This window comes from Mesorhizobium sp. M0678 (assembly GCF_040320505.1).
Taxonomy (GTDB): domain Bacteria; phylum Pseudomonadota; class Alphaproteobacteria; order Rhizobiales; family Rhizobiaceae; genus Mesorhizobium.
Genome location: NZ_JAMYPT010000012.1, coordinates 1 through 57,671, shown reverse-complemented (window position 1 = coordinate 57,671; position 57,671 = coordinate 1). Strand labels below are relative to the sequence as shown.

45 protein-coding genes and 2 pseudogenes (1 of these 47 running past the window's edge) are annotated in these 57,671 nt (G+C 62.3%); 15 read left to right on the top strand and 32 right to left on the bottom strand.

All coding sequences use genetic code 11. From position 1 onward, the window contains the following. On the bottom strand, positions 1 to 2,600 hold the 5' portion of the coding sequence (locus NKI29_RS21240; protein ID WP_352797165.1) for an adenylate/guanylate cyclase domain-containing protein. 700 nt of this gene lie to the left of the window's left edge; only the first 2,600 of its 3,300 coding nucleotides appear in the window; the start codon lies at positions 2,598 to 2,600; its stop codon lies off the left edge, out of view. Between the two features lie 216 nt (positions 2,601 to 2,816). On the opposite strand from NKI29_RS21240, the pseudogene NKI29_RS21235 reads away from it, so the two are divergent. Then, positions 2,817 to 3,042: pseudogene (locus tag NKI29_RS21235) on the top strand (adenylate/guanylate cyclase domain-containing protein); the annotation flags it as partial. 97 nt (positions 3,043 to 3,139) lie between these two features. On the opposite strand, the gene NKI29_RS21230 reads toward NKI29_RS21235, so the two are convergent. The 3 genes from NKI29_RS21230 to NKI29_RS21220 all read right to left on the bottom strand — a co-directional run bounded on the left by NKI29_RS21230 (position 3,140) and on the right by NKI29_RS21220 (position 6,156). After that, positions 3,140 to 4,531: a hypothetical protein gene (locus NKI29_RS21230; RefSeq protein WP_352570077.1), complete on the bottom strand. Its 1,392-nt coding sequence runs from the start codon at positions 4,529 to 4,531 to the stop codon at positions 3,140 to 3,142. A gap of 203 nt (positions 4,532 to 4,734) precedes the next feature. Further along, on the bottom strand, positions 4,735 to 5,259 hold the full coding sequence (locus NKI29_RS21225; protein ID WP_352450247.1) for a GNAT family N-acetyltransferase: 525 nt from the start codon (positions 5,257 to 5,259) through the stop codon (positions 4,735 to 4,737). Positions 5,260 to 5,331: 72 nt separating this feature from the next. Beyond that, the gene (locus tag NKI29_RS21220) at positions 5,332 to 6,156 is read right to left on the bottom strand and encodes a hypothetical protein (RefSeq protein WP_352570078.1); all 825 of its coding nucleotides are present in this window, start codon (positions 6,154 to 6,156) and stop codon (positions 5,332 to 5,334) included. 204 nt (positions 6,157 to 6,360) lie between these two features. On the opposite strand from NKI29_RS21220, the gene NKI29_RS21215 reads away from it, so the two are divergent. Further along, positions 6,361 to 7,776 (top strand): adenylate/guanylate cyclase domain-containing protein, encoded by a 1,416-nt coding sequence (locus NKI29_RS21215; RefSeq protein WP_352570079.1) that lies wholly within the window; start codon positions 6,361 to 6,363, stop codon positions 7,774 to 7,776. 37 nt (positions 7,777 to 7,813) lie between these two features. On the opposite strand, the gene NKI29_RS21210 is transcribed toward NKI29_RS21215, so the two are convergent. From NKI29_RS21210 to NKI29_RS21175, 8 genes are all read right to left on the bottom strand, one after another. Next, positions 7,814 to 8,293, bottom strand: coding sequence for a class I SAM-dependent methyltransferase (locus NKI29_RS21210; protein ID WP_352457162.1), 480 nt, complete (start codon positions 8,291 to 8,293; stop codon positions 7,814 to 7,816). Positions 8,294 to 8,500: 207 nt separating this feature from the next. Then, entirely contained in the window at positions 8,501 to 9,682 is a 1,182-nt protein-coding gene (locus NKI29_RS21205; RefSeq protein WP_031211575.1) for an ABC transporter permease, read from the bottom strand. After that, the gene (locus NKI29_RS21200) at positions 9,679 to 10,677 is read right to left on the bottom strand and encodes an ABC transporter permease (protein ID WP_352570080.1); all 999 of its coding nucleotides are present in this window, start codon (positions 10,675 to 10,677) and stop codon (positions 9,679 to 9,681) included. Before NKI29_RS21200 ends, NKI29_RS21205 begins: the two co-directional genes overlap by 4 nt. A gap of 2 nt (positions 10,678 to 10,679) precedes the next feature. Beyond that, on the bottom strand, positions 10,680 to 12,578 hold the full coding sequence (locus NKI29_RS21195) for an ABC transporter substrate-binding protein (protein ID WP_352570081.1): 1,899 nt from the start codon (positions 12,576 to 12,578) through the stop codon (positions 10,680 to 10,682). After that, positions 12,575 to 14,470 (bottom strand): ABC transporter ATP-binding protein, encoded by a 1,896-nt coding sequence (locus tag NKI29_RS21190; protein WP_352570082.1) that lies wholly within the window; start codon positions 14,468 to 14,470, stop codon positions 12,575 to 12,577. Before NKI29_RS21190 ends, NKI29_RS21195 begins: the two co-directional genes overlap by 4 nt. Before the next feature lie 148 nt (positions 14,471 to 14,618). Next, the gene (locus NKI29_RS21185; protein ID WP_352797162.1) at positions 14,619 to 15,959 is read right to left on the bottom strand and encodes an adenylate/guanylate cyclase domain-containing protein; all 1,341 of its coding nucleotides are present in this window, start codon (positions 15,957 to 15,959) and stop codon (positions 14,619 to 14,621) included. Positions 15,960 to 16,004: 45 nt separating this feature from the next. After that, positions 16,005 to 17,348 (bottom strand): nucleotide sugar dehydrogenase, encoded by a 1,344-nt coding sequence (locus NKI29_RS21180; RefSeq protein WP_352570084.1) that lies wholly within the window; start codon positions 17,346 to 17,348, stop codon positions 16,005 to 16,007. 105 nt (positions 17,349 to 17,453) lie between these two features. Further along, positions 17,454 to 18,632 (bottom strand): DUF3095 domain-containing protein, encoded by a 1,179-nt coding sequence (locus NKI29_RS21175; protein ID WP_352457190.1) that lies wholly within the window; start codon positions 18,630 to 18,632, stop codon positions 17,454 to 17,456. Positions 18,633 to 18,706: 74 nt separating this feature from the next. Between NKI29_RS21175 and NKI29_RS21170 the strand changes: the two genes are divergently transcribed. Further along, a complete protein-coding gene (locus NKI29_RS21170) occupies positions 18,707 to 19,795 on the top strand; it encodes a glycosyltransferase family 4 protein (protein ID WP_352570085.1) in 1,089 nt (362 codons plus the stop codon). Then, the gene (locus tag NKI29_RS21165; RefSeq protein ID WP_352570086.1) at positions 19,792 to 20,616 is read left to right on the top strand and encodes a polysaccharide deacetylase family protein; all 825 of its coding nucleotides are present in this window, start codon (positions 19,792 to 19,794) and stop codon (positions 20,614 to 20,616) included. Before NKI29_RS21170 ends, NKI29_RS21165 begins: the two co-directional genes overlap by 4 nt. 1 nt (position 20,617) lies before the next feature. On the opposite strand, the gene NKI29_RS21160 is transcribed toward NKI29_RS21165, so the two are convergent. From NKI29_RS21160 to NKI29_RS21145, 4 genes are all read right to left on the bottom strand, one after another. Beyond that, a complete protein-coding gene (locus NKI29_RS21160) occupies positions 20,618 to 21,472 on the bottom strand; it encodes an MBL fold metallo-hydrolase (RefSeq protein ID WP_352570087.1) in 855 nt (284 codons plus the stop codon). A gap of 122 nt (positions 21,473 to 21,594) precedes the next feature. Continuing rightward, a complete protein-coding gene (locus NKI29_RS21155) occupies positions 21,595 to 22,044 on the bottom strand; it encodes a cyclic nucleotide-binding domain-containing protein (protein ID WP_023675957.1) in 450 nt (149 codons plus the stop codon). 157 nt (positions 22,045 to 22,201) lie between these two features. Continuing rightward, positions 22,202 to 24,916, bottom strand: coding sequence for an ABC transporter transmembrane domain-containing protein (locus NKI29_RS21150; RefSeq protein WP_352570088.1), 2,715 nt, complete (start codon positions 24,914 to 24,916; stop codon positions 22,202 to 22,204). 17 nt (positions 24,917 to 24,933) lie between these two features. Continuing rightward, a complete protein-coding gene (locus tag NKI29_RS21145; RefSeq protein WP_352570089.1) occupies positions 24,934 to 25,254 on the bottom strand; it encodes a hypothetical protein in 321 nt (106 codons plus the stop codon). A 130-nt stretch (positions 25,255 to 25,384) separates the two neighbouring features. Between NKI29_RS21145 and NKI29_RS21140 the strand changes: the two genes are divergently transcribed. Next, entirely contained in the window at positions 25,385 to 26,053 is a 669-nt protein-coding gene (locus NKI29_RS21140) for a class I SAM-dependent methyltransferase (RefSeq protein ID WP_352470917.1), read from the top strand. A 213-nt stretch (positions 26,054 to 26,266) separates the two neighbouring features. Here NKI29_RS21140 and NKI29_RS21135 read toward each other — a convergent pair whose 3' ends face one another. From NKI29_RS21135 to NKI29_RS21120, 4 genes and pseudogenes are all read right to left on the bottom strand, one after another. Continuing rightward, positions 26,267 to 27,445 (bottom strand): glycosyltransferase family protein, encoded by a 1,179-nt coding sequence (locus tag NKI29_RS21135; RefSeq protein ID WP_352570090.1) that lies wholly within the window; start codon positions 27,443 to 27,445, stop codon positions 26,267 to 26,269. Then, on the bottom strand, positions 27,442 to 28,686 hold the full coding sequence (locus tag NKI29_RS21130) for a glycosyltransferase (RefSeq protein ID WP_352797159.1): 1,245 nt from the start codon (positions 28,684 to 28,686) through the stop codon (positions 27,442 to 27,444). The genes NKI29_RS21135 and NKI29_RS21130 overlap by 4 nt, the downstream gene beginning before the upstream one ends. A gap of 1 nt (position 28,687) precedes the next feature. Next, complete coding sequence (locus tag NKI29_RS21125) at positions 28,688 to 29,902, bottom strand: glycosyltransferase family protein (RefSeq protein WP_352450264.1); 1,215 nt, start codon at positions 29,900 to 29,902, stop codon at positions 28,688 to 28,690. Positions 29,903 to 30,391: 489 nt separating this feature from the next. Further along, a pseudogene (locus tag NKI29_RS21120) lies at positions 30,392 to 30,699 on the bottom strand (ferritin-like domain-containing protein); the annotation flags it as partial. A 401-nt stretch (positions 30,700 to 31,100) separates the two neighbouring features. Here NKI29_RS21120 and NKI29_RS21115 point away from each other — a divergent pair. Further along, positions 31,101 to 31,439 (top strand): hypothetical protein, encoded by a 339-nt coding sequence (locus NKI29_RS21115; RefSeq protein ID WP_023675950.1) that lies wholly within the window; start codon positions 31,101 to 31,103, stop codon positions 31,437 to 31,439. Between the two features lie 188 nt (positions 31,440 to 31,627). After that, on the top strand, positions 31,628 to 32,866 hold the full coding sequence (locus NKI29_RS21110; RefSeq protein ID WP_352570092.1) for a M24 family metallopeptidase: 1,239 nt from the start codon (positions 31,628 to 31,630) through the stop codon (positions 32,864 to 32,866). 9 nt (positions 32,867 to 32,875) lie between these two features. Here the strand turns inward: NKI29_RS21110 and NKI29_RS21105 are convergent, their stop codons facing one another. Then, the gene (locus tag NKI29_RS21105) at positions 32,876 to 33,748 is read right to left on the bottom strand and encodes a helix-turn-helix domain-containing protein (RefSeq protein WP_352570094.1); all 873 of its coding nucleotides are present in this window, start codon (positions 33,746 to 33,748) and stop codon (positions 32,876 to 32,878) included. A 106-nt stretch (positions 33,749 to 33,854) separates the two neighbouring features. On the opposite strand from NKI29_RS21105, the gene NKI29_RS21100 reads away from it, so the two are divergent. The 6 genes from NKI29_RS21100 (at position 33,855) to NKI29_RS21075 (ending at position 42,157) form a co-directional block, all read left to right on the top strand. Beyond that, positions 33,855 to 35,126 (top strand): extracellular solute-binding protein, encoded by a 1,272-nt coding sequence (locus tag NKI29_RS21100; protein WP_023675947.1) that lies wholly within the window; start codon positions 33,855 to 33,857, stop codon positions 35,124 to 35,126. A gap of 205 nt (positions 35,127 to 35,331) precedes the next feature. Beyond that, positions 35,332 to 36,192 carry a carbohydrate ABC transporter permease gene (locus tag NKI29_RS21095; protein ID WP_254817930.1) on the top strand — a complete coding sequence of 287 codons (861 nt, stop codon included), beginning with the start codon at positions 35,332 to 35,334 and terminating at the stop codon, positions 36,190 to 36,192. Continuing rightward, complete coding sequence (locus NKI29_RS21090) at positions 36,189 to 37,040, top strand: carbohydrate ABC transporter permease (protein WP_023675945.1); 852 nt, start codon at positions 36,189 to 36,191, stop codon at positions 37,038 to 37,040. Before NKI29_RS21095 ends, NKI29_RS21090 begins: the two co-directional genes overlap by 4 nt. 8 nt (positions 37,041 to 37,048) lie before the next feature. After that, on the top strand, positions 37,049 to 38,146 hold the full coding sequence (locus NKI29_RS21085) for an ABC transporter ATP-binding protein (RefSeq protein WP_352797157.1): 1,098 nt from the start codon (positions 37,049 to 37,051) through the stop codon (positions 38,144 to 38,146). Positions 38,147 to 38,202: 56 nt separating this feature from the next. Continuing rightward, a complete protein-coding gene (locus tag NKI29_RS21080; protein WP_352724405.1) occupies positions 38,203 to 40,236 on the top strand; it encodes an aldo/keto reductase in 2,034 nt (677 codons plus the stop codon). A gap of 139 nt (positions 40,237 to 40,375) precedes the next feature. Continuing rightward, a complete protein-coding gene (locus NKI29_RS21075) occupies positions 40,376 to 42,157 on the top strand; it encodes an NAD(P)-binding domain-containing protein (RefSeq protein ID WP_352724406.1) in 1,782 nt (593 codons plus the stop codon). A 154-nt stretch (positions 42,158 to 42,311) separates the two neighbouring features. Here the strand turns inward: NKI29_RS21075 and NKI29_RS21070 are convergent, their stop codons facing one another. The 3 genes from NKI29_RS21070 to NKI29_RS21060 all read right to left on the bottom strand — a co-directional run bounded on the left by NKI29_RS21070 (position 42,312) and on the right by NKI29_RS21060 (position 44,716). Continuing rightward, complete coding sequence (locus NKI29_RS21070; RefSeq protein WP_352797154.1) at positions 42,312 to 43,541, bottom strand: amidohydrolase/deacetylase family metallohydrolase; 1,230 nt, start codon at positions 43,539 to 43,541, stop codon at positions 42,312 to 42,314. Between the two features lie 22 nt (positions 43,542 to 43,563). Beyond that, the gene (locus NKI29_RS21065) at positions 43,564 to 43,929 is read right to left on the bottom strand and encodes a RidA family protein (RefSeq protein WP_023675940.1); all 366 of its coding nucleotides are present in this window, start codon (positions 43,927 to 43,929) and stop codon (positions 43,564 to 43,566) included. Positions 43,930 to 44,287: 358 nt separating this feature from the next. After that, positions 44,288 to 44,716 carry an Lrp/AsnC family transcriptional regulator gene (locus NKI29_RS21060; RefSeq protein WP_023675939.1) on the bottom strand — a complete coding sequence of 143 codons (429 nt, stop codon included), beginning with the start codon at positions 44,714 to 44,716 and terminating at the stop codon, positions 44,288 to 44,290. A 123-nt stretch (positions 44,717 to 44,839) separates the two neighbouring features. Between NKI29_RS21060 and NKI29_RS21055 the strand changes: the two genes are divergently transcribed. Continuing rightward, complete coding sequence (locus NKI29_RS21055) at positions 44,840 to 45,943, top strand: saccharopine dehydrogenase family protein (RefSeq protein ID WP_023675938.1); 1,104 nt, start codon at positions 44,840 to 44,842, stop codon at positions 45,941 to 45,943. Positions 45,944 to 46,111: 168 nt separating this feature from the next. Here NKI29_RS21055 and lpdA read toward each other — a convergent pair whose 3' ends face one another. The 4 genes from lpdA to NKI29_RS21035 form a co-directional block, all read right to left on the bottom strand. Next, a complete protein-coding gene (gene lpdA, locus NKI29_RS21050) occupies positions 46,112 to 47,506 on the bottom strand; it encodes a dihydrolipoyl dehydrogenase (protein WP_023675937.1) in 1,395 nt (464 codons plus the stop codon). 246 nt (positions 47,507 to 47,752) lie between these two features. Further along, the gene (locus NKI29_RS21045) at positions 47,753 to 49,165 is read right to left on the bottom strand and encodes a dihydrolipoamide acetyltransferase family protein (RefSeq protein WP_023675936.1); all 1,413 of its coding nucleotides are present in this window, start codon (positions 49,163 to 49,165) and stop codon (positions 47,753 to 47,755) included. A gap of 10 nt (positions 49,166 to 49,175) precedes the next feature. Next, positions 49,176 to 50,189 carry an alpha-ketoacid dehydrogenase subunit beta gene (locus NKI29_RS21040; protein ID WP_023675935.1) on the bottom strand — a complete coding sequence of 338 codons (1,014 nt, stop codon included), beginning with the start codon at positions 50,187 to 50,189 and terminating at the stop codon, positions 49,176 to 49,178. Between the two features lie 2 nt (positions 50,190 to 50,191). Further along, a complete protein-coding gene (locus tag NKI29_RS21035) occupies positions 50,192 to 51,424 on the bottom strand; it encodes a 3-methyl-2-oxobutanoate dehydrogenase (2-methylpropanoyl-transferring) subunit alpha (protein ID WP_023675934.1) in 1,233 nt (410 codons plus the stop codon). Positions 51,425 to 51,854: 430 nt separating this feature from the next. Here NKI29_RS21035 and holA point away from each other — a divergent pair, with 430 nt between their 5' ends. Beyond that, positions 51,855 to 52,901, top strand: a complete 1,047-nt coding sequence (gene holA, locus NKI29_RS21030) for a DNA polymerase III subunit delta (protein WP_023675932.1) — start codon at positions 51,855 to 51,857, stop codon at positions 52,899 to 52,901. 228 nt (positions 52,902 to 53,129) lie between these two features. On the opposite strand, the gene NKI29_RS21025 is transcribed toward holA, so the two are convergent. Genes NKI29_RS21025 through mnmG form a run of 4 tightly spaced genes read right to left on the bottom strand, consistent with a single transcriptional unit; the run spans position 53,130 to position 57,423 of the window. Then, positions 53,130 to 54,011 carry a ParB/RepB/Spo0J family partition protein gene (locus NKI29_RS21025; RefSeq protein WP_352570097.1) on the bottom strand — a complete coding sequence of 294 codons (882 nt, stop codon included), beginning with the start codon at positions 54,009 to 54,011 and terminating at the stop codon, positions 53,130 to 53,132. A 50-nt stretch (positions 54,012 to 54,061) separates the two neighbouring features. Continuing rightward, positions 54,062 to 54,862, bottom strand: a complete 801-nt coding sequence (locus NKI29_RS21020; RefSeq protein WP_084642633.1) for a ParA family protein — start codon at positions 54,860 to 54,862, stop codon at positions 54,062 to 54,064. 33 nt (positions 54,863 to 54,895) lie between these two features. Then, positions 54,896 to 55,537: a 16S rRNA (guanine(527)-N(7))-methyltransferase RsmG gene (gene rsmG, locus NKI29_RS21015; protein ID WP_352570098.1), complete on the bottom strand. Its 642-nt coding sequence runs from the start codon at positions 55,535 to 55,537 to the stop codon at positions 54,896 to 54,898. Beyond that, positions 55,534 to 57,423 (bottom strand): tRNA uridine-5-carboxymethylaminomethyl(34) synthesis enzyme MnmG, encoded by a 1,890-nt coding sequence (mnmG, locus tag NKI29_RS21010; RefSeq protein WP_352797151.1) that lies wholly within the window; start codon positions 57,421 to 57,423, stop codon positions 55,534 to 55,536. Before mnmG ends, rsmG begins: the two co-directional genes overlap by 4 nt. Positions 57,424 to 57,671 lie beyond the last annotated feature (248 nt).

Here is a 57,671-nt window from a genome sequence, read left to right as displayed (position 1 = left end):
GCCGCGTCTGCCCATTTTGCCGCGAGAGCGTGATCTCCGCTACGGAACGCCTGTCGGCCACGTTCTTGCCACAGATGCGCCTGCTCGATCGGGGCATCCGCTCCATCGAGGAGCGCTGCCGCCTCAGCATAGCGGGGTTCTGCCTTGTCCCGCTTGCCGACATCCCAGAGCAGCCGACCGATCTTACGCAAAACTCGCGCCGAGGCGACGCGATTGGCCGACTCGCGGTATGCCTGCAACACCGTCTCGTAGTGGTGGTGCGCGATCTCGCGGCGGCCTGCCGGGCCGCTCAAATCGGCAATGCGCTCTGCAATTGCCAGTTTGAGCGGTGTTTGCCCGATCGCGCCCAACGCAGTCAGTGCTCGCTCGTAGAAACGAAGGGCGTCGTCGTTGGCATATATCATGCGAGCGCGATCGCCTGCCGCCTGCAGGTAATGCGCGCCCTTCTCCCGCTCGGCGCTCTGTGCAAAATGATGACCGAGCACCGTCAAATCCTCGAGCCGTTCCGGCTCGTCGCCGCACAGTTGCTCCAAGGCAGCACCGATCCGCCCGTGGATTTCGGTCCGGCGTTGCAGGAGCAGATTCTGGTAGATCACGTCCTGCAGCAATGTTTGCGTAAAGCGGTAGCTTTGAGACGAGACCGAGCCTGATCCGGCAACTTCCTCGATGATTTCCGCATCGCAAAGCAGTTCGCAGCCGGCTTCGAGCCGGCTGGGGTCGGCTGTCACGGTTTTCAGAAGTGTGGCATCGAAGCGCGGGCCGATTACCGCGGCCTCCTGGGCCAACCGGCGCACCTCTTGGGGCAGCCGGTCGACTCGGGCAAGCAACATTGCCTGGATAGTGGCGGGGATGCCGGTTGCGACTTCGCCTGCCACAGTCCGCCATCGCTGGCCCTCTCGCACCAGTACACCGCGATCGATAAGGCCGCGAACGATTTCCTCTACAAAAAGGGGGTTGCCGCCCGCGCGCTCGAGGATCTGGTCGAGAAGCCCTCCCGCGGAGCTTACCCAGCTCTCGCCGAAAAGCGCTGCCAGCAGGCTGCGTCCGTCATCATTGTTGAGTGGCGGAAGCCTGAGCGCTGTGTGACTGACCCGACTTGAGTCGAGCTGGTCGTTGTCCGGCGCCGGACGATGCGTGACCAGCAACATCAACCGCGTGCGTTCCAACCTGTCCATCACGAAACGTAGTGCCTCGAGCGACACGGCGTCCGCCCAGTGCAGGTCTTCGACGACAATCAATAGCGGCGACAACGCAAGCCGCCGTTCGATGATTGTGCGGACTGCGTAGAGAATTTGCCGCCGCAGCTGCTCGGGCTCGACATGCTGCAAGGTGGCATCGGGGTCGCCAAGGCCAAGCACATGGTAGAGCAAAGGCATCAGCCGCTTCGCCTCCTCGCCCTGCAGGCCGAGATCGGCAAGCAAGCCTGCGAGCTTCCCCCGCATTTCGTCCCCATTGTCGTTTTGCATCATCCCGGCAGCGCTGCGCACCACTGCGCCCAAGGCGCCAAAAGATTGTTCACCCAGCGGTGAGCACGTGGCCTGCCGCACGGCGACGTTGCGAAAACGCTCCTCGTCGCCGACGCGGGCGACGAACTCCTTCACCAGCCGCGATTTCCCGATGCCGGCTTCTCCGACGAGGCGGACAAGTTGGGCCGAGCCGCCGCACGCCTGGTCAAGGCTCGCCATCATTCTATTGAGCTCCGCACCACGACCTATTAGCGGCGCACTGAGGCCGAGCGCCTCGAGCCCGCGCGCTGCACGCGGCACCGCTAGCGGTGCGTCCAGTCGATGAACGAGCACGCTGCCGGCCTTGCCGCGAAACACGACATCACCCAGCGACTCGTAAGAGAAGGCATGCCGGGTCAGCCTGTGAGTGAGCTCGCCTACCAGCACCTCACCCGGTGCGGCCAGCGATTGCAGGCGTTGCGCCGTATTCACTGTGTCGCCGGTCACGGAATAGGATCTGGCGGTGCCGATGCCCAATCCGCCAGTAACGACCGGACCAGTGTTTATGCCGATGTGGAGTAACAGAGGCGAGCCGGAGTGGGGGGTGCTTTCGCCGAGCCGCGCCGTCCGGGCGATCATGTCGAGAGCGGCGCGAAGCGCACGTTCCGGATCGTCCTCATGCGCGACCGGCGCACCGAACAAAGCGAGCAGTGCATCGCCGATGAATTTGTCGACGAAACCACCAAAGTTTCGCACGGCCGCCGTCAATTCCTTGAACAGTTTGTTCTGCAGCGCTTGCATGACCTCGGGGTCGAGCTGCTCGCTGAGTGTCGTAAAGCCGCAAAGGTCGGCGAACAGGACCGTTACCGTCCGGCGATCGGCGTCAGAGACGGGATGCAGCCCTTCTTCGTTTTCGATGTTCGGAAGCAGCGACGGAGTTCGAGAAGACGGCACAATGGTCCGGCTTGGTGCCGGAGCAGGCCGTTCGACGGCTTTTGCGGGCGCACCAACGCTTGCCCCACATTTCGGACAGAACTCGAAATCAGGTGCGCAGGTGTAGCCGCAACTGGCGCATGGCACGGGCTGGCGCCTGCCACACCTCGGACAGAAGACGTAACCGCCCTCAATCTCGAAACCGCAGCCCGAGCAGTCCATCGAACAAGACCTCACTAGTGGCCGTGACGGCGTGATCTCGCCCACACTTCACGGCCAGGCTATTCACAAGGATGCACCGATAGTCGTCGACGGGCAAGCGGCAGCGAGCGATCCGTGTGGGTCCGGTGGCAGAGCGCTGCCCATTCGGGCGGCTGCGTGGCCGTCGTCTGCGAAAGTTCCCTCTTACCCTCCGTCTTCCTGCTATCATGAAGATGAGAGGCCGTTGACCTCTTGATGCAACGGGCTGACTCGCAACGCTGTCACCGACGTCTCGCGCGCTTCCGGCCCGCAGCTACGGCCATCTGGGCCGTTTCGCCGAAGCCCGCGCGGCATGGCAGGAGGTGCTTCGCGTCAATCCCGACTATTCGTTGGAATACCGTCGCAAAGTCTTGCCCTACAAGAACCGGTCGATTTCGAACACGTGGTGGATGGGCTCCGCAAGGGGCGGTGCGGTGCAATGACAGGTGAGGCCTATGCGGCCGGATCAGACGCTAGAGGCTCCCCGATAGATCGCCGTCGCTTGCGGTTGCGCACTAGTCTCAGGTCGGCTTGATCTCTGCCTGGCCGATCTTGCGCCATCTGGCGTTTTCGCCAACCAGTTTCAGGTCGTCGGTCGTCTCGGCAAATGTCCGCAATCGGTATTGCCGGAGCAGGTTTGGGAAGAGCGCCACTTCCGGCAGGCCGGCAAGCTGCTCGCGGACTGAGATCTTTTCATCGATGACCCGCATGCCCCAGGCATTTTCCCGAACCTGCAGCTCCGCGGCCAGATCGCGCTCTTCCGGCGCGTTTTCGTCCAGCACGGCCAGAAGGATCGAGTGGAAAAGCGCTACGTAGCCAATCTGTCTCAGGCCGCCCACGACCCGCACGCGCGGCAATATGGCAAGGACAAGGAACGTCAGGAACAAGTTCGGCAGCAGCACGCCTTCCAGCAGCGCCCGCCTGAGATGTGGCCGCTCGAACGGGATGGAAAGACCTTGCGGCCTGTCAGGCTCGATCAGGTGCCCGTTCTCGAGAACGAGCTTGCGCACGCGCTCCTCGCGGATGCCCCAGAAATAGTCCGTGGCATTGGGCAGGAATCTGCCAAATGGGCTCGATGCGGCCTCTTGCCAGGCATGTTCGAGACGCTGGCGTCTTGCGGGTTCAATGAGCAGCCTGGAAAGAAGGCTGCCGTCATATTCCAGATGCCGCGCCATGGCAGCCGCGGCGGCCCGATCATCGATGAAAACCGGTAGGGCCATGCCGGCACGATCCCAATTGGCGACCAGATCCTGGTTCAGGGCAGTCAGCGCATCGGCGGCGGTTTCAAACACCTTGTCCTGGCTGGCAAGCAGTGTGCCCAGCCAGCGGCTGCCATCCGTTTCGTCGCCCACCGCTTCGAGCGCGCGCTTGTTGAGGGAGACGGGACCGGCCACGCAGGCGCTTTTGCGGCACAGTTTGTGGCGCCCCATGCCAAAGAGGTTGATCTTGTCGTCGCCGACGTCGAGCCATCCCGGCCCCTCCCGGCCAACTGTCTCCATGGTCATCGTCGTTCCCATGAAGCCGACGAAGGCCGACAGCCCGTTTTCGACCGCGCCGAGCCAGGCAAGCAGGAGGGCATCGAAGGTGATCCGGTCCATCAGAAGCAGGCAGTGCAGGCCGGACTGAATCACCGGTCTGTGCTCGAACTCGTCGAGGGCTTTGCCGATCTCGTCAGGCTGCATGGTCATACCGAGGCGCTGATGCAGGACTTCGCGCAGGATCGAGCGGGCAGCGATCGCCGGGCCCGATGCAGGCCTTGCCACCGGCCGCCAAAGATGGCGGGCGTAGTCGGAAACCGGTGCATTCCAGTTCTGCTCGATGTCGCGCACGACCTCCGGGCAGAGCAGCGACAGCACAGCCAGAATTTCCACCGGAGGCGTAGGGGTAGAGGTAGGATCAAAGACGGCGGTCATTGGTCCCGTCTAGCCGCTTGCGGTGCAAACGCCAAGCGAGACCAGACTTGCTGGATGCGGCCGGCCCACACATAGATCGTCAACTCGATTAAGATGGCGTGAGACGAAATGGCCGTATCCTACGCAGCTCTCCATGAGCAATCACCTGTTCGCTCGGCACGAATTGTCAGACTGGCTAAACAGCTAACGCCAAACAGCGGATCTTAGAACCGCAGCCGGGCCATGCTCAGGAGGTCGTGGTACTGCCCGTCGGTAAAGCCGGCCTTCACATGCCGGCCTTCGACCTCAAAGCCGTGGCTTTTGTAGAGACGGAGAGCCGCTTCGTTGTCGGCATAGACGGTCAATTCGACCCGCTTCAGGGCGCGCCAGTTGTCGGCCACGTCAAGCAGCGCGCCAAGTATGGCAGAGCCGATACCTTTGCCGACAAAGGCATCGTCAAGGCCAATATTGATCTCGCCGATATGCGAACGGCGCGGTGAACCCTGCACGACCAGGCTGCCATGGCCGACGACCTTGCCGTCCAGCTCGGCAACGATCCAGGTGGTTTCCTGGCCGGACTTGGCAATGCGCCGCGCCACCTGCTCCACCATCTCGAAAGGCATCCTGAGCGTGCCCCAGCGGAAGCCCGGCATGTTGAAGATAGCGCAAAGCGCCTCCGCATCGCTTGGCCGGACGGACCGCAGCAGCGGCTCGATTTTCTCGGAGGGTGGCGAGGTCGTGCTGGTCATGGCGTTCCCGGCGAAGGCAATCGGCCCGGTACGATGCACCGGACGCCACCTGAAAATCCAGCCGTCTCTGACCTATGATGCCGATTGCGAGCTAAAATACCGGGAGGCGGCGTAGAGTTTGAAGACGCCGCTGATGCCTATCCAGCCGAAAAGGGCGAGCCAGCACAATGTCCCGGTCGCCGTCCAGTCGATCCGGTGCACCGCAGCGTCGGTGATGACGACGCCGAGGATGGTAAGCAGGCCAACCAGAAACTGCGCCAACCCGAGCACCAGCAGTTCCTCGCGCGGCGCGCTTCTCCAGACGAGATATATACCGCCCGCACCGGCGAGGAAGATGGCGCTGTAGACCTGAGCGTGGAAGGCATCGATCGGCCATGGCCAGATGCCACTGAATGTCAGGGGAAACAGCAACAGGCCGACGCCATAGAGCCCAAGGATCGCGGATTCCGCCGGCATGTAGCCGCGCCATGCGGGATTTAAGGTCACGCCTTTTGCAGAAGGACGGGCCCTGGCCCGCCACAGGGACAGCCCGGATACCGCGACCGATGCAAGATAGACCAAAAACCACAGCCAGGGCGCTTTGCGCTCGAAGTTGAAATAGCCGAGATTGATGAACGAAGCCACCGACACGATGACGGTGAAGATGAAGGCCATGACGAGCACGAGCCTGCCGGGCGACCAGCGATTCCAGACCAGCAGTGCCGCCATCACGACCATTTCGGCGGTGTAGAAGCCACCGAGGAAGCGCGCATTGAACGGCGTGACGGCCCAAGGCCAGCCCGGTTTCACCATCGCAGGCATGAAAAGCAGGCCGGCGCCTACGATCAGGACGACGATGACCCCCGCAGAAAAAAGGCGCAGGGCCGCGGGAAATGGCGGATTGTCTGATGTCGGCATGGGAGAAAATCCCAAAGATGAATGCTCCATGGACCATCATAGTGCTGCTTGCGGCCGGTTAAAATCCGCCGAATGGAAATTGAACGGTCACCAGGCTTATCCATTCGAATGGCCGTACGGTCCGTTTCGAAGTAAGATGGAATACTCGGACCAAAGATCGGTCCGGTCAAAATGCCTCGAGGTGCATTTTCCGGAGCCTGCACGATGAACGAAGCTCAGGATCTATTCTCACTTCTGCGACAATCGGCCGATGTCGATCCGCAGGCGATCGACGCGATCAAGCGAACCATCGCGGAGGGCGAGGACCACGAACTTTGCCGCATCAATGCGCCAGCCTTCGCCAGCAAGCATGGCCTCGACGAGGAGCGCGCAATAAGCGCCTTTCTCCATGCGGCGCGGGTGGGCATCTTCGACATTTCCTGGAATGTTCTGTGCCCCGGCTGTGGCGGCGTGCTCGACACCAACGCCACGCTGAAAACCCTGCAAAAGGACGAATACACCTGCGCGCTGTGCTCAGAGGGCTATTCACCGACCCTCGACGAGATGGTCGAGGTGACATTCACCGTCAGTCCCCGCGTGCGCAGGATTGCCGCCCACAATCCACACGAACTGCCGGTGGCGGAATATTTCCGCCAGATCTACTGGGCGTCCGGCGTCGATCTGCCGGAAGAGGATTTCGCGAAAAAGCTAGAAGCGTTCTCCCTGGAGGATATCGAGCTTGCGCCCGGTGAAAAGGCGGTTCTGACCATACAGCTTCCGTCTGAATTCATCATCGTCTTCGAGCCGGTCACCCATTCAGCGCAGTTCATCGACGGGAAGGGCGAACCAACAAAGGAGCGCCGGAGCCTCTCTTTGGCCTTCGACCGCGACCATGTCCAGAACCAGACGCTGGAGATGCAACCCGGCCCGTTGCGCATTTCGCTGGAAAACCGGACCGACACCCGCGTGCTGCCGACGGTCTTCATCGCCGGCCAGGCATTGCATGATTTCCTGGGAAAACGCCGGCCCTTCCTGACCGCCAAGCGCCTGCTCACCAACCAGACGTTCCGCGATCTCTATCGCACGGATACACTCGACATCAACCAGCGCCTGAAGATCACCAGCCTGACGTTCCTGTTCACCGACCTGCGCGGATCGACCGAGCTTTACGAGCGGGTGGGCGACCTTTCAGCCTTCGATCTCGTGCGCGAGCATTTCCAGGTTCTGCACGAGATCGTCACGGCGGAGGCAGGCGCGGTGGTGAAGACGATCGGTGATGCGGTGATGGCGACCTTCGCGACGCCTGATCGTGCGATTGCTGCAGCCCTCAGGATGCGCGATGCCATGCGTACGCTCAACGACAAGAGCGGGCGCGAGGATCTGCTGCTCAAGATCGGAGTCCATGCCGGCCCCTGCATCGCCGTGTCTATGAATGAGCGACAGGACTATTTCGGCCAGACGGTCAACATTGCTTCGCGGGTCCAGAACCTTGCCAACGCACAGGCGATCTTCGCCACTCGGGCGGTGGTCGACGACAATCTCACCGCCGATCTCTTGCACAGGAACGCGCTGACGCCCGCGCCCCACGAGGTCTCGCTGCGCGGCATTGACCGGGAGATAGCAGTATATACGATCCCCTGAAGGCTTGGCCCCTGAAGATTTGGCTCGTCCCGGCCCCTCACACGCGCCTACAGATAAAATAACGATCGGCGGGAACCGAAGGTGGCGGCGGGAGGCGTTGCAACTGCGGGTGATCGAGCGGCGTGCCGCTGACCGCGATGCCGCCGACGCGAAGCAGGCGCGCGGTCAGATCGGGAAGCCAGGTAGAGGTCACTGCATCGCGATCTTCATAGCCGGTGCCGATGTCGGCATGAACAAGAGCGGCGTCGATGCCAATGAACCTGCTCGCCGTCTCGCGTATTTCGCCGAGCACGAGGTTTTCAGCTTCGGGAATTGAGCTGGCGTGTGCGGCAAGTGCGCGGTCGAACGCTACGATCCGGCGTCCGGGCAGGCGCTCGCGCAGATGGTGGAACGTCCGGCCATTGCCGAGGCCGAGCTCGAGCACGGGCCCCTCCATCTTTGCCACCTCGGCGCAGACATGATCAAGTATGTCGCGCTGTGCGGTCATCCTCCGGATGAAACTGTCAAGGCGACTCATGTGCGATTGTATGTCCAGAACCAGTTCACGAAATCAACTGCCCCCGACCAGAGCGTTTCGCGGCTGAAACCCGAGGCCGACGTGTTAAACCCCGATCGAGTCTTGCCGCGTGTAGAGGCGGACGATGAACACTGCAACAAGCGAACAGTTGCCGACAAGGATCATACGGGTGGAGTCGGCGGCACTGCGCGCGGCGGAATAGCGCTGTCACTTGTAGGGGTCCGCGGCGTCCCGCAACCCGTCGCCGAGGAAGTTGAACGCCAAGATGACGAGAACGACGGGGAGCATCGGCAAAAGCAGCCATGGATAGAACGCGATCACGCTGACGCTGCGCGCCTCGGTGAGCAGGATGCCCCAGCTGGTTATCGGTGCCCTCAGCCCGAGCCCGAGGAAGCTCAGCGCCGTCTCGCCCAGGATCATGCCAGGTATGGAGATCGTCGCCGTCGCGATCAGATGCGACATGAAGCCGGGAATGAGATGCCGCCCGATGATGCGGCTGCTTCTGGCGCCCATCAATTGCGCGGCCAGAACGTAATCCTCCTCGCGCAAGGCCAGAAGCTTTGAACGCACGGCCCGCGCCAGTCCGGTCCAGTCGAGCAGCCCGAGGATGACGGTGATGCCGAAATAGATCAGGATCGGACTCCAGGTTATCGGCATAATCGCCGCCAGAGCCAGCCATAGCGGAATGCTGGGGATCGATTGCAGAACTTCGATTATCCGTTGGACGATCAGGTCGAAGATACCGCCGTGATAGCCGGCCAGTCCGCCGATGACAATGCCGAGCAGGAAGCTGAAACTGATGCCGACGAGGCCGATTGTCAGTGAAATGCGTGCGCCATAGATGATGCGCGAGAGCACATCGCGCCCCAGCCTGTCAGTGCCGGCCAGAAAGAGCTGGCCGTTTTCGGCGGGGCAGACAAAATGCCTGTCACCTTCGATAAGGCCCCAGAACCGGTAACTGTCGCCCTTGCAGAAGAAACGGATCCGCTGAACATCATCCTGTTTCTCGACGTAGTTCCGCTTGAGCGTGTCCATATCCAGCGTCATCTGGCGGCCATAGACGAACGGCCCGACGAACTGGCCGTTGTGGAACAGGTGCACTCGCTGCGGCGGCGAATAGATGTAGTCCATGTTGCGCGTGTGCAGATCGTAGGGCGCCAGGAACTCGCAGATCAGTATCCCGAAATAGAGCGCTGCCAGGAATATGCCGGATACAAGGGCAAGCCGGTGCCGACGGAATTTCCACCACATCAGCCGCAGCTGCGACGCCTGAAAGACCTTCGACTGCTCCGGCGTCATCGCCTCGACCGACTCCAGGTCAAAGGGCGCAATGGAAACGTAGTGTTGCAGCGGGGCGCCCGGAGCGGGCAGCGGCGATTGCGTGTTCATTTGGTGCTGCCGCCTTGCAAACGAATTCGCGGATCAAGTAGCGCCAGCGCCAAGTCGGAAATCAGGACGCCGATGACCGTCAGGAAGGCGAGGAACATCAGGAACGACCCTGCCAGATACATGTCCTGGCTTTGCAGCGCCTTGATCAGCATCGGCCCGGTCGTCTCCAAAGACAGCACGATTGCCGTGATTTCGGCGCCGGAGATGATGGCCGGCAGGATAGAGCCGATATCTGAAATGAAGAAATTGAGCGCCATGCGCAGCGGATATTTGACCAGCGCCCTGAAGGGATGAAGGCCTTTGGCCCGCGCGGTCACGACATATTGCTTATGTAGCTCATCGAGCAGATTGGCGCGCAGCCGCCGGATCATGCTTGCCGTGCCCCCGGTGCCGATGATCAAGACCGGAATCCAGAGATGGGCGAGGATCGACTTCGCCTTGGCCCAGCTCATCGGCTCGCCGAGATATTGCTGGTCCATGAGATGGCCGATAGACGTGCCGAACCAGATGTTGGCGAAATACATCAGGATCAGCGCCAGCATGAAGTTCGGAATCGCAAGGCCGAGAAGGCCGAAGAAAGTCAGGCCGTAGTCGCCCCAGCTGTATTGATGCGTGGCGGAGTACATGCCGATCGGAAAGGCGATGAGCCAGGTAAAGATGATCGTGACGAAGGAAACCAGCACCGTCAGCCACATTCGGTCCCCGACGACGTCGCGAACCGGCAGCTCATATTCGAAGGAATAGCCGAAATCGCCGTGCAGCATCCCGCCGACCCAGTAGAAGTAGCGAATGACCGGTGGCTTGTCGAAACCATATTCCTTGCGCATCATCTCGATGCGATCGGAATCCACCGCTTCGCCCTGAGCCCGAAGCTCGGCAACATAGCTGTCGAAATAGTCGCCTGGGGGAAGTTCGATGATCGTGAACACCAGTGCCGATATGACCAGCAGCGTTGGAACCATCACGGCGATGCGCCAGACAAAATATCGAAGCACGCTCAGGACTCTCCAAGCCAGAATGTATCCGGCATATAGACACCGAAATAGGCGGTCGGGTCGTAGCCGTAGAGCGCCTTGTCAGGCAGATTGCGCAGCCGCGAGGATGCCAGAACCGGCTGATGCGTTCCGTTTACCGTGCCGATCGAAAACACCTGATCGGTATAGATCGACAGCATTGAATTCCAGATCTCGGCGCGCTCCGTGGCTTCGGTCGATGCGTTCCAGCGCCTGAGTAAAGCCATCAACTCGACCACGGGCGGAAGATCGGGCGCTTCGCCGACCTTGCCACGGGACAAGTAGTGAGCACCCCAGAGCGGCCATTGCAGCTGGTCATCGACGGTTGGGGCCAGTTGGTAGGGGTTCATGTCGGCGGTCGGCACGCCATTGTCGATGCCCGACCACATCGACATCATGATCTGGCCACCAAGCGCGCGGCTGCGGAAGATGTCGCGCTGCGAAGTCCGGATGAACAGGGCGATGCCGATCTTGCGCCAGTGATCGGTGATGAGCTCGAGCGCGTCGGTTTCCAGCGTGCTTTCGCCGGCCGTTTCCACTACGAGCTGCGCCGAGCGTCCGTCGGGAAGTATCCGCAGGCCGTCATCGTCACGCGCCTGAAGCCCGACCTCGTCGAGCAGGGCATTGGCCTGGTCGGGATCATGGGCGACCCAGGCTTTCGCGAATTCCGGCCGGTAGAGCGGGCTCTCCGGCAGGACCGTATCGGCACTTTCCTGCGCCAATCCGTAGAACACAGCCAAATTGATCTCGCGCCTGTCCACAGCGAGCGAAAGTGCGCGGCGCACGCGCACGTCACGAAAAAGGCCACGCCACACCTGGTCGGCACAATTCAGATTGGGCAGCAGCGCCAGCCGCGAACCTTGTGTGCGTTTCCAGAGATGCATCTTCACCGGGTAGCGCTTCTCCGCATCCTTCAGGAAGGAGTAATCGGTGAAGTCAATTCCCATGCCTTGCAGGTCGCTCTCGCCCGCACCGGTCTTGGCGGAAATGATCGCCGACGAGCTGACATTCATGACAATCCGGTCGACATAGGGCAGTTGCCGGCCATTCTCGTCTATTCGATGAAAGAACGGGTTCCGCTCGAAGACGAACTGCTCAGCCGGCGGCTTGGTCCGGTTCTGCCAGGGATCGAGCGTCGGCAGTTCCGGGTTCTCCGGGCGATACTGCCGCGACATGCGGATATGCAAGAGCGTCCATTTCTGGGCCCGGTTCTCCTTCATTAGGCCGGCGAGCCGGAATGGATCCTGGTATTTCTTGTGGAACTGCTTGAGATAGGCGGCCGGCAGAACAAGCGATAGGGGCGAAGCAGCGGCGAGCTTGGGCAGGAAGTCGGGATTGGGCGCATCCCAACTATAGCGGACCGTCAACGGATCGACGATCTCGAAGCGTGGCGGCTTGCCGTCCGCCAGCAGGGCCGGGGCAAGCCCGCCTTGCGAAAGCTCATCGTTCAGCCAGACATCTTCCCAGCAATAGCGAAAATCCTCCGACGTCAGCAGGCTACCGTCAGACCATTTATGTCCTTCTCGTATCTTGAAAGTGAAGACACGATCATCCGCTACATCGAAACTTTCGAGAATGTCGGCTTGCAGGTTAAGCTTTTCGTCATAGCCGACCAGGCGAGCGTACCCGTAGATCGTCATCATCCGGATATCTTTCTGGCTGCCGATGATCGTGCGCAGCGTGCCGCCATATTGGCCGGGCTGCCGGCCCATCGCAGCGAGATTCAACGCGCGCGGGCGCTTGGGCAGGCGTTCGGCGAGTGCCGGCAGCGCTCTGGCCTTCAGCTGCGGCTCAAGAAATTCCGGCTCCAGATCGCCGGCGCGCAACGTGCCCGGCAGAAATGCCGAAGCCATGAGTCCAAGGACGGTGCGCCGGCTGATCAATGGCGTAGCTCGCTGACATCGGCCGAACTTCGGGCCAGCACGAGGTGGCCGCCGCCAAGATCGAGCGGCGACAGCATGTCCTCGTCGCCCTCGTCGCGGAATTGCGGTCCCCATGCGCTGGTGTCGGAAGCGCCGCTGAGTTTCAGCGTCTTGAAATCCATCGGCCTGTCGAGATCGGGGAAAGGTACTGCGGCGACCAGTGAGCGCGTGTAGGGGTGGACCGGTTTCCTAAGCAGAATTTCGCGCGGCGCGAGCTCGACGATACGCCCGCCGCACATCACCGCGATGCGGTCTGCCATGTAGTCCACCACCGCCAGGTTGTGGGATATGAACAGGTAGGTCAGGCCCAGTTCCTTCTGCAGGTCCTTCAGAAGGTTCAGGATCTGCGCCTGGACAGAGACATCGAGTGCCGAAACCGGCTCGTCGCAGATCAGGAGTTCAGGCCCCAACGCCAACGCGCGCGCGATGCCGATACGCTGACGCTGCCCGCCGGAGAAACTATGCGGATAACGCTTTATGAAGCGCGGGTCGAGCCCGATTGCCTGCATCAGGCTCTTGACCGTGGCGAGTCGGGACGCGGCATTGCCACGTCGATGGATTTCCAGCGGCTCGCTCAAAATGTTCTCCACCGTCATGCGGGGTGAAAGCGACGAAACCGGATCCTGGAAGACCATCTGGATTTTCGCGCGCAGCATGCGCAGGGCGTCTCCCTCGGCTTCCAAGACGTCGATCGGACCATCGCGGCCATTGAAGATCACAGAGCCGCCGCTAGGGGTGACAGCCCGCATGAGGATCTTGCTGACGGTGGTTTTGCCGGAGCCGCTTTCGCCGACAAGACCCAGGCACTCACCCCGCCTGATATCAAAGCTCACGCCGTCCACGGCGCGAACAGAGGTTTGATGATCTCCGCCGAACCATCCGGACTTGCGGATCGTGAAGGTCTTTGTCAGATCCCTGACCGACAGCAGGATGTCGTCCGGCCCCTTCGATGCCGGCGCCGTCTGCTTGCCGAGCAGGTTCCCGACATTCACCGGCACCTCGCGGAGCGCCTTTAGCCTTTCGCCGGGCTTCAGGTCGAAATGCGGAACGGCTGCCATCAGGCCCTTCAGGTAAGGGTGGCCCGGCCGGCGGAATATCGCCTCCACAGGTCCCGCTTCCATGATCTCGCCATGGTACATGACCACCACCTCGTCGGCGACGTTGGCGACTACGCCAAGGTCGTGCGTGATCAGCAGCATCGCCATGTTCAGCTTCGTCTGAAGCTCGCGCAGCAATTGCAGGATTTGCGCCTGGATGGTGACGTCCAACGCCGTCGTCGGCTCGTCGGCGATCAACAGCGCGGGCCGGCAGATAAGCGCCATGGCGATCATGGCGCGTTGACGCAATCCTCCCGAAAGTTCAAAGGGATACATGTCATAGGCGCGCTTGGGGTTGGGAAAGCCGACAAGTCCGAGCATTTCCTCGGTCCGCGCCTTGCGCTCCACCCAAGCCATGGGCGTATGAATCTGCAGGGATTCGCTCACCTGATTGCCGATCGTATGCAGCGGCGACAGTGATGTCATCGGCTCCTGAAATATTTTGCCGATGCGGCTGCCTCTCAACGCCCGGATTTCGAGTCCGTCACGCGGCATCTGCAGGATATCCTGCGTCGTGCCGGGCTTTTCAGGATCGGAAAACAGGATACGGCCGCGAACATGGGCTGTGTTCGGCAAAATGCCCATCACTGCCTGGCTGAGAACCGATTTTCCGGAACCGGACTCGCCCACAAGCGCGGTAACCTTGCCGGGCAGGACGCGAAGATTTGCACGCCTGACGGCATGCAACGGTCCCCCTATAATGGCAAAAGAGATGCCAACATCCTCGATCCGCAGCAGATCAACGCCCAAATTCATTCTCACACCAGCCCCCACTCTGGCAGGTCCAGAAGGCGAGACTATCGCATTGCCAGCCTAGAGCAACTTGGATTCGAACAGTCGCCAGTTCCCTGGCGGAACCGGCGACCGGACTGTTACCAAACGCGTTCGGATCAGATCGTGGCGGTTACTGGAGCTTCCTCGGGTCGCCCGCGGACGGCCGCGCGGCATTGCGATGAAGCAGCATGACCTGCTCGGCGTCCGATATTCGGTCGTAAATCGGCTCCAGCGCACCGTCTTCGTCGAGCGAGAGAGTACCCGACAAATCGGGTGAAAGCACCGTTAGCTTCTGCCTGATGCCCGCCAGTTCCTCCATGCCGAGCGCCAGCCAGTTGTTGGCGCCGCAATAGCTGGCGAAATCTTTGCTGGCGAGAACGCTGTGCGGATATTTCTTGGTCAGGGTCTGGAGGCGCTGGACCTCGTTTACAGCCGAGCCGAAGACAGAGAATGTGAGCCGGTCGGTAAGCCCGACATTGCCGAACATCACATTGCCGACATGCAGGCCGATACCATAGTTTATGTCGCTCAATCCCTGCTGCTTTCTGCGCAGATTGAGATCCATCATGCGCGCGGTGGCCTTGTGCGCTGCTGCAAGAGCAGCCTGGCAGGCGATCTCGGACTGTGAACGGTGCCTTGCGCAAGGGTAGACGGCAATGAAGCCATCACCTATGAAACTCATGATCTGCCCGCCCTTGCGATTGAAAGGTGCAGCAGCGGCGTCGAAAAACTGGTTCAGCGTATCGATATAGACTTCGCGGCCGGAGGTTTCGGCAAGTCTTGACGACCCGCGCATGTCGCCCATGACCAGTGCCGCCCGGATTGTATCACCCTCGCCGCGCTTGATCTGGCCGTCGAGCACGCGCCTGCCGGCGTCGCCGCCGAGATAAGTGGTCATCATGTTGTCGGCAAGCTTGGTGAGCACCGCCATCTTGGTTGCGATAGCGAGATGGTTCTGGATGCGCAGCAGCGCCGAAATCATGCTGTCGCTGAAGCCTGCAGCACTGTCGGTGGACCAAGACCCGATCATGCCCTGACTGGTGTTGCCGCTGAAGGGATGGACGAAAGCCATGTAATCGGTGACGCCCATCAGCTTGAGGTCATCGAAAACAGGAAATTCCGACGACACCGACGGGTCGAGCCGGCGCCGCAGATGGTCGAGCTTGTGGCTGAGCAGATGGTAGTATGGGCTGGTCAGGAATCTGTCGGAATGAACGCCGTTCTCCTTGCGGAAGCCTTCCACTTCCAGGCCCTGGCCGCGGAGCCAGGTGAAGCCGAGCGCGTCATAAAGCGGATGAAGCATCGAAAAGCTCAAATGCACCCGCTTCAACGGCAGGCCGGCAGCAGCCAGCCGTTCACAAAAGCCCCTTACCAATGTTTCCAGGTCGTCGCCCGCCAACGCCGATTGGGTCAGCCAATCGGCAACCTTATCCATGAGAATGGCAGAAATTTCTGCTTGCGCTGTGCTCATGCTATCTCGAAATCTCCTTGCACAAATTCGCCGGCTCGGACGCCGTCAGGCCTTCACCACCGTCTCTCGGGCTAGCCCGAGGCGGCCAAAAATATTGCGTGTGTCGACGATCAGTAGAGCGTGATCCGCGATCGCCTGATAGTCGATCGCGTCGTGGTCGGTTGCAACGACGACAGCGTCGAAATCCTTCAAGGCCACATCGGTCAATTCGACCGAGCGACGCCCCTTGATCGCCATATGCTCCCGTGTGGCCGGGATTTCGGTAACATGCGGATCGTGGAATTCCGCCTTGCCGCCCCATTCCTCGATGAGTTCAATGAGCCGCAATGAGGGGCTTTCGCGGATGTCGGGCACATTCTTCTTATAGGCGAGCCCGATGATGAGAATGCGCGAGCGGCTGAGCGCCTTGCCGCAGCGCCGGTCCAGCGCCTTCGCCAGTTCATCGACCACATGACGCGGCATGGCCGTGTTGATCTCTGCCGCCAGCTCGATGAAGCGGGTCGGCAGTTCGTATTCGCGAGCCTTCCACGTCAGGTAGAAGGGATCGATCGGAACGCAGTGCCCGCCAAGTCCAGGGCCAGGATAGAACGGCATGTAGCCGAAGGGCTTGGTCTTTGCCGCCTCGATCACCTCCCAGATGTCGATTCCCATCGCACCGAGCACGATCTTCAACTCGTTGACGAGGGCTATGTTGACCGAGCGGAAGATGTTTTCCGTCAGCTTGACCGCCTCGGCGGTCGCCGTGGTGGAAACCGGAACGACGGTCTTGACCACGCCATGGTAGAAAGCCTGCACGAGCGTCGCCGCTTCAATGCCGTCACCTGCCACGACCTTGGGGATCGTCGCGACTTCAAAGCTGCGGTTGCCGGGATCCTCGCGTTCGGGCGAGAAGCCGAGGAAGAAGTCTATCCTCGACTGCAAGCCGATTTTTTCCAGGATGGGCTTGATCACGTCGTCGGTGGTGCCGGGATAGGTGGTCGATTCCAGCACGATCAGCTGGCCGAGACGCAGATGCTTCGCGATGGTGCCGGCGGTGTTCCTGACAAAGGAGAGATCCGGCTCGCGGTGTTTCGTCAGTGGTGTCGGAACGCAGATGATGATGACATCGCAGACGGCCAGTTCGGCAAAATCCGCAGTGGCGCGGAACCGTCCGCTCGCCACCTGGCCGGCAAGGGCTGTCGACGTCACCGCCTCGATGTAGGATTGTCCGTTGTTCAGGCTCTCGACCTTTTGGGCTTCGATGTCGAAGCCGCAAACAGGGAAGCCGGCGCGTGCGATCGCAACCGCCAGCGGCAACCCGACATAGCCCAGTCCGATCACGCCGACTTGCGCGGCACGCGTCGAAATCCGGTTCAGAAGACGGTCATATGTCGATCGTGAGGCGTCCAAAAATCTGCTTCCCGTCAATTCGGACAGGCCGTCCGCTTCCATGGTGAGGCTCACCGCTCACAAGAGCCCCGAGGCATATTGCGGAAAATCGATGTCCGCAAGCCGTCAGACCGGCACCTTCGCCTTAAGGCTTGCGGCAGCCATCGCATAGCCGCCGGCGGCGCCATCGATGAAATGAACGTGATCGCGCTGCAGCGGCGATGCGACGAGGCATGTCATCAAGGCCGATTTCTGGCGGTGCAGGCCATAGTTGCAGATGCCCGCCTCTTCCGCCTGTTTCAGCCGGTTCTCGATCCGTTGCAACACATCCGCGTCAACGTCGATGGTCATCTTTAAGCCATCGTCGAACTTCCGGAAATCCGAATTGCTGGCCACTTCGCGTTTGTAGATCTTCGGATCGAATCTGCCGATCGTCCAGCCATATCTATCCGTAACAGCCGTAAGCGTCATCAGGAACACTATCCACAGCTTCGACAGCCATCGCCGTCCTGCCGGCGCCGTGGCCCGCGCCTCGATATCGAGGCCGGCGGGCAGCAAACTGTAGTCCGGCCCGTTCACCGGCACCGGGTGGCCATCGCGTTCCTGCCTGCCGGCAAGGGCGATGATGTCGGAAACCAGAAACTGAAAACCGCGCAAGTCGCGCGACGCCCCCGGTATGGCTATGATCGAGACGATTTCGCCATGCCGGGCTTCGATCGGGTTCCAGCGGCACGAGAGGCCGGTCAGGTCCGGCCGCGCGCCGGCCGGCGCAGGATCGATGCGGTAGCGCCCCGCTTTCATCTCGGCTTCCGCCCAACTGCCGCCACCTCCGGCGAACATGGCATAGAAGACCGCATCGGAGGCCTGGAACCTCGCCACGCGAACGTCGAGGCCTTGCGCTCTTATATCCTTTATCGGCACGATTGCGGCACGCAAGGTCAGATCCAGTTCGTCCGCCACCCATCTCTGGACAGCCGCCAGCGCGTTGCGGGTGATCTCCAGCGCCGAGCCGGGAAACGCCACGAGCGCGCCGTCGCCGCCGAAGACAAAGGGAAGATCTTGCCTACCCAGCGCATTGAGCAGCGCCGAAATGACGCTGGCACCGGCCATATTGACGGTTTTATAGCGCCCCGCCTCGATCGCCTTGGTCGAGCCGACGATGTCTGCGGTGGCCAGCGCCCAGCCATCGGGGAGAGGCCGATAGTTATCAATATCGGCAACGCTTTCAAACTTTGCGAAGACCGGCAGAGAAGCAACAAACGGATCGGACGCGGCAGCTGTTTCCATGAGCATCAGATAGCACATTCCAGTGCTTGAGGGTGAAGTCGATCATGCTTCGAAATTGACTTGCGCAGGCTTTCCGATGATAGGGTCCGGCGATGCGAATTGCCTTCTATGCGCCGCTGAAGTCGCCCAATCATCCCGTTGCCTCCGGCGACCGCCAGATGGCACGGATGCTGGTCAAGGCGCTGGAGCATGGAGGACATAGCGTCGAACTGGCATCCGAATTGCGCTTCTATCTACGCGAACCGGATTGGAAAAGTTTCGATGCGCTCAAGATCGAGGCCCGGGAGGAAGCCGCGCGGCTGGCAAGGCTTTGGGATCGTGACGGCAAGCCCGATCTGTGGTTCACCTATCATCCCTATTACAAGGCGCCCGACCTGATCGGGCCCGAACTGGCGTTGGCCTTTGGTGTCCCCTATGTGACAGCGGAAGCCTCCCATTCGAGGCGGCGCAACACCGGTTTGTGGGCCGATACGCAAGCGTTGGTGGCGCGAGCCGTCGAACAGGCGGTGCTGAACATCTGCTTCACGCAAAGGGATCGTCAGGGACTGGCAGATGCGGTACCCGACGCCGCTTTCGGCATGCTTTCGCCCTTCATCGACACCTCGCTATTCCGGGAAACGCCGGCACGGGGTTGTCCGACGCGCCTCGTTACCGTCGCCATGATGCGCCCGGGCGACAAAGTCGAAAGCTATCGCATGCTGGCGCAGGCGCTCGGTTCGATCGGTCACCTGCCCTGGACCATGTCGGTCGTCGGGGACGGACCTGCCCGCGAGGAGATCAAAGCGCAATTCGCCGGCTTGCCCGCCGAGCGTATCGAATGGCTTGGCGCGATTGAGCCAGCCGCCGTGCCGGATGTCCTCTACAGTGGGGGAATTTACGTCTGGCCGGGTTTCGGCGAGGCCTATGGCGTTGCCTATCTTGAAGCACAGGCCGCCGGCCTTCCGGTTGTGGCTCAGGACGTCGCCGGCGTGCCGGAGGTCGTCCGGAATGGCCAGGCCGGGTTTCTCACCCCGCCGGACGATGTGGCGGCGTTCGCTTCTGCCATTGAAAGGCTTCTGGCCCGTAACGACGAAAGATCCATCATGGCCGCAGAAGCCAGACGTTTCATCCTCGAAGAACGTTCTCTCGGTGCTGCAGCGGCGCGTCTGGCCGAACTTCTTGCGAAGATCCCGGTCTCATGACATCCGATCAAATCTGGCAACCCTTGGTGGAGGAACTGGCGAGCCGGCAGCGGGCGGACCGTAAGGCAGAGTTCTGGCTGCGCGACGATGACGCCGTGGATCCGACGCCTGCGCTTGATCGGTTGCTCGACCTCACCGGTGAATTCGCGGTTCCGGTGACTCTGGCCGTCATTCCCGCCCTGACTGACGAGAAGCTTGTCGTTCGGCTTGACGAGGCGCCGCATGCCACGGTCGCCATCCATGGCTGGGCGCACCGAAATCATGCGCCCGAGGGCCAGAAGAAGCAGGAGCTCGGCGCGCATCGGCCACGCGAGGCGGTGCTCGATGATCTGGCTCGCGGGCTGGCGCACGTAACCGGCCTGCACGGCGCACGTGCCGTTCCGATGCTGGTGCCACCCTGGAACAGGATCGACGCCGGCTTGGTATCCGACCTTGGATCGATAGGATTTTCGGCATTGTCGGTCTATGGGCCGCCAAGGCCGGCTTCACTTGCGGTCATCAACAGCAATGTCGACATCATGGATTGGCATGGCACGCGCGGCTGCCGCGATCATGGCCTATTGGTTCAGGCTATCATCGCGCAATTGCAGCATGCATTCGATGGGGGCGAACCGGTGGGCCTGCTCACCCACCATCTCGTACATGATGAATCGGCCTGGCTCTTCCTCGAACGGCTGTTCACAGTCACCGCACAGACTGAAGCCTGCGCATGGCTTCCGATCAGGACATTGATCGGGCGCAGCGCCGGTAGAACAATTCCAGGAAAGTATGAACGGTTTCCGTCCGGAATTGCGTCAAAACAAAGAGATAGAGGAAAATAGCTCAGCGCCTTTTGCGCAATGAGACTGGAAGTTTGAGCGTCTGGCCATCCCGCGCGGCAAAAGCGCCGGTAAACCTGTCCTTGGCCAGTTTCTGGATCTTGTCCAGTTCCTTGTCGGTGCGTGTCGGATCGTGGTGAAACAGCGCAAGCCTCCGCGCACCGGCCGCCTCACAGAGCTTGACGCCCTGTTGCCAAGTCGAGTGCCCGTAACCGCGGCGGCGTTCCATTTCCTCCTCGGTGTAGGTGCAATCGTAAATGACGAGGTCGGCATCTTCGATCAGGCCGAGCACCGCCTGATCGAGTTTGTCCGGCTCGTGCTCAGTGTCTGTGATCACCGCCACGACGCCGCCGCCCCATTCGACCCGGTAGCCTATGCAGCCGCCCGGATGCATAAGACTGCCGGTTCGGACCACCACCCCTTCGCGCGGGCGAAGCACGTCTCCGGATACGAAATCGCGATAGTCGAGGCTTGCCTTGCAGGCCTCCAGTTTCACCGGAAACCACGGCGGCCGCATGAACTCATCGACCATCTGCCGGGTCGTCATGTGTCCTGCAAGATGCCCGGACCAAAGCGTAACCTTGGCGCCCCGGTCATAGATCGGCGCAAAAGACGGCAGCCCGATGATGTGATCGTAATGGCAATGGGTGAAAAGCAGGTCGAAATCGGTCACGCCCAACGCCTGAAGCGCCGCGCCGGCAGGCCGTAGGCCAGAGCCTGCGTCGAACAGAAGCGTATGCTTACCGCATCGCATCTCGACGCAGATTGAGTTGCCGCCATAGCGAGAGAATTCTGGCCCTGATACCGAAATGCTGCCGCGGACACCCCAAAACCTGACCAGGAAAACGTTGTCGTCCATGCTACCCCTTCGCCCATCATATCCAAACAACTGCTGCTAGGCGAGACAGGCTTTCTCCGGGTGATCTTCTCAGCGAGAGGACAGTGCCGTCACGACGGCGAGGATCGAGCGCACGTCCTTCGTTATTTGGCGCTTCGTGCGTCGATCAGATCCGCGGTCGTATGGCTTAGGCGATCGGCAAGAACCCGCAATATCTCGATGGTCATTTCCGGGAACTCCCTCATAAGCCTCAGGAAATGATCCTTGCGGATTCTCAGGGCTTCCAGCGGACTTGCCGCTCTGACGGTGGCAGTGCGGGAGCTGTTGCACAATATGGCGATCTCGCCAACGATCGAATTTGGCTCCAGTTCGGCAACTTTTATCGGTCCGCTGTCGGAATCGACAAGAATATCCGCCCTGCCTGAAAGGATGACATAGGCGGCGTCTCCCTCGTCGCCCTGCCGGAAAAGGATCTGGCCGGCGCTGTAGCTCACACGATCGGATGTGAACGCAAGCAGCTTGAGCTTTGTCGGCTCGATGGCAGAGAACAAGGGAACGCGTTGCAGCATTCCAACTTCATCCTTGAGCAGCATTGTCGCAAACCTTCCAAAATTCGCGTTTGCCAGACTAGAGCAACGGACGCCCAGATGGAATCAATTCTCTTTCCGGGATGGCGAGACAAACCACGCGAAAGGTGGCGAGCCCGATATCGTGCACCGGCAGAATGATCCCATTTGAATGTCCGTTGCTCTATGACAACAGTTCCTTGAAGATACCGTTCCCTGCCAAAAGTGTCTCGTGTGTTCCGTCTTCCGCCAATTGACCCGAGTCGAAGACGATAACGCGATCGAACATCATCGCCATTGCCGGATTCGTCACGACCCACACAATTGCCGGCGAATGGCCGTCGCGCCTGGCTTCCTCGAGCACATTTCGCAGCACCTTATCCTGCATGCGCTGGTCTAGCGCCGACAGCGGCCGGTTGAGAATGAGAAAATCGGGACGCTTGAGCAAGGCCCGGGCAACATCGAGCTTCTGTCGCTGTCCACCGGTCAGCCGCCTGCCGCCGGAGCCGACGTTGAAGTCCAGGCCGACATCCAGAAGTTCGCCATAAAGCCCCAGTTCGTCAAGAATGTCATAGACGATGGAGCGTATGCGGTCGGGCGCGTCGGGATGATTGTTGCCCACACGCCCGAACAGGACATTATCCATGACGGTGGCCGCGGCAATGTATTTGGCAGGATCATACCGTTCGACCGCATTGTGCAGCTCGGGCGGCAGGTCTTCATAGAACCGGTTGCGTGCAGCGACGATCTTGCTCATCAGCTCGTCGCTCAGCAGGCCGAAGCGGTGCCGGGGCTCGATGTAGGCAAAGCTCAAGGTGACGATCATGGCGCGATCGTTCTCCGAAACCGCCTCGTAGGGACGGTTCTTGAGCCGTTGCAGCAAGGTTTCGTAGGCGGGTATCTCCTCCGCGCTCATGAAGGCGAGCTGCTGGAAGAACTGGTGATCGGGCGGCAGGTCGGCAAACAGCTCGATCGCCTGTTTGGCGATCTCCAAGCCCATTTCGTAGAGCGTGCGGTCGAGGCCGGCTTGCCTCAGCACGGAAGCAAAATAGGGATTGGCCGCCAGGGCCCTATCGGCCAGTTCGGGGCCGGCGGCAGCGCCGAAGAGCAGGTTTTGGCCGATCGTTGCTTCCTTGTTGTAGGCGCCCGGTTCGAAAGGAACCACCAGTCCGCTCAGCCCCTCTTGTTCCAGCCGGGTCCGCAGCGCCGCACGCAGTTCGACGATCCGCCTGGCAAGCTCCGTGTGACGCGTGAGGTCGGCCGAAGAGCGCAAGCCGAGATCCAGAATGTCACGCGACAGAACAACCGCGTCGAGCACCCGGCGCACGGCTTCAAAGAGGTCGTGCGGGCCGGTAGCGCCAGCGGAAGCATAGTTGATCCAGTCGCTGTGGATATCAAGATCCGGATTGCCCGACCGGCGCGCCTCGTGAATGTTCCAGCGGTGCTGATCTGCCGCAGCACCGTCATAAGGCACCGATGTCAGCGGCGCATGCTTCAACCCGTAGAGCAGGTTGTCGCGGAGGCTTGCCTGGAACAGGAAAACATCCGACGAGGCATACGACATGCGCCGGCCGGTTACTGCTTCGGGGAGTTCAAGCAGGTCGTCGGTGCCCGAAGCGACCCTTCCGCTGTCCGGCCAGTTCAGCCGCGCGAAGGCTTCTGCAAGCGCCTCCGCTCCACCTGTTGCGGTACTGACCAGTGCCACCGTCTCACCCGGCTTGACCTGGAGGGAGATACGGTTGAGGAGCATTGCACCGCCATCGTCCGCTACGGACAGATTGATCGCCGACAGCGGCTTGGTCATCGGATCGGGATCGTCGATCGTCAATACCCCGATTTTCGGCGCGATGAGACCTTCGACGGTGAACTGTTCAACGACCTGTTGATATTTGACCTGGACATCCTGCCGATCCTGATCCCAGTCGATCAGTTCCTTCATCGGTCCGGGCAGGTCCTTGTAGGCGCCGATCACGGCCACGAGCTGGCCGACGTCCAGCCGCCCCTGGAGGACCAGATACCCGCCGATCATGTAGAACAGAAAGGGCGTGAGCTGCGCGAGAAAATTGTTGAGGAACTTCACCATGAATTTCCATTGGTAAAGATCGAAGCGGATCTTGAAGATGAGCCCGAGCCGGGCAGCTATGTCGGCGCGCTCGTAGTTTGATGTATCGTGGACGTGAACCGCGCCGATGCCGTCGACGATTTCGCCAACCCGGCCCGAAAGCGCGCGCGCCGTCAACTGCCGTTGGCGCCCGAGCACGATCAGCCGCCGCCGCATTCGCGGGATGAGCACGATCTGGATCGCCACGATCACGACCGCTATCATTCCGAGCCAGACGTTCTGGATCATGATGAACAGCATGGCCGTCAGCGCTTGGCCGCCGAGCAGTACCGGCTGCAGGAAGGCGTCGCCGATGAAGCCGCCCAGCGGCTCCACCTCGTCCTTCACCATGGTCGCCACTTCGGCGGATTTCACCCGCTTGAAGTAAACCGGCGGAAAACGCAGCACACGGTCGACCAGATCGAAGCGGATACGCCGCAGCATGCGTTCGCCGAGGCGGCCCTTGTAGGTGTTGATGTAGAATTTGAACAGGCCGTTGATGACGACTAGCAAGAGGAACACAAGGCTCAGGGCAAACAGGGTCTCCTCGCGGTCGAGCTGAAAACCGGAGAAGAACTGGACCTCTCCAATGAACGGCAGGTTATAATGTAGCCTCATGAATGGCTGGGTCGCGCCCGGTTGCTCGAAGCCGCGACCTTGGATCGGTCCGTTGACGATCAGCTTCGGCAGGTCGAAGGACATGAAATACGGGATCATCGAAAGCACGACGATCATCAATATCCAGAGCTGCTGCTTCTTGGTGTGCGTCCAGATATAGCGGGCTAGGCTGGCTTCCATATGCGACTGTGGACCCTTCAGTTGGAAGGATGCAGGATGTAAAAGCACCTGCTGGCGAATGGCGTATCGGCAATTTCTTCATCGCCAACGACAAGTTCGAAGCTGCTGTGCACGGACCTTGTCCTGCGCTCAACGATGCAAGGAACCTGCGAGGCGGCGCGATCCAGTTCCGGCGCATGGTCGATGGCAACGACATGGGCATTGTTGATCGGCGAAGAAAGCAGCTGGCCAAACGGTCCGCGGCTTTCGTAGGGCTTTGGCGAACAGCCGAGCAGCACGAGGCCGCAGCTGCGCGGCTGGTGCTGGCGGATGGACGCCGATGATCCGGACAGATGCAACAGGCTCTCTCCGGCACCGGGCAATAGCCAAGCGGCTTGCAGCATGATCACGTCCGCGGAATCAAACAGTCTTGCGGAAGGCAAGATTGCGTTGTGTCGCCCAAAATCCCAACATACAAGACGAATTATGATGGATGTCACGCAACCACGCAATGCCATGGACTGGCACGAGCAAGCCTTGGACCTCACGCGGGGAATTGCTGCTTATGTCAACTGCCCTCTCGTGGCAGGGCTGGCGCGCGTCGTCGCCAAGCATCCGAAGGCCGATATCGCCAACGCCTTCAACCACAAGCAGGTCGCCTGCAAGATGTGGGCGCTCGACAGGCTGTTCGAAAGCGGCGGCGGCCGCTTCGGGCGCATATGGGTTCTGGGTGGATGGTACGGCGTATTGCCGGCAATGCTTTTCAACGACGCTCGCTTCGACATCGCGGCGGTCGATAGCATCGACATCGATCCCGAAGTCGCGCCGGTCGCCCGGACCCTCAACCGGGAAGCCGGCGACCGGTTCCGGGCGCTGACGGCAGATATGTACGCACTCGACTATGCGGCCGGGCGGCCCGATCTGATGATCAATACGAGCTGCGAACACATAGCCGATCTGCGCGCCTGGCTTGCTCTGCTTCCGCCGGGCACGAATGTACTGCTGCAATCGAACGATTATTTCAGCGAGCCGACGCACATCAACTGCGTGGCTTCGCTTGCAGCCTTCGAGGAAATGGCGGCGCTACGGGAGGTGCGGTTCTCCGGCGAACTGCCGACAAAAAATTATACGCGCTTCATGCTGATTGGAACTGTTTAATGCATTTCGCCCAAAAGCGCGTAGCGGTTTTGGGACAACGACACGCATAAAAACAGGACTTGAAGCGCGTCGCACGAATCTCACCAGACGCGACGCGCGTTAGAGCATTTGCAGGAAAGTGTGGAAACGGCTTTCCGTCCGGAATTGCGTCAAAACAAAGAGACAGAGCGGTTCTGCGTGGAACGATGAACCGCTCTAGGATCTATCGTCTGTTTAATCATGAACTTTTCCGAAACCGGGCCCCACGTTTAGGGACCATGTTCGATGCCGCTCGCGCAGGATTTGCGCGGAGCGACGCGCGCCTTCCAGATCGAGACGATGCGCGGATGGCGTCGGTTCCACAAGCGCTTGTTCGACCGCTTGCGCCAAACCTTCAGGCGTCAGGTCCTTTTCCATCAGCACCGTTGCAAGACCGAGTTCTTCGAGCATCAGGGCGCGAACCGTCTGTTCGGTTTCCCCGCCGGCTGCAAATGGGACGAGCAGGGAGCGACAGCCCGCGCGCAGGACATCGCAGACCGTGTTGTAACCCGCCTGCGAGACTGACAGGCGGGCGCCGGTCAGCAGGCTGGCGAAATCCTCGCGGAACCGGAAGATGGACAGGCCCGGCGTGGCATCGCGTGCGATCGCGTCAAACTCGTCTTTCGGCAGGTTTGGGCCGGTGATCAAACACCATTTCCAAGCGTTGTTGGCATTCCGCGCCGCTGCGATGGTGGATCTGACAAGGCTCTTTCCGGCAGCCCCGCCGCCAACCGACACCAGAACGTCGAAGCGCTCGGAGGCCGCGGGCGATGGCGGCGCGGCAACGAGCCCCGTGTAGGTGACCTCGGCCCTGATCGCCCCAGCCAGTGGAAATGTCTTGTCGATGGTTGCGAAAGCCGGATCGCCGTGAACCATAACAAGATCGAAATGCCTGTTGATGAGATCGACCGTTTCCTCGTTTCGGCCCAGCTTGACGCGCTCCTGGAGGATATCACGGACGGACGTCGCCAGCAGCGGTCTGGGCGACGTCGCGTCGATGGCCTCGATCAGCGGCAAGAGTTCGAAACGCATCTGCCGGCGTCCAAATGGAAACGCCTCGACAATGACGATATCAGGCCTGCAATCCCGGAATGCCTGCAGCAGCATCTCTGAACGCCATTTCTTGAAATCATCGTCGATCGGGTTGCCTTGCAGGTCGACAAGTCCCGAAAATCCTTCATCACCGGAGGTGACAGGTGGCAGGGTTACAGATTGTACACCCAGTCCCGGAAACCCGGCGATCGGCGCTCCGCCGGTCACGACGGTAACGTCAAACCCGTCATCGACCAGAGCCGCCGCAATGCGGCTGGCGCGCGCGAGATGGCCGATGCCGAGCAGGTGCTGGACATAGAAGAAAGCGCGCAGCCGCTTCATTCGGCGGCCCGCCACTCCCGCTCGAACAGTTCCTTGAGCTGTCCAATGCTTGCCATATGATCGAAATTGCCGCGCACGCGCCGCTCTGCGGCGTCGCCGAGGCGGTCGCGGAGCACGGGATCACGGATCAGGCGCTCCAGCGCCTGTGCCAGGGCAATCGGGTTTTCCGTCGGAACCAGCAACCCGGTTTCATCCGACGATAAAAGCTCCGGCACGCCGGAAATATCGGTCGACACGCAGGCAAGCCGCTGGCTAGCCGCCTCCACCAGAACGTTCGGCAGACCGTCGCGGTCGCCATTTGCGGTGATCCTGCAGGCCAGGGCGAAGATGTCGGCGCGGCGGTAGTGCTCAAGCACCTCCTCCTGCGCAAGCGCGCCTTTCCAAGAGACGCGACCATCCAGGCCGAGCTTTTGCGCCAGCGACTTGAACCGTTCCAGTTCTTCGCCGCCGCCGATATGCTCGAAACGCCACGCCAAATCGCCGGGCAACAGGGCAAGGGCCTCCAGCAACGTATCGTAACCTTTCTTTTCAACGGCGCGCCCGACACTCAGAACGACAACCGGTTCGTCCGGAGCCGAGCCGTCATGCTGCTTTCGCGCCTCGCCGAAACTGCCGAAGCGATCAAGGTCGAGCCCATGATAGCTCAGATGCACAGACGAGTTGCCGTTAGCGAGTTTTTTCAGACGGTCGAAGCCGGTTTTCGTGCAAGTGACCGTCCAGCGCGCCGAGGAAAGCTTGCCGGCCAGATCCCAGTCGGCCGAAGTCCAGATGTCCTTGGCATGGGCCGAGCAGGTCCAGGGCAGGCCACGAAGCTGGCTGGCATAGCGCGTCACCGATGCAGGCGTGTGCGCGAAATGTGCATGCAGCCAGCCCGCGTTTTCCGGCCATTCGGCCGACAGCACGAGCGCTTGCCCGAAGCGGCGCGCGCGATTGCGCGTAAAGTCGCGGGGCATATCGGCAGCCAGCGATCCGAGCGCGCGCCAGAAGCCCGGACGCAGCAGAGAGGCAAACAGCGAGCGAAGCACGCGCAGCGGCTCTTCATGCAGATATTCCGGCAGATAATGGACGGGCGCTTTGATCTCGTCATGCACGGGGTGGCGTTTTTCGTCGGTCGGCCGCCTGAGCGCGACGAGTATCAGGTCGAACCCCGCACGCTCAAGACCGAGCAGTTCCTGCGCGATGAAGGTTTCGGACAGCCGCGGGTAACCCTTCAGAACCACGACGATCTTGCGATGTTGCAACTCAGGTCATTCCTTCAATGACCGAAAGGTGATGGCCGGCCCGCCGGTCGAGCAGTTCCGCGACGATTTCGGAAATATGAGGCAGCCCTTCCAGCGTCAGATGCGGATTGCTCTGCGATGGGCGGGGCCGGTCCGGCAGCACCTTCAGTGCATCAGCAAACCGCCGGGAATCCTCGGCTTCTTCAGGCAAAAGCATCTCGATGAGGCCGAGTTCGGCTGCGCGCCGTGCGCGGATCAGTTGTTCCCGGCGGGGCTCGACGCGCGGCACGATCAGCGCCGGCTTGTCGAAAGACAGTATCTCGCAATAGGTGTTGTAGCCGCCCATCGCCACTACCGCCTTGGCGCCGGCAATCAGGTCTTCCATACGGTTGTCGAACTCGATGATCTTGATGTAGGGGATCTTGGACCCCTTCTTGAGCAGCTTGTTGCGCTTGCGCGCCGGCATGTAAGGCCCAAGCACGATCAGGGCTCTATGCTGCAATTGCGGATCCTGCTGATAGGCATCGATGACGTCGTGGATCAGATCGGCGCCGTCACCGCCGCCACCGGTAGTAACGAGGATATAGTCGCCCTCGGGTCGGTGGCCGGGCAACTCGTTCCGCTGCAGGCTCCGTTGCAGGAAACCGACGAACCTCATCTTTGCCCTGACAGCCGGGGGCACATCCAAGCCCGTCAGCGGATCGTAGAAATCCGGCGGACCATAGGCCCAGACCTTGTCGTAAAAGACGCCTATCTTGCGCATCACGTCTCTGCGTGCCCACTCTGCTTCGAGCAGATGCGGCGCATCCATCACCTCGCGCAGGCCAAGCACCAGCGTGGTGCCCCGCGTCTTGAGGTAGGACAGCGTGTCCTCAATCTCACCGCGCAGGCCGAGCGGTTCCTTGTCGACGATGAAGATATCCGGCCGGAAGGTCTCAGCTGTATGGCGGATGATCGACTGGCGCATCCTTAGCGTCTCATGCAGATCGATGTCCTTTTCCAGCGAGGTGTATTCGCCGTTGCGCAGCTTGATGACGCTGGGGATCTTCACGAAGTCGACACGGGCGCGGTAGTCGAAGGCGCCAGCGATAGTCGCACCCGAAATGATAAGCACCTGAAGTCCGCGGAAATCCTCGACCAGCGAATGCGCGATAGTCCGGCAGCGCTGCAAATGGCCGAGCCCGAACGTGTCGTGGCTGTACATGAGAATTCGAGCGTTTTCTGCGTGCTGGGTCATTGTTGAACGTCTCTTAGAATTCTCGCCTTGAGGACCGTGAGCGACCCGCAGGATTCGAAATCATCCTCGCGGGTCTACCGACCTGTTCTGAAACATGAGGGCGCAATTTTCAATTCGTATTACAAAGAGGGTCCATATGCTGAAACCAGGAAGCTACGTCTGCTCAGCGGCCTGCTTGCCACGTGGTCCAGAAGAACCTGCATCATTTCACTGGTATTGACCATCTCGGATTCTCGGCGGCCTTGACCGCTACGATCAACGTGGAGACTCCAGAATAGAATAGGTATGGGCTGGGTACTTCACTTCGAGCGTCTAAGCCAAGCCCCTAAACCATGATGTGCCTTGGCGGTGGGAAGCCGGAGCGTTGACGGAGTAGGGGACACGTTCGAACCGCCTATATCTTGACTTCTCAGACCAGAATCTAGGGGTCAGGAGTTCGACCCTTTTCGGGCGAGCCAATTGAACTCACTAGCTTTTTGGACGCCATGGGCGCATGAACTCGCCGATTGCAGGCGTGTCAAAGCTGACCTGTTTGCCGCCGACGACAGCGCCGGCCTTCGGGCCAGCATCCGAGTCTTCGATCCCTTTTCCGGTTGTACCGCGCAGGTAATATTCGGCTTCCATATATATTCGAGATTGAGGGCGAACCGGAAAAAAATGTCTTCGTCTTTGACCTCATCCTGCGCATAGGCCCGGGAAACCGGGGCAAGGCCGGTGGCCGAAGCGAGCGTTGCTCCCAGGCCAAACTGCAACGCGCGGCGGCGCGAAACACGAAATGCAGGCGTGACGCGGATCATGGCTTCCTCCCAAAAGCCCGCCGGCATCAAACATTTTGGCACCTCAAAAGCGCGCCTGCGCTCCCAACTTCACGAAATGTGGAATGTTCCTCAATCACCTTGAATGATCTCACCGATGGCCGAGCAGCTAGGTTTCCTCGACCCTAGCCTGATGTCAGCCGACGCACACTGCGCTGTAGCGGCGCCGGATCTGCCGGCAGCAAAAATCCCGCCGCTGCGGTCGTCCGAAGTACGCTGTCGATAAAATTCAGGACTTTTGCGTATCGATTTCGGACCAAGGTCCGTCTTGTAGAATACTGTATTTGAACAAAGCTAGGTAACAGCCGACTTTCGGATTCGAAAGTCCTGACGTTTTTCATCTGAAACCCATCCTGGCGGGAGGGCGACTCGAAGGAGGAACTATGAAAACGCGCACCTGTCTATTCGCGACTGTAGCCGCTCTCACCCTTGTCGCATCTCCGGTACTCGCTGCTCCCGGGGGCAATGGCAATGGCAACGGCAATGGCGGCAGCAACGGTAACGGCGGAAACTCGGCTGGGGCCGGCTCGCAGGGACACGGAGCCGCCACTTCCGCCGCGGCCAAGGACAAGTCGACGACCGGCGTTGCTCATGCAATGGCGGTCGTTGCCACGACACCGGCCTCACCGCAGGCTACGCTGGCCTTGCAGGCAGCGCTGGATAGGAAGGCCGCGAAAGACGCGGCAGACACTGCCGACGACACTTCCGACGAAACCGAGTAAGCATTCGAAACAGACCACTCGTCGCGTTGAAAGCCGTGGTTCGCCGCGGCTTTTTTCGTTTCCCGACGACGAACTCTCAAGGTGAACAGCGCTTCCAGAAAAAAGCTGCTCCACGGCGGCACTGAAGCTACGCTAAGGCCAAACGCCGCCGCATCGGCGTCGGATTCGAGTGCATTCGAGGAGATCCCATGACCGGCTTTGTCGACCGCGAGCGCGCAACTGACCTGATGCAGCGCGCCGGCATCGAGGCGCTGGTGCTTTGCGAGCCCGAGGCGTTCCAATATTCCACCGGTGCCTGGATCGGCCCGGCCGGCCTGTTCCGGCGGGCCGGCGCCGGTTTCGTCGTTATTCCCAAGCGAGGCGACCTGCCGATCGGCGTCGTGGTGGCGGATTTCCAGGCTGCCCGGCTCCGGGCGGCGATGGCCGGCGCCGTGCTGCGCACGCATGCGATCTGGATCGAATCGGCGTCGCTCGAGCCGGCGACGGCTGACCGGCCTGTTGCGCAGCGCATCGAGGCCGGCCTGGTTGGCCGCGCTCCCGGTTTTTCACGTCCGGCGACCTTTGAGCTTGCCCGCTCCGTCCGCGAGCTGAAAACGATCTTTACAGAATTCGGGCTGGAGCGTGCGACGCTCGGCATCGAGCTGGATTTCGTCTCGGCCAGCGATTTTTCCGCGCTGCAGGCGATGTTGCCGGGCACTGCCCTGGTCAACGGCTCACCGGTTCTCGACAGGCTGCGGGCAATCAAATCGCAGAGCGAGATCGACCTTCTGCAGCAGGGCATCGCCCTGTCGGAAGCCGGCCTGTCGCGGCTGCAGCAGCATGCGACGACCGGCATGCGTCAGTCTGAGCTGGTCGCGCTTTACCGGCAAGGCGTCGCGGATGCAGCCGCCGGGTCGTCGCAGCAAATCTCGACGGCGGAATACGTCACGCTGGGCGCTCGCCCAAAAGGCGCCGACGCCGTCGCCGCCGCCGGCGATCCGCTGAAGGCCGACATGGTGTGCAGCGTGAACGGCTATGCCTCGGATATGTCGCGGAATTTCACCTTCGGGCCGCCGTCGCCCGAACAGGCCGAATTGCATGCGATAGCCGAACGCGCCTTCGCCGACGGGCTTGTCACGCTTATGCCCGGAAAGCCGTTAGCCGCCGTGCATCGCGCCGCCAGCGAAAGCCTGGCGCGCCAGGGCCTGCGTTCCTATCGCCGCGGCCATTTCGGCCACGGCGTCGGCAATTCCGTGTTTTCCGAGCAATGGCCGTTCATCTCGGCCGACAGCACTGTCGTGATCGAGGCCGGCATGGTGCTGGCATTCGAGATCCCGCTCTACATCGACGGTCTCGCCAGCTTCAATCTCGAGGACCAGTTCCTGATCACCGCCAACGGGCCGTCGCCGATGAACCGCCTGCCGAGGCGCCTGGATATTATCGCTTGAATCCAGCCGTTATCTGGCGCCGGCCACGCCCCTGCGGAAATCCGACGGCGACATGCCGGAAAGCTTGCGGAACGACTTGTTGAAGGCACTGAGCGAGCCGAAGCCCGATTCCATGGCGACGCGCAGCACATTGGCATCCTGATGCATCAGCAGCGCCTGCGCGTAGCTGAGGCGCAGCAAATTCACATATTCATTGAGCGTCATGCCGGTCGATTTCTTGAAGATGCTCATGGCGTATTTGGGATGGATATCGGCCGCCGCGGCGATATCGACGCAATCGATCTCGTAGAGGAAATTCTCGGCGATGAAGTCGCACATGCGCCCGACATTGCGCAGCGATTGCTGATCGAAGGGACTGCCTATCTCCTGTTCGACCGGGGTTTCGGGCACCAGCCGGTAAGGCTCGAAGCGCACCCGCTCCAGCCGCAGCAAAAGCTCGTTGACGGCATGCTCGGCCTTGACCGGGTCGCCGGAGCGGGCATAGCGGTTCCAGCGCTCGAAATTGTGGTCGTCCGACCGGTCGGTGGCGTCGGTCACCAGCGTCGCCCCGGTCATCAGTCTGTTGCGGACCTCGACGGGCAAATGGAGCCGGAAGAAATGCACCAGCGGCAAATGCGCGCCGGCATAGATGGCATCGTCGGAGGCTTCGTCCATCTGGTGCGGCAGGCCGCCCCAGAACAGACACATGTCGCCAGCAGAGAGCGAAAGCTCGTGCCCGTCCATACGGTAATGCACGGCGCCGCGCACGATGAAATTCACCTCGACCTGGGCGTGCCAATGCGGCTTGAGCATCACCAGGGGCTGGGTGTGGAACATCTGCAGCAGCAGCGGCAGGCCCTCCACGCTGCTGGCGCCAGGCTGGTAAAACGGCCTTTCCGGCATCTTACTTTCCGCTCATTTCTTATTCCCTTTGTCGCGGACAAGGCTTTCCCGAGGCCTAGTCTAGCCACGCTCGCAAACAGAGAGCAACTGAAATGGGAGGATTTCAATGCGCATAAAATTGACCTGCGCCGCGCTCGCGCTTGCCTTGGGCTCCAGCCCGGCCTTTGCGCAGTCCGGTGAAATCACGATCTGGAGCTGGAATATCGCCGCTTCGTCGCTGAAGGCCACCATAGCGGGCTTCAACAAGCAGTATCCCGACATCAAGGTGACGGTCGAGGACCTTGGCAACCAGCCGACCTACGACAAATCGATCGCCGGCTGTGCCGCCGGCGGCGAGGGGCTGCCTGACATCGTTACGATCGAGAACGGCGAAGCCGAAAACTACTGGAGCCAGTTCCCGGATTGCTTCGTCGACCTGCATACGCTCGGCTACACCGCGGAAGACCAGGCAAAATTCCCCGACTTCAAGCGTACCGAGCTCGAGGTTGACGACAAGGCCTATGCGATGCCCTGGGATTCCGGTCCAGTGGCGATGTTCTACCGCCGCGACTTCTACGAGAAGGCTGGCGTCGATCCGTCCTCGATCAAGACCTGGGACGATTTCATCGCCGCCGCCAAGAAAATCCAGGCCGCCAATCCCGGCGTCACGATGACCAACGCCGATTTCAACGGCGATTCCGAATTCTTCCGCATGATCTCCAACGAGCAGGGTTGCGCCTACTTCTCCGCCGACGGGCAATCGATCACGGTCAACCAGCCCAAATGCGTCGATGCCATGACCAAGATCAAGGAGATGAAGGACGCCGGCATCATTTCCTCTGCCGACTGGAGCACCAAGATCACCAACAACACCGCCGGCAAGGTCGCCACGCAGATGTATGGCGGCTGGTATGAAGGCACCGTGCGCACCGAATCGCCCGATGGGGCAGGCAAATGGGGCGTCTATCTGATGCCGAGCCTGACCGCCGACGGTCCGCGCGCCGCCAATCTCGGCGGCTCCTCGCTCGCCATCACCTCGGTGTCGAAGAACAAGGAAGCCGCCTACGCCTATCTGAAATACACGCTTGCGACGAATGAGGGCCAGATCACCATGCTGAAAGGCTTCGGCCTGGTGCCGTCGCTGATCTCGGCGCTCAACGACCCTTATGTCTCCGAAGGCCTGCCCTATTGGGGTGGCCAAGCCGTGTGGAAGGACATCCTCGGCACCTTGCCCAAGGTCGTCCCCAGCCGCGGCACGCCGTTCCAGAGCGACGCCGAAATCATCATCCGCGCGGTGCAGACCAAATATCTGGCCGGCGGCTATCCCGACGCCAAGGCAGCGCTCGACGATGCCGCAAGCCAGATCGCCGCGGCGACCGGCCTGCCGGTCAAGTCGTGATCTAGACGAGGCGGCTCCGAGCGCGCGGCTCCCCTTCTCTCCTTGTGGGAGAAGGTATCGCCGAAGGCGACGGATGAGGGGTGCTCCAGCTTGGCGCCGGCGGCACTCCGGCCATCACCCCTCAACCGTCTCGGCGCTACGCGCCGATCCACCTTCTCCCACAAGGGGAGAAGGCAAGAACTTGAAAGCAGAAAGGAGGAAAACGATGCGCTACCAGAACGCCACGGCATATCGCTTCCTCGCGCCGTATCTGCTGATTTTTTCGATCTTCTGGCTGTGGCCGATCATCGATTCCTTCCTGATCTCGTTCCAGGCGACGCGCACCGTGCCGTGGCGCTTCGCGCCGACCTTCAACTGGGGCCGGCTGATCGGCGATCCGGCCTTCTTCAATGCCTTGAAGAACACATTGCTGATCCTTGTCATCCAGGTGCCGGTGATGATTTCGCTGGCGATTGTGATGGCGGTGCTTTTGAATTCGCCACTGCTCAAGGCCCGTGGCCTGTTCCGCTTTGCCTTCTTCGCGCCGGTCGTGGTCGGCGAGGTCGCCTATTCGGCGGTTTTCCGGCTGATGTTCAATCTCGACTACGGCATCATCAACAAATTGCTGAACAGCATCGGCCTGCCCAGTGTCGACTGGTTTACCAACGTCACCCCGGCGATGGCGGTGATCATGATGGCGGTGACGTGGCGCTGGGCCGGCTACAACGCCATCATCCTGCTCGCCGGCCTGCAGTCGATTCCCGAGGATGTCTACGAGGCGGCGACCCTGGACCGGGTCAGCAAGGTCAAACAGTTCTTCTACATCACGCTGCCGCTGCTCAAGCCGATCATCGTGTTCTGCGCCGTGCTGTCGATCATCGGCACCATGCAGCTGTTCACCGAGCCCTTCCTGATCACCGAGCGCGGCGGGCCGGGCGGCGGCACCGAAACGCTCGGGCTGCTGCTTTACCGCCAGGGCTTCCGGTCGCTCAATTTCGGCTACGCTTCGGCCGTCGCCTACACCATGGCCGGGCTGGCGATTGCCATTTCGCTGGTGCAGATATGGCTGACGAGGGAACCGAAATGACCTCGCACTCAAGAGTCAGCCGTTCCCAGGCCAGATTGGGACGCAGCATCGCGCTGCATCTGTTCCTGACGCCGCTGGCGCTGGTCTGGCTGTTTCCGCTGTGGATGATGGTGGTTTTTTCGACGATGCCCGACAACGGCATCTTCAGCCCCGACATCGAGCTTTTGCCGCATGGCAATTTCCTCGACAATGTCAGCAATCTGCAGCGCGGCACCAATTTCATCGGCGCCATCGGCATCTCCGTCTCGGTGGCGGTGACCTATACCTTCCTGTCGGTGATGCTGACCTCGATGGCCGGCTGGGCGCTGGCGCGTTACAACTTCTTCGGCAAGGGCATGGTCGTCGCCATCATCTTCGGCACCATCACGCTGCCCTATGCGGTCGTGCTGATCCCGCAATTCATCATGGTGGCGCGCGACTTCAAGCTCGCCAACACTTGGGTGGCGCTGATCGTGCCGCCGCTGTTCAATTCGCTGGGCGTGCTCTTCATGCGGCAGAGTTTTTCGATGATGCCGCACGAGCTGTTCGACGCCGCCAAGGTCGAGGGCGTCAAGGAATGGCGGATATTCCTGTTCGTCGCACTGCCTCTGGCGCGGCCGATGCTGGCGGCGCTCGCCATCATCCTCTTCCTTGCCTCCTGGAACAACTATCTCTGGCCGCTGCTGATCAATTCCAAGCCGGGCGCAATGACCGCGCCCGTGGCGCTCGGCACGCTGATCGGTCTCACCAAGGTGTCCTGGGGCGGCATCATGGCGGGCGCGGTGATGCTGACGGCGCCAATGCTCGTCGTGTTCGTGCTTCTGCAGCGCCATTTCGTTGCCGGCATCGCCGCCGGCGCCATCAAGTAAGGATCAGCATGGCGGCAGTCACACTCAAAAACGTCATCAAGCGCTTCGGCGTCTTCGAGATCGTCCACGGCGCCAATATCGACATCGATGACGGCGAATTCGTCGTCTTCGTCGGCCCTTCCGGCTGCGGCAAGTCCACGCTGCTTCGGATGATCGCCGGGCTCGAGGACATCAGCGACGGCGAGATCGCCATTGGCGGCAAGGTGGTGAACGACGTCGAGGCGGCCGATCGCGGCATCGCCATGGTGTTCCAGTCCTACGCGCTCTATCCGCACATGACGGTCGAGCAGAATCTGAGCTTCGGCCTGAGAATGACCGGCAACCCCAAGGCAGATACCGAGCGGCGGGTGAAGCGGGCTTCCGAAATCCTGCGCATCGCCGAGCTGATGAAGCGGCGGCCGCGGCAATTGTCGGGCGGCCAGCGCCAGCGCGTCGCCATCGGCCGCGCCATCGTGCGTGAGCCGCAAGTGTTCCTGTTCGACGAACCGCTCAGCAATCTCGATGCCGAGCTCCGGGTGCAGATGCGCGTCGAGATATCGCGCCTTCATAAGGAACTCGGCGTTACCATGGTCTATGTGACGCACGACCAGACCGAGGCGATGACGCTGGCCGACAGGATCGTCGTGCTCAACGCCGGCAATATCGAGCAGATCGGCGCGCCGCTCGATCTCTACGACGACCCCGCCAACCGCTTCGTTGCCGGCTTCGTCGGCTCGCCCAAAATGAACTTCCTGGCGGCAAAAATGGTCGGGGCCGACAACGGTGCGGCGGTCGTCGAACTGGTCAATCATCGCGGCGCGCGACTGCGCAAGCCGCTTTCGGATGCCTTGCCTGCAACAGGCGGCGATGTCGTGCTTGGCGTGCGGCCGGAGCATTTCTTCGATGCCGGCCAGGGCGATTGCGACCTTACCCTCAAGGCCGACGTCGCCGAGCACTTGGGATCGGTGAGCTATGTCTATGCCAATTCCGGTACCGAGGGCGGACGCGAGGAACTGATCATCGAGCGCGAGGCCTCGCGGCATCGCGCGAACGGCGACGACCTGGTGGTGTCGATCAAAGCCGACCGCTCGCTTCTCTTCGACGCCACCGGCGCACGCATTCGCTAACCCATCTTTCTTTTGTCCGATCGCGATTGCTCGCGGCCACCCCACGGAGATTTGACATGACGTCCAAACCAGAAAAAGTTCGCTGGGGCATTCTCGGGCCCGGCAACATCGCCAAGGCTTTTGCCGGGGGCGTCGCCCATTCGCGCACCGGCACATTGGTCGCCTTAGGGGCGCGCAATCCCGGCAAGGCGGGGCTCACCGAGGCTTTCCCCGGCGCTCGCATCCTGGACGGCTACGAGGCTTTGGTTGGCGATCCGGATGTCGACGCGATCTATATTTCGACGCCGCATCCGAGCCATGCCGAATGGGCGATCAAGGCGGCCGAGGCCGGAAAGCACGTGCTTTGCGAAAAGCCGCTTGGCCTGACCGCATTCGAAGCCGACGCCATGATCCATGCCGCGCGCAAGGCCGGCACCTTTCTCGGCGAAGCCTTCATGTACCGGCTGCATCCGCAGACGGCCAAGCTGGTCGAGCTGATCAGGGCCGACGCGATCGGCGACATCAAGATGATCAAATCCAGCTTCGGCTTCGCCATGCCGGGCTTCATGCCGGAGCACCGTCTCTACGCCAAGGATCTCGCCGGCGGCGGCATTCTCGATGTCGGCGGTTATCCCGTCTCGATGGCGCGGCTGATTGCCGGCGCCGCGGCGGGAAAGCCCTTCGCCGAGCCGGACAAAGTCGTCGGCGCTGCGCATCTCGGCCAATCCGGCGTCGACGAATGGGCGTCGGCGCTGTTGCATTTTCCGGGCGGCATCGTCGCGGAAGTGTCCTGCAGCATCTCGCTCGCTCAGGACAATGTCTTGCGTATTCTCGGCAGCAAAGGCCGCATCGAGGTGGCGGATTTCTGGTATGCCGGCGGCCAGCAAGGCGGCACCGGCGAAATCCGCATCATCCGTCCGGGTGACACCGAGGTGGTCGAGGTCACGGAGGACGGCTGGCTGTACGCATTTGAGGTCGACGCCGCCGGCGAGGCCATTCTCGGCGGAAGGCAGGAGTTCGTCTGGCCCGGCATGGGCTGGGCCGACAGTCTCGGCAATCTGCGCGTGCTCGACAAATGGCGGGCCGCAATCGGGCTCGAATACGACATCGAGAAACCGGCAAAGCGGGTCAACACGATCTCCGGACGGAAGCTGCGCTCCGGCGGAACCGCCATCCCCAAGCGCAGCATTCCGGGCCTGCCGCGGCCGGCCTCGTGCCTGGCGCTCGGCTTCGAGGATTTCCGCACCTTTTCGTCGGGCGCCATCCTGCTCGATGCCTATTTCGAGGCCGGCGGCAATCTGTTCGACACCGCCTTCGTCTACGGTTCCGGCTATACCGAGACGCTGCTCGGCCAGTGGCTGAAGAACCGCGGCGTGCGCGAGCAGTCGGTGGTCATCGGCAAGGGCGCGCACTCGCCGCTCTGCTATCCCGACGTCATCGGCAAGCAGCTCACCCAGTCGCTCGAACGGCTGCAGACCGACCATATCGACGTCTATTTCATGCACCGCGACAATCCGGACGTGCCGGTCGACGAATTCGTCGATGCGATGGACCGCGAGGTCAAGGCCGGCCGCATTCGCGGTCCGTTCGGCGGCTCGAACTGGACGATGGAACGCATGGACAAGGCGATTGCCTATGCCGAGCGCACCGGCAAGCAGAAGCCCGGCGCGCTTTCCAACAATTTCTCGCTGGCCGAAATGCTGGAGCCGATCTGGGCAGGCTGCGTCACCTCCTCCAGCGACGAATGGAAGGCCTGGCTCGCCGCCCGGCAGATGCCGAATTTCGCCTGGTCGAGCCAGGGCCGCGGCTTCTTCACCGACCGCGCCGGCCGCGACCGGCGCGACAATGAGGAGCTGGTCCGGGTCTGGTATTCGGAGAGGAATTTCGGCCGTCGCGACCGCGCCATCGAGCTCGCCAGACGGCTGGGCAAGAGCCCGATCCACGTCGCGCTCGCCTATGTCCTGGCGCAGCCGTTTCCGTCCGTCCCGCTGATCGGGCCGCGCACGCTCGACGAATTGGAAGACAGCCTCCAGGCGCTCGACATTTCACTTTCGCCGGACGATCTTGCATGGCTGGATAGCGGTTCGGATCAGGCCCGCGCGCGGGCCTGACGGCAGCGGCGATCGCTTCGGCCTACGTTGGCCCCTTAGCTTCCGGACTGTCTGCACGGCCCTTACCCCCTCCCGCAAAGAACCGGGAAAGGGTAAGAATGAGGGCAGCGCAAAGGTCACTGGAAGTTAGGGAAGACAGATGCTCGACATCGCACCGACGAAACAGGCGGCCACCTGGCTTGGTTCTTTTGCGCGAGCACTCGAGGCCGGCGACGTCGAGGCCGCAACCAATTTGTTCGTCGAGGACTGCTACTGGCGCGATCTGCTGACCTTCACCTGGAACATCAAGACGATGGAGGGCCGCGCCGCGATCCGCGACATGCTGGCGGCGACGCTGGCAACGACAAAACCTGCCCGGTGGCAGCTCAGCGGCGAAGCGACTTCGGACGAGGGCACGATCGAAGCCTGGTTCGCCTTCGAGACGTCATCGGCGTGGGGGCAAGGCGTCATGCGCCTCAGGGAGGGCAAATGCCGGACGCTGTTTACGGCGATGAGCGATCTCAAGGGGTTGGAGGAGCGCAAGGGCCCGGCGCGGCCGCTGGGCGTCCGCCACAAGGCGGATCCGGAACGCGAGACCTGGCTGGAGGCGAGGCGCCGCGAGGCGCGTGACCTCGGCGTTAGCCAACAGCCCTACTGCCTGGTTATCGGCGGCGGCCAGGGCGGCATCATGCTGGGGGCGCGGCTCAGGCAATTGGGCGTGCCGGCCATCGTCATCGAGAAGAACACCCAGGCCGGCGATTCCTGGCGCAATCGCTACCGCTCGCTCGTGCTGCACGACCCGGTCTGGTACGACCATCTGCCCTACATCCCGTTTCCCGAGAACTGGCCTGTGTTCACGCCCAAGGACAAGATGGGTGACTGGCTGGAGATGTATACGCGCGTCATGGAGCTCAATTACTGGACCTCCACGACATGCGTCAGCGCGTCCTATGACGACGCCGAAAAAATCTGGACGGTCGAGCTCGATCGCGCCGGCGAGCGCATCACGCTGAAGCCCAGGCACATCGTCTTTGCAACCGGTGCTTATGGCCCGCCCAGGCGCATCGACCTGCCGGGCGCCGAGGTCTTCGACGGCGAAATCCTGCATTCCAGCCAGTATTCCAGCGGCGAAAAATTCCGCGGCAAGAAGGTCGCCGTCATCGGCGCGGCAAGTTCCGGCCATGACGTCAGCGTCGATCTCTGGGAGAGCGGCGCTGAGGTGACCATGGTCCAGCGCTCGCCGACGACGGTGGTCAAGTCGGACACGCTGATGGAAATCGGCTTCGAGATCTTCTCGGAAAAGGCACTGGCGCGCGGCATCACCACTGAAAAGGCGGACATGATCGTCGCCTCGACGCCGTTCGCGCTGCTGCCGCAAGGCCAGCGGGCGCTTTACGACATCATCAAGGCGCGCGACGCGGCCTTCTACGATCGCTTGCGCGGCGCCGGCTTCGCCATCGATTTCGGCGACGACGAGACCGGGCTCTTGATGAAGGCCTACCGCACCGGCTCGGGCTTCTACATCGACGTCGGCGCTTGCGACCTGATCATCGACGGCGAGATCGGCATCCGCAGTGGCGTCGGGATCAAGTCGCTGACGCCGACAGGCATCCTCTTCGACGACGGCACCGAACTGGCGGCCGACGCAATCATCGCCTGCACCGGCTATCTCTCGATGAACGAAACCGTGGCGGCGATCGTCTCGCGCGAAGTCGCCGACAAGGTCGGCCCGTGCTGGGGGATTGGCTCGGGCGTGAAAGGCGACCCGGGTCCGTGGCAAGGCGAATTGCGCAACATGTGGAAGCCGACGGCACAGGAAGCGCTGTGGTTCCACGGCGGCAATCTGGCGCTGTCGCGCTTCTATTCGAAGTACGTCGCGCTGCAGATCAAGGCGCGCATGGAAGGCATTGCGACGCCGGTCTATGGAGCGCCGGGGCGGTGACGGCCGATCTCCCCCCTTGAGGGGGAGATGGCCGGCAGGCCAGAGGGGGGCGCCGCGCGTCGAGCGCCAACCTCCATCCGTTGCAGGACGACGAGCCCGGTCGAACCGACCCCCTCTGTCGCCTTCGGCGACATCTCCCCCTCAAGGGGGGAGATCACCCACGCCCGAAATGCCGGCTCGCCACCTCGACATGCGTGTCGTGCGCATGCGCTTCGAAGCGTTCGGTCTCGCCGAGATCGTCCACCGCCTCGTTCGGCCACCAGCTGCCGCCGACCACGATTCCGTCCGAGACCAGCCTTTGCTCGGCGACCAGCGAGGCGCCGACCGAATCGACAAAGGTGAAGCGGCCCGGACGCAGCCGCAACACCGCGATGTCGCCGACCGCACCCACCGCAAGCCTGCCGAGATCGGGCCTGGCGATCGCTTCGGCAGGGCGCTGCGTGGCGGCGCGCAGCACCTCGACCAGCGGCATGCCGAGCGCCAGCAGCTTCGACATGCAGACCAGGATGTCGAAGGCCGGCCCGTCGACGCAGTAGAGATGCACGTCGCTGCTGATCACGTCCGGCGCCAGCCCCTCGCTGAGCATCGCTTTCGCCACTTCGAAATCGAACGAGCCCATGCCGTGGCCGATGTCGAAGATGACGCCGCGCTCGCGCGCCAGCCGCATATCTGGCCGCACCGCCCCCGAGGCGAAGACCGGCGCGTTGGGAAACGGCCGGAAGCAGTGGGTGAGGATGTCGCCCTTGCGCAGCCGCGGCAGCACTTCCGAGCGGCCCGGCGGCGGCTCGTCTATGTGCGCCATCAGCGGCAGGCCGGCTTTGTCGGCGGCTTCGAGCGCGAGATCGACCGGCGCGATGCCGCTGGTGCCGCCGGCATGGCGACCCGAGCGGACCTTGACGCCGACAACCACGTCCGCGTGCTCGCGAGCCGCCGCTACCGTCTCGCGCGGTTCGCAGAGCCGGAGATCGCTACACTCGCCGACCGCCACGGTCTGCGAGAAGCCGAATATGCCGGCAAAGGAAATGTTGACATAGGCCAGGATGCGGACTTTCGAGCACTCGATGACGTGGCGGCGAAAGCCGAGGAAATTGCCGGCGCCGGCACTTCCGGCATCGATGAAGGTGGTGGTGCCGCTCTTTGCGGCGAGCCGGTCGGCATCGACGCCGAGCGACGTGCCGCCCCAATAGACATGGCTGTGCAGGTCGATCAGGCCCGGCGCGACGATGGAGCCCGTGGCATCGATGACGCGGGCGGCACGTTCGAAGGGGATTTCGGTGTCGATCGCGGCGATACGGCCGTCGGCAATCGCCAGATCGCTCTGCGCGTCGAGGCCGGACGCCGGATCGATGAGGCGGCCGCCTTTTATCAGGAGATCGAATTGCATCGCGCCTGTCTCCACTTTCCCGTCAGGCCGGCCTGTAGGCAACGGCCTCGACCTCGATCTTGATGTCGATCATCAGCCGCGACTCCACTGTCGTGCGCGCCGGCGGGTCTTTCGGGAAATGCCTGGCATAGACGGTGTTGAAAATGCCGAAATCGCGGGCGTCTTCGAGCCAGACCGTCGTCTTGACTACGTCGTCGAGGGTACAGCCGGCCAGCGCCAGTGCCGCCTTGACGTTCGACAGCACCTGCTCGGTCTGTTCGGCGATGCCGCCCTTGACCACCAGCCCGTCTGTGCCGACCGGCACCTGGCCTGAGACATAGACGAAATCGCCGGCCCTGACCGCCGGCGACAACGGCACATGGGATTTTCCAAAACACTGCTTGGGCAAGGAGGCCTCCTGTCTAGGTTCTTTGGGTGAACGCGCGGTGCTGCGAGAGATAGGGGGCGGCTGCACGCCATCGATCCACATTTTGAAAGCCTATATCGCTTTGCTGCGGTAACGCCACAACGATCACCGCCCTTGGTGATCCTTCGCGACCCCCTCTGTCCTGCCCTCTTTGCGATCACTTGGCGTCTCCCCCTCTAGTGGGGAGATCGGCAGCTTCGCCGATAGCATCCATTCAGCCACCTTGGAGATTGGCGAAAGCCGCGGTGACATCCAATCTCCCCCTGGAGGGGGAGATGCCCGGCAGGGCAGAGAGGGGGGCGCTGTCCCGACAGCGTCTGGACCCGCGACACCAGCCGGCTCAGCGGTCGATCCGCGTCGACAGGATGATCGACGACGACGTGCGCTCGACTCCGTCCATGGCGCCGATCTGGTCGAGAAGCGTGTCGAGATCCCTGATCGACGGCGCCTCGACGATGACGATCATATCGAAATTGCCGCTGACCGAGTGCAGCGTGCGAACCGGTGCCAGCGCCTGCAGGCTGCGCACCACCTTGTCGGCAAGCTTGGGGGTGACGGTGAGCAGGACATGCGCCCTGACCAGCCCCTGCTCGTAATCCGGCAACAGCCTGACCCCGTAGCCGGCGATGATGCCGCGCTGTTCCAGCCGCTCGATCCGGCTTTGCACCGTTGTTCGTGAGACGCCGAGCCGCCGCGCCAGTTCGGCGGTCGAGGCGCGCGCATTGGTGCGCAGCAGGGAAAGCAGAGCCTGGTCGGCATCGCTGAGCATTTCGACGAACCTTACCGGCACATTGCCCAAAGAGAGGCTGCGTTTCGTACAATCTCACGCTTCCTTTCGACAGGCAAGCTGCGATTCTAACCGTGAATTTAGCATTGGTGCGAGGGACCGGTCATGAAGGAAATCATCGTCGTCGGCGCCGGCAAGATCGGCTCGACCATTGCCGAGATGCTGGCTTCCACGGGCGACTACCATGTCACGCTCATCGACCGCTCGGCGGCGCAGCTCGGCGCGGCCGAACTGTCTGAAACGGTCGAGACGCTGGAACTCGATATCGAAGCCGCCGGCACGCTCGAAGCCGCCTTGGCCGGCAAGTTCGCGGTGCTCAGCGCCGCGCCCTTCCATCTGACCACGCGCATCGCCGAGGCGGCGGCCAGTGCCGGCGTGCATTATCTCGATCTGACCGAGGACGTCGTCAGCACCAGGCGCGTCAAGGAACTGGCGCGTTCCGGCAACAGCGCCTTCATTCCGCAATGCGGGCTGGCGCCGGGCTTCATCTCGATCGTTGCCAACGATCTCGCCAGCCGCTTCGACACGCTGGAAAGCGTGCGCATGCGGGTCGGCGCGCTGCCGCAATACCCGTCGAATGCGCTGAACTACAATCTGACCTGGAGCACCGACGGCGTCATCAACGAATATTGCGAGCCGTGCGAGGCGATCGTCGAAGGCGAGCTTGTCGAAGTGCCGCCGCTGGAGGAGCGTGAAGAATTCTCGCTCGACGGCGTCACCTACGAGGCGTTCAACACCTCGGGCGGGCTGGGCACGCTGGCCGAAACGCTGAAAGGCAGAGTGCGGACGCTGAACTACCGCACCATCCGCTATCCCGGCCATGCCGCGATCATGAAGGCGCTGCTCAACGACCTCGGCCTGCGCCACCGCCGCGACGTGCTGAAGGACATTTTCGAAAGCGCCCTGCCGGCGACGCTGCAGGACGTGGTCATCGTCTTCGTCACCGTCAGCGGCCGCAAGAACGGCCGCCTGCTGCAAGAGACCTACGCCAACAAGATCTACGCCAAGCGCGTCGGCGAAACGGTGCGCAGCGCCATCCAGATCACCACCGCCTCCGCCATCTGCGCGGTGCTCGACATGCTGGCCGACGGCAGCTTGCCGGCCAGGGGCTTCATCAAGCAGGAGGACATCGCCCTCGACGCCTTCCTAGCCAACCGCTTCGGCCGCGCCTATGCGCAGCACGAAATGGTTAGCCGGCTTGCAGGGTGAGCCGCGTAATCTCCCCCCTCGAGGGGGAGATGTCGCCGAAGGCGACAGAGGGGGTCGCCTCGCGTAGAGCGCCAACCTCCATCTGTCGCAAGGGAGGTCGCATCCAGTCGAACCGACCCCCTCTGGCCTGCCGGCCATCTCCCCCTCAAGGGGGGAGAGCGCGAGCCCTCAGACATGCACCGCCCGCCCCAGCGCCTTCAGCGCCGCTTCCGGAAAACCCTCGCCCTGTGTCGGATGGGCATGGATCGTCCCGGCGATATCCTCCAGCGTCGCACCCATCTCCAGCGCCAGCCCAAACGCAGTGGACAGCTCCGACACGCCCTGGCCGACGGCTTGAATGCCAAGCACCAGATGGTTGTCCGCCCGCGCCACTACCCGGACGAATCCGTCCTCGCCCAACTTCGTCATCGCCCGGCCATTGGCGATGAAGGGAAACAGTCCGACCTTGATCTCGCCACGGGTCTTGGCCTCCTCCGGCGACAGGCCTGCGGTGACCAGCTCCGGATCGGTGAAACAGACAGCCGGGATCGCTCGTCTGTCCCAGCTGCGCTTGTGGCCGGCGACGATCTCGGCGACCATTTCGCCTTGCGCCATGGCCCGGTGCGCCAGCATCGGCTCGCCGGTGACGTCGCCAATGGCAAAGATACCACGCATCGAGCTGCGGCACTGGTCGTCGATGCGGATGAAGGATCCGGCCATGTCGAGGTCGATCTGCTCCAACCCCCAGCCTTCGGTCACCGGCTTGCGACCGACCGTGACCAGCACCATGTCGCCGGCAATCTTGCCGTTCTTGCCGCCATTCGTCTCGACCAGCAGCGCGTCGCGCTTAGTGGACAGCCCCTTGGCCTTGGCGTTCACGAGCACCTCGATGCCGAGTTCGGCCAGCCGCTTCACCACCGGCCGGGTCAGTTCCGCATCATATTGCGCCAGCACGCGCGGCAACGCCTCGACTACGGTCACCTTGGCGCCCAGCTTGGCAAAGGCGATGCCGAGTTCCAGCCCGATATAGCCGCCGCCGACCACCGCCAGCCTCTCCGGAACTTCGCTCAGCGCCAGCGCCTCGGTCGACGAAATGACCGGCCCGCCGAACGGCAGCGATGGCAGATCTACCGGCGCCGAGCCGGTCGCTATCACCACAGTTTCGGCTCGGATCACCTGCATGCCGATCTCGGTCTCGACGGCAACGGTCTTGCCGTCGCGAAATGTCGCCCAGCCATGCACCGTCTTCACGCCAGCTTTCTTCAGCAGGCCGGCGACGCCGTTGTTCAGCCGGCTAACGATGCCGTCTTTCCAGGCAATGGTCGCCGCGAGATCAAGCGACGGTGCCGCGACCGTTATGCCGAGTGGACTTTTGCCGCCGGCCATGTGCGAGAGCTTTTCGAACTCTTCGGCTGCATGGATCAGCGCCTTTGACGGGATGCAGCCGACATTGAGGCAAGTGCCGCCCGGTTTGCCTGCCTCGACGATCACTGTGTCGATGCCAAGCTGCCCGGCGCGGATGGCACAGACATAGCCGCCCGGACCGGCGCCGATGACCAGCAGCTTGCAGGAGATTTCCTTCATCATTGCACCTTAGTTCGACGAGCCGGCGGGGCAGCACCCCCCTCTGTCCTGCCGGACATCTCCCCCTCAAGGGGGGAGATTGGCAGCTTTCGCGTTCGGCTTAGTCCTGCAAAGCTGGAGATTGGCGAAAGGCGGGATGACGGCCGATCTCCCCCCTTGAGGGGGAGATGCCCGGTAGGGCAGAGGGGGGCGCGAAGGATCGCTACTGCTCTCATCTCGCGCCCCTGCGATCCTCTGTTCATCTCATCAATCCACAAAAATCAGCGCCGGCGTTTCCAGCAGCGTCTTTATCCGCTGGATGAACACCGCCGCGTCCCAGCCGTCGATGACGCGGTGGTCGAAGCTGGAGGACAGGTTCATCATCTTGCGCGGGATGAACTGGGTACCGTCCCATACCGGCCGCACCATCATCTTGTTGACGCCGACGATCGCCACTTCCGGATGATTGATCACCGGCGTCGTCGCCACGCCGCCCATGGCGCCCAGCGAAGTGATGGTGATGGTCGATCCCGAGAGTTCGTCGCGCGTCGCCGTGCCGGATTTTGCTGCCTCGGCCAGCCTGACAACCTCGGCTGCACAGTCCCAGATGTCGCGCGCCTCGGCGTGCTTGACCACGGGCACCATCAGCCCGGAAGCCGTCTGCGCGGCGATGCCGATATGGACGCCGCCATGCTGGTGGACGATGCCGGCTTCGTCGTCGAACAGTGCGTTGACATTGGGCTGGTCGGCGATTGCCTTGACCATCGCCCGCATCAAGAACGGCAGCAGCGTCAGCTTCGGCCTGTTCCCGCCCGGCCGCTTCTCCTTGTTGAGCGCGGCGCGCAAATCCTCGAGCGCGGTGACGTCGATCTCCTCGACATAGGTGATATGCGGGATGCGCGACTTGGCCAGCGTCATCTTCTCGGCGATCTTTCGCCTGAGCCCGACTATCTTGATGTCCTCGACCGCCTCGTTGCGGGCAAGGCCGGAAACCTTGGCGAGCAGAGGTCCGCGCGCCAGGAAAGCCTCGATGTCCTCATGCTGGATGCGGCCGGCCGGGCCGGTTCCCGGGACCTGCCGAAGGTCGATGCCGGCCTCTTTCGCCCTCAAGCGGACGGCCGGTGAGGCCAGTGGCTTTTCGCCCTCCGGACGCGGCGCGCCGGAGGTCCGCGCAGTACCCCCACCGGCGGCAGTACCCCCACCCCTAACCCCTCCCCACAAGGGAGAGGGGGATTCGCCACCCGCCGCACTTAGTCCCTTATGCGTTGGTGTTTTTTCAGATGATCGTGGAGCGGTCTCGGGTTCGGCCTTGGAGGTTGCGGCACGTCCCCCTCCCCCTTGTGGGGAGGGGTTAGGGGTGGGGGTACTGCGCTCGGTGGGGGTATTCTTGGCGCCCGCCTCAGTGGCCTGCGACGCAGCATCCCTGACATTGCCCTCGCCCGCCACCTTCAACCTGACAATCGGCGAGCCGATCGCCACCGTGTCGCCGATCTCGGCGCCCAACCAGACGATTTCGCCATCGACGGGCGAAGGAATTTCGACCGTCGCCTTGTCGGTCATGACAGCGGCCAGCACGGCATCCTCGCGCACGAGATCGCCGACCTTGACCTGCCATTCGACGAGCTCGGCCTCGGCTACGCCTTCGCCGACATCGGGCAGCTTGATGACATATTCGCCCATCGTTCCCCCTTCAGGCTTCCACCGTTTCGACGAGCGCGCGGCCTAGCCGGGCAGGACCAGGAAAATAGTCCCACTCCTGCGCATGCGGATAGGGCGTGTCCCAGCCGGTGACCCGCGCCACCGGCGCTTCCAGATGGTAGAAGCAGCTCTCCTGAACCAGCGCCGAAAGTTCGGCGCCGAACCCCGATGTCAGCGTCGCCTCGTGCACGATGACGCAGCGCCCCGTCTTGTTGACCGAGGCGACGATCGTCTCGAGATCGAGCGGCAGCAGTGTCCTCAGATCTATGATCTCGGCATCGATGCCGGTCTCCTCGGCTGCCGCCTGGGCGACATAGACCATCGTGCCATAGGCAAGCACGGTGACTGCCGCACCCGGCCGTCGGATCACCGCCTTGCCGAGCGGCACCGTGTAATGGCCGTCGGCGACTTCGCCGAGCTCATGTTTCGACCATGGCGTTACCGGCCGCTCGTGATGACCGTCGAAAGGGCCATTATAAAGCCGCTTCGGTTCCAGGAAGATCACCGGGTCCGGATCCTCTATCGACGCGATCAAAAGGCCCTTGGCGTCATGCGGGTTCGAGGGCACCACGACTTTCAGGCCGGAGACGTGGGTGAACAGCGCCTCCGGGCTCTGGCTGTGGGTCTGGCCACCAAAAATGCCGCCGCCGGTCGGCATCCTGACCACGATCGGGCAGGTGAAATCACCGTTCGACCGGTAGCGCAGCCGCGCCGCTTCCGAGACGATCTGATCGTAGGCCGGATAAACATAGTCGGCAAACTGCACCTCGACGCAAGGCTTCAGCCCGTAGGCGGCCATGCCGATAGCCGCGCCGACAATGCCGGATTCGCTGATCGGCGCATCGAAGCAGCGGCTCTTGCCGTATTTCGCCTGCAGGCCCTGGGTGCAGCGGAAGACGCCGCCGAAGAAGCCGACATCCTCGCCGAACACGATGACGCGCTCGTCGCGCGCCATCGACACGTCCATGGCGTCGCGGATCGCCTCGATCATGGTCCGCCGCGGCATGGTCAGACCCCTGCGTGTTGGCGCTGGCGCCTGAGATGCGGCGGCATCTCGGCATAGACGCCCTCGAACATGTCGCGCGCCGAGGGCTTGCCGCCGGCATGCAGCGTGCCATGGCGCTCGGCCTCCCGCTGCGCCGAAATCACCGTGTCGAGGATTTCGGCCTCGGCCTGGGCGTGGCGTTCGTCCGACCAGACGCCGCGCTGGATGAGATGGTTCTTCAGCCTGACGATCGGGTCGCCGAGCGGCCAGGCATCGGACTCGGCCTTCGGCCGGTAGGCCGACGGGTCGTCGGAGCTCGAATGGGCGCCGACGCGGTAAGTGACGTATTCGACCAGCGTCGGCCCGAGATTGCTGCGCGCCCGTTCCGCCGCCCATTTGGCCACCGCATGGACGGCGAGATAGTCGTTGCCGTCGACGCGCAGCGACGGAATACCGAAGCCGAGCCCACGGGCGGCAAACGTGCCGGAACCGCCGCGGGCGATGCCCTGGAAGGTCGAGATCGCCCACTGGTTGTTGACGACGTTGAGCACGACCGGCGCCTTGTAGGTCGAGGCGAACACCAGCGCCGAATGGAAGTCGGACTCGGCAGTCGAGCCGTCGCCGATCCAGGCGGCGGCGATCTTCTGGTCATTGCTGATCGCCGAGGCCATCGCCCAGCCGACCGCCTGGATGTACTGCGTCGCCAGATTGCCGGAGATCGAGAAGAAGCCGTGCTCCTTCGACGAATACATGATCGGCAATTGCCGCCCTTTCAGCGGATCGGCCTCGTTCGAATAGATCTGGTTCATCATCGTGACCATCGGGTAGCCGTCGGCGATGAGCAGGCCTGCCTGCCGATAGGTCGGAAAATTCATGTCGCCCCGCGACAGCGCCTTGCGGAAGGCGCAGCTCACCGCCTCTTCGCCGAGATGCTGCATGTAGAAAGAGGTCTTGCCCTGGCGCTGCGCCATCTGCATGCGCGCATCGAAGCTGCGCAGCGTCATCATATGGCGCAGCCCCTCCAGCAGTTCCTCGTCGGAAAGCAGGCCGGCCCACGGCCCGACAGCCTCGCCGGCGCGGTTGAGCACGCGAATGATCGAGAACGCCAGATCGCGGATGTCGCGCGGGTCGACGTCGATCTTCGGGCGCGGCACCGAGCCAGCTTTTGGAATGCTCACATTGGAGAAATCCGGCGTCCCGCCCGGCCGCACTTCCGGTTCCGGAACATGGAAGCGCAGCATTCCGGCATCGGCCATGATCTCGGTCCTCCACTGTTGCCCGGCTAGGATATTTGCACACCGCCAGACCAGTGCCAATTCGTCGGGCGAGGCTTCGCTGCCGCTGGCTGCTGCCCGCGGCAGACAGGATGGAGATATGTCGGCGAAATTTCTTGTCGATCTTCCGGATCGGCGCGCAATTTGGGAGATGATTGCGCCGGGTTTCCCGCCAGATAAGGCAATGCGTCGGGTTGGTCGGCGCGAGCACCTCCTTCTCCCCTTGTGGGAGAAGGTGGCCGAGCGAAGCTCGGTCGGATGAGGGGTGTTCCAGCTTGGCATCGACAGCACTCCGGCCGGCACCCCTCAACCGTCTTGGAGCTACGCGCCAATTCACCTTCTCCCACAAGGGGGAGAAGGAAAGGAGGGCGGCGCCGTTCACCCCGCGCCCGCGTCATGCTAATCAGCGCCTATGGCACAAAAGAAAGCATACGAGGTCGATGCATGGCTCGCGAAGCCGGATCCGCGCGTCTCGATCGTGCTGCTTTACGGTCCCGATCGCGGGCTGGTTGCCGAGCGGGCAAAGGCCTTTGCCGGCAAGACCGGCCTGCCGCTTGACGATCCGTTCTCGGTCGTCAGGCTGGACGGATCGGAAGTCGATCGCGACGAGGGCCGCCTGCTCGACGAGGCCCGCACCGTGCCGATGTTTTCGGAGCGGCGCCTGCTATGGGTGCGCAATGCCGGCGCTCAGAAGGCGCTTGCCGATGACGTCAAGGCGCTGACGTCGGAGCCCGCGCGGGACGCGATCATTCTCATCGAGGCCGGCGACTTGAAGAAGGGTGTCGGCCTGCGCGCCGTGGTGGAGGCGGCGGACAATGCCATGGCATTGCCTTGCTATGCCGATGAGGCCAGGGATATCGATACGGTCATCGACGACGAACTGCGCAAGGCCGGCATGTCGATGACACTGGAGGCGCGGCAGGCGCTGCGCCGCAATCTCGGCGGCGACCGGCTGGCCTCGCGCGGCGAGATCGAAAAGCTGGTGCTTTACGCGCATGGCCAGGCCGAAATCGGCCTCGACGACGTCAAGGCGACGTCTGGCGATGTCTCGGGCCTCTCCTTCGATGCGGCGGTCGACGCCCTGCTCGAAGGCAGGATCGCCGACTTCGATACCGCCTTCACCCGCCATTGCCAGTCCGGCGGCCAGCCCTTTCTGGTACTTTCATCGGCGATGCGGCAGTTGCAGGCGATCCAGGCGATGCGCGGCCAGATGGACGCCGGCGGCCGCAATGCCGCTTCGGTCGTAGCCGCGGCGCGCCCGCCGGTTTTTTTTTCGCGGCGCAAGCTGGTCGAGAAAGCCCTCGAACGGTGGAGCAGCGAAGCGCTCGGCCGCGCCCTCAACCGCCTGCAGACGGCGATCCTGCAGACACGCCGGCGGCCGGATCTGTCGGTCGCGCTGGCACGCCAGGCCCTGCTCGGCATTACCGTGGAGAGTGCCAGGCTGGCGCAGCGCACCTAATCTCCCCCCTTGAGGGGGAGATGTCGCCAAAGGCGACAGAGGGGGTCACAGCGCGTAGAACACCAGCCCCTTCCGCGAAGACAGAGGACGTGGGCGCTTGAAATTTGACGACCCCTTCTGGCCTGCCGGCCATCTCCCCCTCAAGGGGGGAGATTAACTACTTCGACGATTTCGCCAATCACCGCGCGGCAGCAAAACGTTATTTGCCGGCTAATTTTAGCAACCTACCTACTCCCGCTTCAGCCTTCGGCAAAGCTCGTCGAGCTGCTCCAGTGTCCGGTAGGCGACGCTGATCACGCCGCCGCGCTGGTTGTGCTCGATCGTGACGATCATGCCGATCGTGCTGGTCATCAGCCGCTCCAGCGCCAGCGTGTCGGCATCCTTTTGCGGCGGTGCGGCGGGCTGGCGTTTTGCCGCCGGCGCGCCGACCGGCAGCTGCGCCAAGGCCTCGGCCTGGCGCACCGAAAGCCCCTCATCGATGATCCGCTTGGCAAGTCCGGCCGGGTCGTCGGCCGTCACCAGGGTACGGGCGTGGCCGGCCGAGAGCGCGCCGTCGACCAGCATGTCGCGAATGACGTCGGGCAGCTTCAGCAGCCTCAGCGTATTGGCGACATGGCTGCGGCTCTTGCCGATCACCTGGCCGAGATCGGCTTGGGTATAGCCGTGGTCGTCGATCAGTTGCTGGTAGCCCAGCGCCTCCTCAACCGGGTTGAGGTCGGTGCGCTGGACGTTTTCGATGATCGCCAGCTCGAGCGCCGTGCGATCGTTGACGTCGCGCACGATGATCGGGATATCGGTCAGCCCGGCGCGTTGCGCCGCACGCCAACGACGCTCGCCTGCGATGATCTCGTAGCGGCCCGTTTGGGTTTTCGACGGCCGCGCCACCACCGGCTGCACCACGCCATGTTCGCGGATCGACTGGGCGAGGTCGGTCAGGTCGGCGTCGCCAAAATGCCGGCGCGGGTTTTTCGGGTTAGGGCTGAGGAACTCGATCGGCACCTTGCCGTCGGCCGCCAGGCCCGGCTTTTCCGGTGCCGCCGGGCGATCGATTTCGCCGATCAGCGCCGCCAGTCCCCGGCCCAGTCTTTTTCTCGAAGGGTCTTCGTTCATCGTCCGTCCAGATCGTTTCGGTATCGAATCGGGTTTATTGTTTACAACGGTTAAGCGGCACGCAATTTGCGCTCGCGGCGGATGACTTCCGAAGCAAGCTGCAGATAGGCCTGGCTGCCCGAACATTTGAGGTCGTAGAGAATCGCCGGTTTGCCGTAGGACGGCGCCTCGGAAACGCGGACATTGCGCGGGATGACGGTTTCATAGACCTTGTCGCCCATATGCGCCCGCACATCCTGCACCACCTGGTTGGCGAGATTGTTGCGCCCGTCGAACATGGTCAGCACGATGCCCTGGATCGTCAGGTCGGGGTTGATCGAGCGGCGCACCTGCTCGACCGTCTCCAAAAGCTGGCTCAGGCCCTCCAGCGCGAAAAACTCGCACTGCAGCGGCACCAGCACCGAATCGGCCGCAGCCATCGAATTCAGTGTCAGCAGGTTGAGCGACGGCGGGCAGTCGATCAGCACATAGCCGAAATTGGCCGAGCGCTCGGCCGAAGCCCGTAGAGCGTTGCGCAGCCGCAGCACCCGATCCGGCGCCGAGGCGATTTCCATCTCGATGCCGAGCAGGTCGAGCGTCGACGGTACGATCGACAGGCCAGGCACCGCCGTTGGGATCGCCGCCGCTTCGAGATCTAGCTCGCCGGTCAGCACATCATAGGACGAGACGGTGCGGTCGCGCCGGTCGATGCCAAGCCCGGTGCTGGCATTGCCCTGCGGGTCGAGATCGACGATCAGCACCTGTTCGCCTATGGCGGCGAGCGCCGTGGCCAGATTGATGGCGGTCGTCGTCTTGCCGACGCCGCCCTTCTGGTTGGCGACGGTGATGATTCGGGGGCCGTTCTTCATCATGGGTCTATGCCAGAAATTCATTTGGGTCGCCGGTCACAAGCCAGGGTGCTGTCGCAAGTCGGATACTTCGAGAATGACGCCCTGCGCGTCGGTTGCACTGGCATGTTCTACCAGATCGAAAGACCATCGTTGAGCGCTTTCTGCCACTTCGGCGCGGTAATCCCGGCCTTTGTGAAACAGGCCGCGCGACCCCTTGGTCAGCCACGGTGCCGCCAGGTCGAGCAAGTCGGGCAGCGAGGCGAGTGCCCTGGCTGTGACGATTTGCGGTGCAGGAACAAGAGGATAGCTGTCGTCGATGCGGCGCGCGATAACCTTGGCGGGCAGGCTGAACTGTCCGATGACCGCTTGCAGGAACGATGCTTTTTTCCGGTTGCTTTCAACCAGGTCGATACCGGCGCCGTCCCGCTCGGCAAGCAAAAAGGCCAGCACAAGGCCGGGAAACCCACCGCCGGAGCCGAGATCGACCCAGCGCTTCGCCTCTGGTTTGATTCGCGCCAGCTGCGCGCTGTCGAGGATGTGGCGGCGCCAGACATCGTCCTGCGTCGATTGCGCGGCCAGATTGATCCGGCGGTTCCATTTCTGGAAGACGGCCTCGAACTCAACCAGGCGATCGAATGTTTCACGTGAAACCGGGCCCGCTGCCGCCTGCAGGTTTGCCCAGGACGCAGCGCTCACGCGACCTGCTTTCGCGCGGCCGCCTCGGCATTGCGGACATGGGCGACAATAATCGCCAGCGCCGCCGGCGTCATGCCTTCCATGCGTTGCGCATCGGCAATCGAGCGCGGCTGGCGTGCCAGCATCTTCTGCTTCAACTCGTTCGACAGGCCGGGAACAGAAGCAAAGTCGAGCGACTCGGGAATAAGCCTGCTCTCCTCATGCCTGATCTGCGAAACATCGGCCTGCTGGCGGTCGAGATAGACAGAATATTTGGCTTCCGTTTCAAGACGTTCGGCCGTTTTGCTGTCGATCGCGGCGAAAGCCGGCTCGATGCGCACCAACCAGGCGATGTCGACGCCGGGATAGGCCAGCAACTCATAGGCCGAGCGACGGACGCCGTCCCGGTTGATTTCGAGCCCATGGCGCGCTGCCTCATTGGGGGTCATGGTGGTGCCGAGGGCGAGCTGTCGCGCCTTCTCAAGGTCTTGCATACCATTGTTGAACCGCTGCATCCGCTCCGGCGAGGCAATCCCCAGCCTTATCGCCAGTGGCGTCAGCCGCTCATCGGCGTTGTCGGCTCGCAGCGATAGCCGGAACTCGGCCCTTGAGGTGAACATGCGGTACGGCTCGGCGATGCCGCGGCTGGTCAAATCGTCGACCATCACGCCGATATAGGCTTCGGTGCGGCTCAGCACGATTTCCTCGCTCGCCGACGCCTTGCGCGCTGCATTCAAGCCGGCAAGCAGCCCTTGCGCGCCGGCCTCCTCGTAGCCGGTGGTACCGTTGATCTGGCCGGCGAGGAAAAGGCCGGCGATCCGCCTGGTTTCCAGCGTCGGCTTGAGCTCGCGTGGATCGACATGGTCATACTCGATGGCATAGCCCGGCTGCAGCATGGTTGCCCGCTCCAGCCCCGGAATGGTCTTCAGGATGTCGAGTTGCACGTCCTCGGGCAGCGAGGTCGAAATGCCGTTCGGGTACACCGTGTCGTCGTCCAGCCCTTCCGGCTCCAGAAATATCTGGTGGCCTTCGCGGTCACCGAACTTGACGATCTTGTCTTCGATCGACGGGCAATAACGCGGCCCGACGCCTTCGATCGACCCCGAATACATGGCCGAGCGGCCGAGATTGGCGCGAATCAGCTCGTGCGTTGCATTGGTCGTTCGGGTAATGCCGCATTGGATCTGCGGATTTTCGATGCGATCGGTCAGCAGCGAGAACGGCACGGGGTCCTCGTCCGCCGCCTGGCTCTCCAGTGACGCCCAATCGATCGTCCTGCCGTCCAGCCGCGGCGGCGTGCCGGTCTTCAGCCGCCCGAGCCTGAAGCCGGCCCGGCTCATCGTCGCCGACAGGCTGATGCTCGCCTGCTCGTTCATGCGGCCGGCGACGATCTTTTTTTCGCCGATATGGATCAGCCCGCGCAAAAAAGTCCCGGTCGTCAGCACCACGGCGCCGCAGGCGAGCCGGCTTCCATCCGCCAATAGCACCGCCGCGATGCGTCCGTCGTCGATTTCCCCGTTGTTGATTTCGAAATCCAGCACCTCGCCTTCGATGACATCGAGGCCAGCCTGCTGGCGGATTGCCGCCTGCATGGCGACGCGATAGAGTTTTCGGTCGGCCTGCGTTCGCGGACCACGCACCGCTGGCCCCTTGCGGCGGTTGAGCAGGCGGAACTGGATGCCGGCGGCATCGGCGACGCGCCCCATCAGCCCGTCCATGGCGTCGATCTCGCGAACCAGATGGCCCTTGCCGAGGCCGCCGATCGCCGGATTGCAAGACATCACGCCGATCGTGTCGAAGCGCAGCGTCACCAGCGCCGTCCTGGCGCCAGCCCGCGCAGCGGCACTGGCTGCCTCGCAACCAGCATGACCGCCGCCCACCACAACCACATCATAGTGATTGGTCATTTCAGAATCCCGAATTCAAGTGGACCGACACATGTCCCTGGAGGCCCGCGCTGTCAAGAACGCAGGGCGCTTCAGACGCATGACTGCCCCCGACAATGCAGACAGAGATCGCCTGGCGCCGTTTTGTCTTCCCTTCTCCCCTTGTGAGACCTTTGCACGGGGAAGCGAAATCCTGGTTGGTGAGTTAATGGGGCTTTTTTGAAAGCCGGGAAAGCAGTTTTCGACGGCTTGGCATGGCATCGAACGGC

What these genes read in the sequence shown, in the direction of transcription:
- NKI29_RS21230 (WP_352570077.1), bottom strand. Translation starts at nt 4,531, where the DNA reads ATGACCGCCGTCTTTGATCCTACCTCTACCCCTACGCCTCCGGTGGAA.
- NKI29_RS21225 (WP_352450247.1), bottom strand. Translation starts at nt 5,259, where the DNA reads ATGACCAGCACGACCTCGCCACCCTCCGAGAAAATCGAGCCGCTGCTG.
- NKI29_RS21220 (WP_352570078.1), bottom strand. Translation starts at nt 6,156, where the DNA reads ATGCCGACATCAGACAATCCGCCATTTCCCGCGGCCCTGCGCCTTTTT.
- NKI29_RS21215 (WP_352570079.1), top strand. Translation starts at nt 6,361, where the DNA reads ATGAACGAAGCTCAGGATCTATTCTCACTTCTGCGACAATCGGCCGAT.
- NKI29_RS21210 (WP_352457162.1), bottom strand. Translation starts at nt 8,293, where the DNA reads ATGAGTCGCCTTGACAGTTTCATCCGGAGGATGACCGCACAGCGCGAC.
- NKI29_RS21205 (WP_031211575.1), bottom strand. Translation starts at nt 9,682, where the DNA reads ATGAACACGCAATCGCCGCTGCCCGCTCCGGGCGCCCCGCTGCAACAC.
- NKI29_RS21190 (WP_352570082.1), bottom strand. Translation starts at nt 14,470, where the DNA reads ATGAATTTGGGCGTTGATCTGCTGCGGATCGAGGATGTTGGCATCTCT.
- NKI29_RS21185 (WP_352797162.1), bottom strand. Translation starts at nt 15,959, where the DNA reads ATGAGCACAGCGCAAGCAGAAATTTCTGCCATTCTCATGGATAAGGTT.
- NKI29_RS21175 (WP_352457190.1), bottom strand. Translation starts at nt 18,632, where the DNA reads ATGTGCTATCTGATGCTCATGGAAACAGCTGCCGCGTCCGATCCGTTT.
- NKI29_RS21170 (WP_352570085.1), top strand. Translation starts at nt 18,707, where the DNA reads ATGCGAATTGCCTTCTATGCGCCGCTGAAGTCGCCCAATCATCCCGTT.
- NKI29_RS21165 (WP_352570086.1), top strand. Translation starts at nt 19,792, where the DNA reads ATGACATCCGATCAAATCTGGCAACCCTTGGTGGAGGAACTGGCGAGC.
- NKI29_RS21160 (WP_352570087.1), bottom strand. Translation starts at nt 21,472, where the DNA reads ATGGACGACAACGTTTTCCTGGTCAGGTTTTGGGGTGTCCGCGGCAGC.
- NKI29_RS21155 (WP_023675957.1), bottom strand. Translation starts at nt 22,044, where the DNA reads ATGCTGCTCAAGGATGAAGTTGGAATGCTGCAACGCGTTCCCTTGTTC.
- NKI29_RS21150 (WP_352570088.1), bottom strand. Translation starts at nt 24,916, where the DNA reads ATGGAAGCCAGCCTAGCCCGCTATATCTGGACGCACACCAAGAAGCAG.
- NKI29_RS21140 (WP_352470917.1), top strand. Translation starts at nt 25,385, where the DNA reads ATGGATGTCACGCAACCACGCAATGCCATGGACTGGCACGAGCAAGCC.
- NKI29_RS21135 (WP_352570090.1), bottom strand. Translation starts at nt 27,445, where the DNA reads ATGAAGCGGCTGCGCGCTTTCTTCTATGTCCAGCACCTGCTCGGCATC.
- NKI29_RS21125 (WP_352450264.1), bottom strand. Translation starts at nt 29,902, where the DNA reads ATGACCCAGCACGCAGAAAACGCTCGAATTCTCATGTACAGCCACGAC.
- NKI29_RS21115 (WP_023675950.1), top strand. Translation starts at nt 31,101, where the DNA reads ATGAAAACGCGCACCTGTCTATTCGCGACTGTAGCCGCTCTCACCCTT.
- NKI29_RS21110 (WP_352570092.1), top strand. Translation starts at nt 31,628, where the DNA reads ATGACCGGCTTTGTCGACCGCGAGCGCGCAACTGACCTGATGCAGCGC.
- NKI29_RS21105 (WP_352570094.1), bottom strand. Translation starts at nt 33,748, where the DNA reads ATGCCGGAAAGGCCGTTTTACCAGCCTGGCGCCAGCAGCGTGGAGGGC.
- NKI29_RS21100 (WP_023675947.1), top strand. Translation starts at nt 33,855, where the DNA reads ATGCGCATAAAATTGACCTGCGCCGCGCTCGCGCTTGCCTTGGGCTCC.
- NKI29_RS21095 (WP_254817930.1), top strand. Translation starts at nt 35,332, where the DNA reads ATGCGCTACCAGAACGCCACGGCATATCGCTTCCTCGCGCCGTATCTG.
- NKI29_RS21090 (WP_023675945.1), top strand. Translation starts at nt 36,189, where the DNA reads ATGACCTCGCACTCAAGAGTCAGCCGTTCCCAGGCCAGATTGGGACGC.
- NKI29_RS21085 (WP_352797157.1), top strand. Translation starts at nt 37,049, where the DNA reads ATGGCGGCAGTCACACTCAAAAACGTCATCAAGCGCTTCGGCGTCTTC.
- NKI29_RS21080 (WP_352724405.1), top strand. Translation starts at nt 38,203, where the DNA reads ATGACGTCCAAACCAGAAAAAGTTCGCTGGGGCATTCTCGGGCCCGGC.
- NKI29_RS21075 (WP_352724406.1), top strand. Translation starts at nt 40,376, where the DNA reads ATGCTCGACATCGCACCGACGAAACAGGCGGCCACCTGGCTTGGTTCT.
- NKI29_RS21070 (WP_352797154.1), bottom strand. Translation starts at nt 43,541, where the DNA reads ATGCAATTCGATCTCCTGATAAAAGGCGGCCGCCTCATCGATCCGGCG.
- NKI29_RS21060 (WP_023675939.1), bottom strand. Translation starts at nt 44,716, where the DNA reads ATGCTCAGCGATGCCGACCAGGCTCTGCTTTCCCTGCTGCGCACCAAT.
- NKI29_RS21055 (WP_023675938.1), top strand. Translation starts at nt 44,840, where the DNA reads ATGAAGGAAATCATCGTCGTCGGCGCCGGCAAGATCGGCTCGACCATT.
- lpdA (WP_023675937.1), bottom strand. Translation starts at nt 47,506, where the DNA reads ATGAAGGAAATCTCCTGCAAGCTGCTGGTCATCGGCGCCGGTCCGGGC.
- NKI29_RS21045 (WP_023675936.1), bottom strand. Translation starts at nt 49,165, where the DNA reads ATGGGCGAATATGTCATCAAGCTGCCCGATGTCGGCGAAGGCGTAGCC.
- NKI29_RS21040 (WP_023675935.1), bottom strand. Translation starts at nt 50,189, where the DNA reads ATGCCGCGGCGGACCATGATCGAGGCGATCCGCGACGCCATGGACGTG.
- NKI29_RS21035 (WP_023675934.1), bottom strand. Translation starts at nt 51,424, where the DNA reads ATGGCCGATGCCGGAATGCTGCGCTTCCATGTTCCGGAACCGGAAGTG.
- holA (WP_023675932.1), top strand. Translation starts at nt 51,855, where the DNA reads ATGGCACAAAAGAAAGCATACGAGGTCGATGCATGGCTCGCGAAGCCG.
- NKI29_RS21025 (WP_352570097.1), bottom strand. Translation starts at nt 54,011, where the DNA reads ATGAACGAAGACCCTTCGAGAAAAAGACTGGGCCGGGGACTGGCGGCG.
- NKI29_RS21020 (WP_084642633.1), bottom strand. Translation starts at nt 54,862, where the DNA reads ATGATGAAGAACGGCCCCCGAATCATCACCGTCGCCAACCAGAAGGGC.
- mnmG (WP_352797151.1), bottom strand. Translation starts at nt 57,423, where the DNA reads ATGACCAATCACTATGATGTGGTTGTGGTGGGCGGCGGTCATGCTGGT.